Raw genomic sequence first — 56,398 nt, forward strand, 5'->3', positions numbered from 1 at the left:
CCGTCTCGACGAGGTCGACGTCGTGGGAGATCACGATGAAGCCGCCGCGGTACGTCTTCAGGTAGTCCCGCAGCCAGACGATCGAGTCGGCGTCGAGGTGGTTCGTGGGCTCGTCGAGCAGCAGGGTGTCCGCGTCCGAGAACAGGATGCGGGCCAGCTCGATACGGCGGCGCTGACCGCCGGAGAGGGTGTGCAGCGGCTGGCCCAGCACCCGGTCGGGGAGGTTGAGCGCGGCGGCGATCGTGGCGGCCTCGGCCTCGGCGGCGTAACCGCCCTTGGTGAGGAACTCCGTCTCCTGGCGCTCGTACTGCTTGAGGGCCTTCTCGCGGGTGGCGCCCTGGCCGCTGGCGATGCGCTGTTCGTTGTCGCGCATCTTGCGGATCAGCACGTCAAGGCCGCGCGCGGACAGGATGCGGTCGCGGGCGAGGACGTCGAGGTCGCCGGTGCGGGGGTCCTGCGGGAGGTAGCCGACCTCTCCGGAGCGGGTGATCTGGCCGCCGGCCGGGATGCCCTCCCCGGCCAGGCACTTGGTCAGGGTGGTCTTGCCCGCGCCGTTGCGGCCGACCAGGCCGATGCGGTCGCCCTTGGCGACACGGAAGGTGGCGGACTCGATGAGGACACGGGCGCCGGCGCGCAGCTCGATACCGGTGGCGGAGATCACGGACAGGCTCCAGGGCAGACAGGGTTGGCGGGTGTGGGCGGCTGAGGACGTTCCCGCCGTCTAATGCGCGAGGAGAATGGCCATGGGCCAAGTCTAACGGGGCGATGCAACCAGTTTTTCTGGGTTCGGGTGTTCGGGCGCCCGGGCGTGACGAACGGCACGCCCGAGCCCGCGCACGCCCCGGGCCCGCGAGCGCGATCTGAGAGCTAGCTCCCGCCGGTGTGCACCTGGAAGGCCGCGCGGCGCACCGCCTTCGCGAGGGCCGGGTCGGGGTGGGCCGCGGCGAGTGCGACCAGGACCTGGACGGTGCGGGGGTGGCCGACGGCGCGCACCTCGTCCAGGAGCAGCGGGACGGTCGGCTGCACGGCCGACTCCAGATGCCGTACGAGCATCGGGGCCTCGCCGTGGTCGGCGACGGCGGCGGCGGTGTCGACCCACAGCCAGGTGGCCTCCTCGCGGGTGAGCACCTCATGGGCGTCCTCGGGGTCCACGCCGTCGTGCTCGGCCAGCCACAGCAGGGCGTACGGCCGCAGAGTGGGCTCCTCGACGACGGCCCTGACGTCGGGCTCAGCGGGGGCGCCGACCACGCGCAGCGCCTCGAAGGCGAGGCCGCGCAGCAGTGCGTCGTCACCGCGCGCGGCGTCGACGAGTTCGGTGACGGCGCTCTTGACGGGCCGGGCGGCGAGCCAGGCGCGGTATTCGGCGCGCGCCGCGTTGGGGCGCAGCTGGGCGCAGCCGCGCAGCATGTCCTCGGCGGACTGCTCGATGTTCCCCGCGGGGCTCTGCGCGGCCACGCAGATCTGCTCCAGCTTGACCCAGACCGCCCAGCTGCCGAGCGGGGTGAGCGTGGCCTGTCCGTCGCCGTAGGTGAGGGCGCCGACGGAGGCGAGGGCGTGCAGGGCCCAGTCGAGGAGCGGGGCGAGCGGGGTGTCGGCGTCCTGCGGCGGCTCCACCGGTTCCGGCTGCGGGCCGTAGGGGATCTCGCAGCGCTCGGTGCGCAGTTCGGTGACGCGCTGCTCCAGCAGGTCGAGGAGCTGGGCGACGGGGACGGGACCGGCGGACAGCTGCAGGAAGGAGAGCACCTGGGGCATGGCCGAGACGACCTCGGCGACGGCGGCGGGCTCGTGGTCCGCGGGCTCGGGGTGGGCGAGCGACCAGGCGTCGAACAGGGCGACCCAGCCGCGCAGCACGGCGCTGTCGTCGCGGTTCCAGGCCCGCAGCCGCCAGCCGGGGCGGGCGCTGTCGCCGTGCACCTCGATGAGACCGGCGAGGCGGGCGGTGTCCCAGTCGGCGCGCGCCTGAACCACGGTCAGGCCCAGTTCCGCGGCGGCCCGTTCGGCGGTGGCGTCGGAGAGCGTGGCCTTGCCGTCGGCGGTCGCGCCGTCCCCGCCCGGGCCGAGCGCGGCGTCGGCCCAGCGGGCGACGCGGGCCGCCGCGGCCAGACCGGAGCGTGCCATTCTGGCCAGCTCCGCGGGTGCCGGTGTGCCCTCCGGGGGGTGGGGCGCGGGGCGGCGCGGGCGCCGCTGGTTCACAGCTGAAGGGGCGCCGGCCAGGGGTCGCGGGCGGACGAGTCGAAGCCTGGAGTCGCGCGGGATACGGGACGTCACGGGTGCAGTCTTCCGGTTGACGGTCCGAAAACCCAAACGGAATGTCACGGCGGGCGACGGGACTGGCCAACGCACGGGGTCCGGCGGGCGGCTCGGGGCCGGGAACAGGCCAGTGGTACGGCCTTAAACGGAATCGTATGAACTGTACGGCCGGACCTCGTTCGGCCGCCCCGCGGAGGGCGGCCGGGCGGATCACATGAGCGGGGTGAGGAAGCGGCGCAGGGCCTCTTCGTATGCCTCCGGGTCGGCGTTCCACATTGCCGCGTGCGGGGCCTCGGGGACGGTGTGCAGGGCGATCAGGTTGGGGCGGGCGTGCGCGAGCCGGCGGGAGTGCTCCCAGGGGGCCAGGGTGTCGTCCGGACCGTGGAAGATCATCGTCGGCACGGTGAGCCGGGCCGCCTCGGCGGTGCGGTCGCGCTCCAGGCCCGTGCGCCCCTGGGCGGCCCGCACGGCGAGCGGCAGCAGGGCGCCCGGGGTGCGGCGGGCCGACGCGAGGGCGCGCAGCGTCGTGGGCCAGCTGAGGACCGGGGAGTCGAGGACCAGCCCCGAGACGCGCTCGCGCAGGGCGGAGAGGACGGCGGCGCGCAGGGCCATGGTGGCGCCGGTGGACCAGCCGTGCAGGACCACCTGCCGGGCGCCGTTGTCCACGGTGTACCGGATCGCCGCGTCCACGTCGCGCCACTCGGTCTCGCCGAGGTGGTTGAGGCCGTCCGGGGAGCGGGGTGCGCCGCGGTCGCCGCGGTAGGCCAGGTCGAGCACCGGGAAGCGCTGGCGGTGCAGGAACTCCATGACGTTCAGGGGGTGTTCACGGGTGGCGCCCAGGCCGTGCACCGTGATCACCCAGGTGTCGCGGACACCGGGCACGAACCACGCGGGCAGGGAGCCGAGTTCGCCGGGGATGTCGACGTCGGTGTAGTCGAGGGAGAGGGCCGAACGCGGGTCGCCGATGTGCACGTTCGGGGTCAGCCGCACCTTGTCGCCCGGCTCCGGCGTGCCGCGGGTGACCCGTTCCAGGCGGCGCACGACGGTGTCGGCGGAGTGCGTGGCCGTCTCGAGCACCGGCCCGACGACCGCGTGGGTGCCGTCGCCCGCGAGGCCGTACGTGCCCGGGCGCAGCGCCGCCAGATGGCGGGTGAGCGCGATCTGCCCGGCGGCCGTGGCGTGCACGGTGAGCCTGGGCTCGGAGGGCAGGGGGCGGCCGGGGGGCGCCTTCAGCGCCGCGTCGCTCGCGAACCGGCCGGCGGCCACGCTCGCGGCGCCGGCCGCCAGGGCTACGGTGACGGCCGCGGCCGTCGCTTTGACAGTGCGCACCCCTCCAGTGTCCCGGCGGACCGGGTGACCGGCCAGCGGGAGGAAGGGACGGGGTGATGCGGGTTGCCGCCGAAGGTGTGGTGTGGTCACGGCACTTCGGGTACCCCGCGACGCCGGATGCGTCACTCCTGCGGCGACCCGGCGCCCGCCGCACGCTCACCCCGCTGCCCGTACCCCCGCAACTTCTCCCCCACCTCTGCCACCTGTTCGTTGGAGAGGAGGGTCGGGGACAGGCCCGGGACGGAGGATGCGGTCAGCCAGAGGCGGCACATCCACTCGAGTTGGGCCGTCCGGTCGTAGGCCTGGTCCAGGGTGGCGCCGTAGGTGACCGTGCCGTGGTTCTGGAGCAGGCAGCCGGTGCGGTCGGCGAGGGCGCGGAGCATGTTCTCGGCCAACTCGTCGGTGCCGTATGTCGCATACGGGGCGACTCGGACGGGTCCGCCGAGGGCGGCCGCCATGTAGTGGATCGTCGGGAGCTCGGGGACGAGCGTCGAGACGGCGGTCGCGTGCACGGCGTGCGTGTGCACGACGGCGGCGGCGTCGGTGGTGCGGTACACGGCGAGATGCATGGGCAGCTCGCTGGTCGGGACCAGGGTGCCGAGCACCTGCCGGCCGTCGAGGTCCACGCCGGTCACGTCGTCCGGCGCGAGCCGGTCGTAGGGCACGCCCGAGGGCGTGACCAGCACCGTGTCGCCCACCCGGACGGAGACATTGCCGGACGTGCCGACGACCAGTCCCTCGGACACCGTGCGGCGGGCCGTGGCGACGAGAGCCTCCCAGGCATGCGCCTCCTCGGGGAGCACACCCCTCCCCCACGCCTCCGGCACACGCCGTGCACTCTCCCGGGCGTCCCGCCCGTCCCCCTGATCCCGCCGCTGCTCACCCATGCCGCGATCCTGCCAGGGGCGTCCGCAACCCGCCGCCGGGCGGGGGCACTTTAGGACGGAAGCCGAGCTTCCGAAAGTGTGCGTATGCGGACAAATCACCTTGTCGCCCTGCTTGGCCTGGGATCGCCGAACATTCGGCGATCTTCCAGTAGCCTCCGGTTGATTTGTCGTGCACGTCGCCATTCCGGGGGGAAACATGGCTCGTGATCGCAAACCGTTCCGCCGCCGCACCTGCGTGATCGCGGCCTCCGTGGCGGCACTCACCACCGGCGGGGCCCTCCTCGCCGAGCTTCCGGCCTCGGCGGCCGGCCTTCCGAAGGGACACGACGTCTCCTCGCACCAGAAGAACGTCAACTGGTCGCGCGCGAAGGCCAAGGGCGCCAGGTTCGTCTACATCAAGGCGACCGAGTCCACGACGTACCGCAACCCGTACTTCGGCAAGCAGTACAGCGGCGCCCGCAACGCCGGCATCATCCGCGGCGCCTACCACTTCGCACTGCCGAACAAGTCGTCCGGCAAGTCCCAGGCGGCGTACTTCGTACGCAACGGCGGCCGGTGGAGTGCGGACGGCTGGACGCTGCCGCCGGCGCTCGACATCGAATACAACCCGTACGACAAGAAGCACAAGTGCTACGGCCTCAGCCACGCGAGCATGGTCGGCTGGATCAGATCGTTCAGCAACGAGGTCTACCGGCGCACCGGCCGCCACCCGGTGATCTACACGACCACCCACTGGTGGAACACCTGCACCGGCAAGAGCCGCGCGTTCGCCTCGAACCACGCGCTGTGGCTGGCCCGCCACAACTCGGCCAGTGCGGGAGCGCTGCCCGCCGGATGGTCGTTCTGGACCTTCTGGCAGTACGACAACAGCGGCAGCCTGCCGGGTGACCAGAATCTCTTCAACGGTTCCAGCACCCAGCTGAAGCGATTCGCCAGGGGCCGCTAGCCGAGGAACATCAAGGGGCACCAGGGGACCGGAGGCCGCCGGAACCGGGCGGAGCGGCGGCCTCCTCACCTGGTCACCCCCACGCCCCTCCCAGTTCACTTGCCGTTCACCCAGGTTGCCTACGGTCAACCGACCGATGACCTCGAACGATTGCCTGGGTAAATGGAAAACTTCTCGCTGATCCTCGCGATTGTGGTCGTCACCGCACTCGCGTTTGATTTCACGAACGGTTTCCACGACACCGCCAACGCGATGGCCACCACCATCTCGACCGGCGCACTCAAGCCCAAGGTCGCGGTGGCCATGTCCGCCGTGCTGAACCTTGTCGGCGCCTTCCTCTCGGTGGAGGTCGCCAACACGATCTCCAAGGGTCTCGTCGACGAGACCGGCATACGTCCCGAGGTCATATTCGCGGCGCTGGTCGGCGCGATCCTCTGGAACCTCGCGACCTGGCTGCTGGGACTCCCTTCCAGCTCCTCGCACGCCCTGATGGGCGGTCTGATCGGCGCCACCATCGCCTCGGCCGGCTTCGGTGCCGTGCACGGCGACGTACTCGTCACCAAGGTGCTCCTGCCGGCGCTCGCCGCCCCGATCGTGGCGGGACTCGCCGCGATGCTCGCCACCCGGCTGTCGTACGGGATCGGCCGCAGGGCCGACGGCAAGGCCGCCGAGAAGGGCTATCGCGCCGGGCAGATCGCCTCCGCAGGTTTGGTCTCCCTGGCCCACGGCACGAACGACGCGCAGAAGACGATGGGCATCATCACCCTCGCTCTGGTCGCCGGCGGTGTCGTCGCCCCCGACTCCGACCCGCCCACCTGGGTCATCCTCTCCGCCGGCCTCGCCATCGCGCTCGGCACCTACATCGGCGGCTGGCGCATCATCCGCACGATGGGCAAGGGCCTGACCGAGCTCCAGCCGCAGCAGGGCTTCGCCGCCCAGACCAGTGCGGCGACGGCGATCCTGGCCTCCTCGCACCTCGGCTTCTCCCTGTCCACCACGCATGTCGTCTCCGGTTCGGTGATGGGTGCGGGACTCGGCCGCAAGGGCGGGGTGGTCCGCTGGTCGACGGCGACCCGGATGCTGGTCGCCTGGGTGCTCACGCTTCCGGCCGCGGCCGTGGTCGGCGCCGGCGCGGAGTCCGTGACGGACCTCGGCGACTGGGGCACCGCCGTGGTGGCCGTCTTCCTCGTCGCCGCCAGTGCCGCCATCTGGAAGCTCTCCCGCCGCGAGGTCGTCGACGCCACGAACGTCAACGACACCGAGGAGCCGGCCGGCGTGGTGACCACGGCGATCGCCGCCGTGACCCCGCCGCCCGCGGCCACGGTGACCGAGGAGCTGACGGCCACCGTCCCCGCCCCGGTCACGACCGCCACCCCCGAGTCGGCGACCCCGCCGGCCGCGACCGTCTGAGCCCACCCGGCCCGACCCGGCCTGAAGGAAGAGAAGCAGCATGAAGATCGACTGGGCAGCTCTGGGCTCCGTCTTCGGCGTCAGCCTCGCGGTCACCGTGGGCCTCGTCGCCCTGTTCACCCTCGGCATCATGGGCCTGTCGCACCGCGAGCGCGCGGCAGCCCAGGGCAACTCGGCGACCCTCGCGGTCACGGGCGCGTACGTGGCCTTCGCGGGGTGTGTGGCGGCGGTGGCGTACGGGATCTCGCTGATCGTGGCCTGACACAACAGCCCCACGAGTCGGGCCGGGACACTCCTTTGAGTGACCCGGCCCCTTTTTGACGTGCCAAAAGGCCGAATGCCGGTGCTCGGCCAACCCTACCCATGGAAAAGTGACATGTGTCATAATGCCAACTGGCCGTCCGCACACATCACTTACCCATATGGCATCCAGCCCTGTGCAGCGTGATATGTGGCCCTGACGGTCACTGAGGAGCAAGGTCATGCCCAGGGAAGTCGATCCCAGCCTCAACCGCCGCAAACTCCGTCTCGAACTACGCAGCCTCCGTGAAGCCACGGGAGAGAGCCGAGATCAGGTCGCGCAGGCACTCGAGTGGTCGGTCTCCAAGCTCATCCGGATCGAGGGCGGCACGGTCAGCATGTCCGTCACGGATCTGCGAGCGCTGCTGCAGCACTACGGCGTGGCGGACGAGGAGTTGAAGGCCGACCTGGAGGCTGCCGCCCGCGGTTCGAAAGGGCCGAACTGGTGGGCCGGGTTCCGCTCCATCGTCGACCGCGGTTACGACCAGTACCTGGGGTTCGAGAGTGCCGCCGCCTCGATCCGCACCTATCACCCCGTCATCGTCCCCGGCCTGCTGCAGACCGAGGACTACGCGATGGCCATGCTGAGCACTCGTCTCGAACAGCCGCTGGCCCGCAGGCTCGTCGAACTGCGCATGGAACGCCAGGAGCGGGCCTTCGGCAGCGACACTCCTCCCTGGACCTTCTTCGTTCTCGACGAGGCCGCTCTGCGTCGGCAGGTCGGTGGAGGCATGGTGCAGCGCAACCAGCTCCGGCACCTGATCGAGATGGCGTCACGGCCACGGGTCGAGCTCAAGGTCCTCCCGTTCACCGCGCCCGCCCACTACTCGACCCTCGGCAGCTTCATCCTCCTCGGCTACGAGGGCGAGGAGGACGTTCTGTATCTGGAGACGTACGCGAGCAACCAGTCGATCCGGGACGACCACGAGGCCGTGGTGCCCTACCAGGAATGTTTCGAGTACCTGCGTGAGACCGCCATCGGCGGTGAACCGGCCATCTCGCTGATCGAGCAGATCAGGGAAGGCACCGACACCAGCTGATCCCCGTACCCGAGGAGTCCGGGGCAGAAGAAGGGGCCACACTATGCCGGCCGCTTGGCGAGAGTGGTTGCGACGAGTTCTGGCAGCCATCACGAACGTCCCGGGCGGCACCGTTGGTGCGGAAGGGACTGCAGGCGCCGACGGGTCCGGTGGTGGATCCCCCGAACCGGCACCGGGCTCCTGTTCGTCGACCGAACAGCCGGCGCCGGGCCCCACCTACAACGGCCTCGTCGAGCACGCCATCGACGACGAGGGCCGGACCACCAGGATGGACACGCTGGACCGCCACCGCACGGACGACCACATCCGGCTGATGCGGGCGACCGTCATCTACTGCACCGGCGGTGTGGTCGTGCTGGTGATCCTCCTGGCGGGACTGGCCACGGTGCTCGGCCTGTTCCACGTCACCTCGCCCGTGGTGCTCGGGCCGGTCCTGTCCGGGGCCATGACACTGGTCGTGGCGACGGGCTATCGGCTCGGGCGGCTGCTGTCGTCGCTGACCCGAGCGGGCCACGCGGTCATCCCCGAGGACAGAAGGGCCGTCGCGCCCGACGCACCGCCCGCATCCGGACCTACCGTCGGTGATCGTTCCTGAGGCCGGCGAACCCCCGCCACACTCCCGCGCTCAGCGCCACCGTGGCGGCGACCGCGACCCAGATGACGACCCGCGGCCCCGAAGCCGGAACGAGCAGCGACGCCACACCGCCGACGATGGTGGCGACCACACCGGCAAGAGCGAAGAACACCACGGGCACTGCGGCTGCTCTGTCCGAAACCGCTGCTGCGTCCTGGCTCGAAGCCCCCCTGCTCCGCAGCTCGATCGAGTGATGGCCGTTCAACACCTGACACTTCCCCCCGGGTCACGTCCCTCTGCCGGTCACTGCACCGCCGGCCCGCAGCATTCCCAAGAACGCCCGCCACGATGCGCGGGACAACGACACCACCGCTGTGTTCGGATTCCGTGAGTCGCGGACGGCCACCGTGCTTCCGAGGAAGGCCACTTCGACACATTCACCGTTCGTACCGCTGTAACTGCTCTTGCGCCACAACCACGGAGAACCCTTCGCATGGGTCACGCCGACCTCCTCCGTCAGAGAGCCGACGTCCCCCGACCCTGTCCATCGTCGTTCGCCCACGTCGTCGCACCATAGCTCCGCCACGCCATGCCGCCCAGAGGGACGGCAGGAGCGGCCGTGCGGGGGTCACGACCTGGAACCACATACTCGTGGACCGCTCTCACTTTGTTACTTCGAGTCTAAGAAGGCCTGAATTCGTCGCCTAGCGACATTCCGGCCCCTGTGTGGGTCCTGACACACTCCTCTCCGCAGGTCAACGGCAAGTTGACTGGAATTCGCGCACCATGGTGGACTGCCGGAGCCAATACGGCGGCAAGAGAGGAAGCCGGTGGAAGTCCGGCGCGGTCCCGCCACTGTCACCGGGGTAGGTAGCCCCGGGAGCCAGGAACTCTCACCGCCGGTCTCGTCGAACCAGGGCGTGGACACCCTGAGTGAGGACATATCGCCATGCGCGGCTGCCAGTTGAGGACCTCCGGGGTGCGCCCCCGGGCCGTCCGGGTCGACACCCGAAGTCTGTTCCTCTCCACGGCCGGCTGAGCCGATGCGTGCCGGTCGCGTCTTCGCGTACGGCGCCGCCGCCGGGCTTCTCGGTGACCATCTCCTCGGCGATCCGCGCCGCGGGCATCCGGTCGCCGCGTTCGGGCGGGCCGCCGGGGCGGTGGAGAAGGTGCTGTGGCGGGACCACCGCGGGTGGGGCGCGCTGCACACCGCCGTGTGCGTCGGCGGTGCCGTGGCGCTCGGTGCCGTGGCGCAGCGGGCCGTACGGGCCTCCGCTGCCGCCTCCGTCGCGCTGACCGCCGCCGCCACCTGGGCCGTGGTCGGCGGGACCTCGCTCGCGCGCGAGGCCCGGGGCATCGCGTACGCCCTGGAGCGCGGCGACGTCGAGGGCGCCCGCGCGCGGCTGCCGCATCTGTGCGGGCGCGATCCGCAGGCGCTGGACGCCGACGGGATCGCGCGGGCCGTGGTCGAGTCCGTCGCCGAGAACACCTCCGACGCGGTCGTGGGGGCGCTCGTGTGGGGCGGCGTCGGCGGGGTGCCGGGGCTGCTCGGCTTCCGCGCGGTCAACACGCTCGACGCCATGGTGGGGCACAGATCGCCCAAGTACCTGCGCTACGGCTGGGCTTCCGCCCGCCTCGACGACGTCGCCGGGTGGCCCGGCGCCCGCCTCACCGCCGTACTGGCGACCGTCGCGGGCGGCGATCCCCGCGCGGCCGTGCGCGCCTGGCGTACCGACGCGGGCAAACACCCGAGCCCCAACGCCGGCCCCGTGGAGGCCTCGTTCGCGGGCGCCCTCGGCGTTCGGCTCGGCGGGACCCTGTCCTACGGCGGGCGCGTCGAGCACCGGCCCGTCCTCAACGCCCACGGCCGCACCGTCACCGTCCCGGACATCGAACGGGCCGTACGACTCTCCCGACGAGTCGGCCTCCTCGCGCTCGGCGCCGCCGCCGCCGTACGCCTCGTGAAAGGGCATCGCTCATGAACGGCGGGGGGCTCCTCGTCGCCGGCACCACTTCCGACGCGGGCAAGAGTGTCGTCACCGCCGGGATCTGCCGCTGGCTCGTGCGGCAGGGGGTGAAGGTCGCGCCCTTCAAGGCGCAGAACATGTCCCTCAATTCGTTCGTGACGCGGGAGGGTGCCGAGATCGGGCGGGCCCAGGCGATGCAGGCGCAGGCGTGCCGGGTGGAGCCGACCGCGCTGATGAACCCGGTGCTGCTCAAGCCCGGTGGGGAGAAGAGCAGTCAGGTCGTGCTCATGGGCCGGCCCGTGGGCGAGATGAGTGCGCGCGGGTATCACGGGGGGCGGCAGCAGCAACTCCTCGGGACCGTGCTCGACTGTCTCGCCGAGTTGCGGGGCACGTATGACGCGGTGATCTGTGAGGGGGCGGGGAGTCCGGCGGAGATCAATCTGCGGCGGACCGACATCGTGAACATGGGGATCGCGCGGAATGCGCGGCTGCCCGTGCTCGTCGTCGGGGACATCGACCGCGGCGGCGTCTTCGCCTCCTTCTTCGGGACCGTCGCCCTGCTCTCCCCCGAGGACCAGGAGTTCGTCGCCGGGTTCCTCGTCAACAAGTTCCGGGGGGACGTGAGCCTGCTGGAGCCCGGGCTCGACATGCTGCACGGGCTCACCGGGCGGCACACGTACGGCGTGCTGCCCTTCCGGCACGGGCTCGGCATCGACGAGGAGGACGGGCTGAGGGTCTCCTTGCGGGGGACCGTACGGGAGTCGAACGTCGCCCCGCCCGTCGGCGAGGACGTCCTGCGCGTCGCCGTCTGTGCCGTCCCCCTCATGTCCAACTTCACCGACGTGGACGCCCTGGCCGCCGAACCCGGCGTCGTGGTGCGGTTCGTGGACCGGCCGGAGGAGGTGGCCGACGCGGACCTCGTCGTCGTACCGGGGACCCGGGGGACGGTGCGGGCCCTGGAGTGGCTGCGCGAGCGGGGTCTTGCCCAGGCCCTGGTCCGCAGAGCCGCCGAGCGAAGGCCCACGCTCGGCATCTGCGGCGGCTTCCAGATCCTCGGCGAACGCATCGAGGACGAGGTCGAGTCGCGGGCCGGCGAGGTCCCAGGGCTCGGAATCCTGCCCGTGCGGGTGCGGTTCGCCCGCGAGAAGACCCTGACCCGCCCGGTGGGCGAGGCCCTCGGTGAGCGGGTCGAGGGCTACGAGATCCATCACGGGGTCGCCTCGGTCGACGGCGGCGAGACCTTCCTGGACGGCTGCCGCGTCGGACAGACCTGGGGCACGCACTGGCACGGTTCGCTGGAGTCGGACGGCTTCCGGCGGGCCTTCCTGCGCGAGGTGGCGGCCGCCGCGGGCCGCCGTTTCGTCCCGGCCCCCGACACCTCGTTCGCCGCGCTGCGCGAGGAGCAGCTCGACCGGCTCGGCGACCTGATCGAACAGCACGCGGACACGGACGCGCTGTGGCGGCTCATCGAGTCCGGCGCGCCGCAAGGACTGCCTTTCATTCCACCGGGAGCGCCCGCATGAGCACAGTGTTGTTGTTGTCGACCGCCGACACGGACCTGCTGGCGGCGCGGGCCGCGTCCGGTGCCGGCTACCGCATCGGCAACCCGACCCGCATCGACGTCACGGACGAGCTGCCCGCGCTCCTGGACAGCGCCGACCTCGCGGTCGTACGGCTGCTCGGCGGGAAGCGGGCCTGGGAGGACGGGCTCGCAGCCCTGAAGGCGTCCGGCGTCCCGACCGTGCTGCTGGGCGGAGAGGCCGTCCCGGACGCGGAGTTGATGGCCGAGTCGACCGTGCCCGCGGGCGTCGTGGCCGAGGCGCTGAGGTATCTCGTCGAGGGCGGCCCCGCCAACCTCACCGAACTCGCCCGGTTCCTGTCGGACACCGTGCTGCTGACGGGCGAGGGGTTCGTCGAGCCGCGGAAGATGCCGGAGTACGGCATCCACGGCGGGCGTCCGCGCGTCGAGGGGCGGCCGACCGTCGGCGTGCTCTTCTACCGGGCCCACGAGCTCAGCGGCAACACCGCCTTCGTGGACACCCTGTGCGACGCGATCGAGGCCCGCGGCGCCAACGCCCTTCCCGTGTACTGCGGTTCGCTGCGCGGCGCGGACGCGGGCCTGTACGAGATCCTCGCCGGGGCGGACGCCCTGGTCGCCACCGTCCTCGCGGCCGGCGGCACGCACGCCTCGCAGGCGTCGGCGGGCGGCGACGAGGAGGCCTGGGACATCGGGGCGCTCGCCGATCTCGACGTACCCGTGCTGCAGGGGCTCTGCCTCACCTCGTCGCGGGCCGCCTGGGAGGCGTCCGACGCGGCCCTGTCCCCCATGGACGCGGCGATGCAGGTCGCCATCCCGGAGTTCGACGGGCGCCTGGTCACCGTCCCGTTCTCCTTCAAGGAGCAGGGACCCGACGACGTTCCGGTGTACGTCGCCGACCCCGAGCGGGCCGCGCGGGTCGCCGGAATCGCCGTACGGCACGCGCGGCTCAGGCACACGCCGAACGCCGAGAAGAAGCTCGCGCTCGTCTTCACCGCCTACCCGACCAAGCACTCGCGCGTCGGCAACGCGGTCGGCCTGGACACGCCCGCGTCGGCGGTACGCGTGCTCGACGCGCTCAAGGACGCCGGGTACGGCGTCAGCGAATACCCCTCCGGGGGCGACGAGTTGATCCACCGGCTCATCGAGGCGGGCGGGCACGACGTCGAGTGGCTGACCGAGGACCAGCTCGCAGCCGCCCCCGCGCGCGTGCCGCTCGCCGACTACCGGGCGTGGTTCGACAAGCTCGACCCGGGGCTTCGGGAGGCGATGACCGAGGCGTGGGGCGAGCCGCCGGGCTCGCTGTACGTCGACGGCGACGACATCGTGCTCGCCTGTCTCCAGTTCGGGAACGTCGTCGTGATGATCCAGCCGCCACGCGGCTTCGGCGAGAACCCCATCGCGATCTACCACGACCCCGACATGCCGCCCTCGCACCACTACCTGGCGGCCTACCGCTGGCTGGAGAACAGCTTCGGCGCCGACGCGATCGTCCACATGGGCAAGCACGGCACGATGGAGTGGCTGCCCGGCAAGGGACTCGGGCTCAGCGGCGGCTGCGCGCCGGACGCCGTGCTCGGCGAACTGCCCCTGATCTACCCGTTCATCGTCAACGACCCCGGCGAGGGCACCCAGGCCAAGCGGCGCGGACACGCCACGGTCGTCGACCACCTCGTACCGCCGATGGCGCGCGCCGACACCTACGGCGACCTCGCCAAGCTGGAGCAGCTGCTCGACGAGTACGCGCTCGTCTCCGACCTGGACCCGACGAAGGCGCCGGCGGTGCGCGCGCAGATCTGGACGCTGGTCAAGGCGGCCGAGCTGCACCATGACCTGCATGTGGACGAGCAGCCGGACGACGGCGACTTCGACGAGTTCGTCATGCACATCGACGGCTATCTGTGCGAGATCAAGGACGTGCAGATCCGCGACGGTCTGCACATCCTCGGCGGCGGGCCGGTCGGCGAGCCCCGGGTGAACCTGGTGCTCGCCGTGCTGCGCGCCGCGCAGGTGTGGGGCGGGCAGGCGAACGCGCTGCCGGGCCTGAGGGCCTCGCTGGCCGCCCATTTCGGGCTCGGCGAGAAGGAGTTGCTGGCCGAGCCGGGTGCGCCGGTGAAGGTGCCGGTGGAGCTGACGGACCTCGTCGAGGGTCCGTCGCGTACGGCCGCCGACGCGGTCGACCTGCTGGAGCAGTTGTGCCGGCGGTGCGCGCAGGGCATGGAGGAGCGCGGCTGGGACATCACGGCCGTCCCGGCGCTCGTCCGTGACGTCGTCGGCACCGAACTCCCGGACGCGGTCGCCGTGTTGGGGTTCGCCTGCCGGGAGGTCGTGCCACGGCTCGCCCGCACCACCGACGAGATCGGCCACATCCTCAAGGCGCTGGACGGCGGGTACATCCCCGCGGGTCCCTCGGGATCGCCGACCCGCGGGCTGGTCAACGTCCTGCCGACGGGCCGCAACTTCTACTCGGTCGACCCCAAGGCCATTCCCTCCAGGCTGAGTTGGGAGGTCGGGCAGTCGCTGGCCGACTCGCTCGTCCAGCGGTATCTGCAGGACACCGGCGCCTACCCGAAGTCCGTGGGCCTGACGGTGTGGGGCACGTCCGCGATGCGCACCCAGGGCGACGACATCGCCGAGATCCTGGCGCTGCTGGGCTGCCGGCCGGTGTGGGACGACGCCTCGCGCCGGGTGACCGGCTTCGAGGTCGTCCCCCTGGCGGAGCTGGGGCGTCCCCGCATCGACGTCACGGTGCGTATCTCCGGCTTCTTCCGGGACGCGTTCCCGCACGTGGTCGGGCTGATCGACGACGCGGTACGGACGGTCGCCGAGCTGGACGAGCCCGCCGACGGGAACTTCGTGAAGGCGCACGCCGACGAGGACACGGCCGGGCACGGCGACCGGCGGCGCGCGACCGCCCGCATCTTCGGCTCCAAGCCGGGCGCGTACGGCGCCGGGCTGCTGCCGCTGATCGACGCCCGCAACTGGCGCTCCGACGCCGACCTCGCCGAGGTGTACGCGGTCTGGGGCGGCTACGCCTACGGGCGCGGCCTCGACGGGCGGGCCGCGCGGGGCGACATGGAGACGGCGTTCCGGCGGATCAACGTCGCGGCCAAGAACGTCGACACCCGCGAGCACGACCTCGTCGACGCCGACGACTACTTCCAGTACCACGGCGGCATGGTCGCCATGGTGCGCCATCTGACGGGCGAGAGCCCCGAGGCGTACGTCGGCGACTCCGCCACCCCCGACCAGGTGAAGACCCGCACGCTCGGCGAGGAGACCCACCGCGTCTTCCGCGCCCGCGTGGTCAACCCCCGCTGGATGGCGGCGATGCGGCGCCACGGCTACAAGGGCGCCTTCGAGATGGCGGCCACCGTCGACTACCTCTTCGGGTACGACGCGACGGCCGGGGTCGTCGACGACTGGATGTACGAGAAGCTCAGCGCCGAGTACGTCTTCGCCCCGGAGAACCGGGAGTTCATGAAGAAGTCCAACCCGTGGGCGCTGCGCGGGATCACCGAGCGGCTGCTGGAGGCCGCGGACCGGGGGCTGTGGGCCGAGCCGGACGCGGACAAGCTGGAGCAGTTGCGCGCGACGTATCTGGAGCTGGAAGGCGACTTGGAGGGCGACCAGTGACCACCCCGTTCCCCTTTACGGCCGTGGTCGGCCAGGACGACCTGCGGCTCGCGCTGCTGCTGAACGCCGTCTCCCCGGCGGTCGGCGGTGTGCTGGTGCGCGGTGAGAAGGGCACCGCCAAGTCGACGGCCGTGCGCGCCCTTTCGGCGCTGATGCCGCACCTCGACGTCGTCTCCGGGTGCCGCTTCTCCTGTGACCCGGACGCCCCCGACCCGGCCTGCCCGGACGGTCCGCACGAGCCGGGGGCGTTCGAGACCCGCCCGGCACGGATGGTCGAACTGCCCGTCGGCGCCTCGGAGGACCGCCTCGTCGGTGCCCTGGACATCGAGCGGGCGCTGGCCGAGGGCGTCAAGGCCTTCGAGCCCGGCCTGCTCGCCGACGCGCACCGCGGCATCCTCTACGTCGACGAGGTCAACCTCCTCCACGACCACCTGGTCGACCTGCTCCTTGACGCGGCGGCGATGGGCGCCTCGTACGTCGAGCGCGAGGGCGTCTCCGTGCGGCACGCCGCCCGCTTCCTGCTCGTGGGCACCATGAACCCCGAAGAGGGCGAGCTGCGGCCGCAGTTGCTCGACCGGTTCGGGCTGACCGTCGAGGTCGCGGCCTCCCGGGAGCCGGACCAGCGGGTGGAGGTCGTACGGCGCAGGCTCGCCTACGACGACGATCCGGCCAGGTTCGCGGCCCGTTGGGCGGGCGAGGAGGCGGCCGTACGCCAACGGATCGTCGCCGCACGGGAGTTGCTGCCCTCGGTGCGGCTAGGTGACGGGGCGCTGCGGCAGATCGCGGCGACCTGCGCCGCCTTCGAGGTGGACGGCATGCGCGCCGACATCGTGATGGCCCGGACGGCGACCGCGCTCGCGGCCTGGGCCGGGCGCACCGAGGTGCTCGCCGAGGACGTACGGCAGGCGGCGCTGCTCGCGCTGCCGCATCGGCGCCGCCGCAATCCCTTCGACGCGCCGGGCCTCGACGAGGACAAGCTGGACGAGACGCTGGCGGAGTTCGCGGAGCCGGAGGAGGACGACGATCCGGACCCGGACGGTGGTCCGGATGGTCCCGGTGGTGGCGGGCAGCCGGAGCCGGACGCCGGGCCGCAGGGCGGGGACTCCGGGGCCCGTCCCGAGGCCGGCGAGGACGGCGAACCGCAGGCCTCCGGCGCCGGCGAGCAGTCCCCCGTACGCGCCTCCGAGCCCTTCCGCACCAAGGTGCTCAGCGTGCCCGGGATCGGTGAGGGGGCCGCCGGGCGGCGTTCGCGGGCGCGGACGGAGCACGGGCGGACCACGGGGGCCCGGCGGCCGCAGGGCGCGCTGACCAAGCTGCACCTGGCGGCCACCGTGCAGGCGGCCGCGCCGCATCAGCGGGCGCGCGGGCGCTCCGGACGCGGCCTTGTGGTGCGCCGGGACGATCTGCGGCAGGCGACCCGGGAGGGGCGCGAGGGCAACCTCGTGCTGTTCGTCGTGGACGCCTCCGGGTCGATGGCCGCGCGGCAGCGGATGAGCGCCGTGAAGGGCGCGGTGCTGTCGCTGCTGCTGGACGCCTACCAGCGGCGGGACAAGGTGGGGCTGGTGACGTTCCGGGGGGCCGCGGCCGAGGTGGCGCTGCCGCCCACGTCGTCCGTGGACGCGGCGGCGGCCCGCCTGGAGTCGCTGCCGACCGGCGGGCGCACCCCGCTGGCGGCCGGGCTGCTCAAGGCCCATGACGTGCTGCGGGTGGAACGGCTCAGGGATCCGGCGCGGCGCGCGCTGGTGGTCCTGGTGACGGACGGGCGGGCCACGGGCGGTCCGGAGCCGGTGGCGCTCGCGGGGCGCGCGGCACGGCTGTTCGCGGCCGAGGGCACCGCTTCGGTGGTGGTCGACTGCGAGTCGGGGCCGGTACGGCTGGGGTTCGCGGGGCAGCTCGCGGGTGAACTCGGCGGCACGGCCGTGACGCTGGACGAACTGCGGGCGGACGCGATCGCCGGACTGGTGAAGGACGTGCAGGGGACTTCGAGGAGGGCCGCGTAATGCCGCAGGGGCAGCCGAGTGTCGTACCGGACGACGGGCTGACGACGCGTCAGCGCCGCAACCGGCCACTCGTCGTCGTGCACACCGGGATCGGCAAGGGCAAGTCGACCGCCGCCTTCGGGCTCGCGCTGCGGGCCTGGAACCAGGGATGGCCGATCGGGGTGTTCCAGTTCGTCAAGTCGGCCAAGTGGAAGGTCGGCGAGGAGCGGGCGCTGCGGGTGCTCGGGGACTCCGGCGAGGGCGGGCCGGTCGCCTGGCACAAGATGGGCGAGGGCTGGTCCTGGGTGCAGCGGGACGCGCAGATGGACAACGCGGAGAAGGCACGCGAGGGCTGGGAGCAGGTCAAGCGTGACCTCGCGGCCGAGACGTACCGGCTGTACGTGCTCGACGAGTTCGCGTACCCGATGCACTGGGGGTGGGTGGACACGGACGAGGTGGTCGACGTGCTGCGCAACCGGCCCGGGACCCAGCATGTGGTGATCACCGGGCGGAACGCGCCCGAGAAGCTCGTCGGCTTCGCCGATCTCGTGACCGACATGTCCAAGGTCAAGCACCCGATGGACGTGGGCCAGAAGGGGCAGAGGGGCATCGAGTGGTGACCTCCGTGTCCTCCGTCCCCCGGCTGGTCATCGCCGCGCCCTCCTCGGGCAGCGGCAAGACCACCGTCGCCACGGGGCTGATGGCCGCGTTCGCCGCGCGGGGGCTCGCCGTGTCCCCGCACAAGGTCGGGCCGGACTACATCGACCCCGGGTACCACGCGCTCGCCACCGGGCGGGTGGGGCGGAACCTCGACGCGTATCTGTGCGGGCCCGAGTTGATCGGGCCGCTGTTCGCGCACGGTGCGCGCGGGTGCGACGTCGCGGTCGTCGAGGGTGTGATGGGGATGTTCGACGGGGCGGCGGGGGAAGGCGAGTTGGCGTCCACCGCGCATGTCGCCAAGCTGCTGCGGGCGCCCGTCGTGCTCGTCGTGGACGCCTCGTCGCAGTCGCGGACGGTGGCGGCGCTCGTCCACGGGTTCGCCTCCTTCGACCCGGAGGTGCGGGTTGCGGGCGTCCTCCTGAACAAGGTGGCCTCGGACCGGCACGAGGAGTTGCTGCGCGACGCCCTGGACCAGGCGGGGGTCCCGGTCCTCGGCGTACTGCGACGCGCCCCTCAAGTGGACACGCCTTCACGGCACTTGGGGCTGGTGCCGGTCGCCGAGCGGCAGTCGGCCGCGGTGGAGGCCGTGGCGGCGATGGCGGCCCAGGTCGAGCGGGGGTGCGACCTCGACGCGCTGATGGGGCTGGCTCGGGGTGCGGGTGCGCTGCCGTTCGGCGAGTGGGAACCTCCCACGGTCACCGTCGAGCGGCGTGCGGTGGTGGCCGTGGCCGGCGGGAGCGCGTTCACGTTCTCCTACGCCGAGCACGCCGAGCTGCTGACGGCGGCCGGTGCCGAGGTGGTCCCCTTCGATCCCCTGCGCGACGAGCAACTGCCCGACGGAACAAGCGGGTTGGTCATCGGCGGCGGTTTCCCCGAGGTGTACGCCGCCGAGCTGTCCGCCAACGAACCCCTGCGCAAGGCCGTCACCGCCCTCGCGGAGAGCGGCGCTCCCGTCGCCGCCGAGTGTGCCGGACTGCTGTATCTGTGCCGGGAGCTGGACGGGAAGCCGATGTGCGGGGTGATCGACGCGGCGGCGCGGATGAGCGAGCGGCTCACGCTCGGGTACCGGGACGCCGTCGCCGTCGGTGACAGCGTGCTGGCGCCCCCCGGGACCCGGATGCGGGGCCACGAGTTCCACCGCACGGTCGTCGAGCCGGCGGCCGGGGCGGCTCCCGCCTGGGGTGTGCGCGCCCCTGAGCGGCGCGTCGAAGGTTTCGTACAGCGAGGTGTGCACGCGAGTTATCTGCACACGCACTGGGCGTCCGAGCCCGGTGTGGCCCGTCGGTTCGTGGAGAGGTGCCGGACGTCATGAGCGCTCAGAGCAAGCTGATCGGCGTCGGGGTGGGGCCCGGGGACCCGGAGCTGGTGACCGTCAAAGGGGTCAACGCCCTGCGGGCCGCCGAGGTCGTCGTCGTGCCGGTGATGGACAGCGGGGAGCGGGGGCGGGCCGAGGCCACCGTGCTGCACTACGTGCCCGAAGAGAAGGTCGTTCGGGTCGTGTTCGCGCTGAACGAGCGGAGCGACCGGGCGCGGCGCGAGGCCGCGTGGGACGCGGCCGGGGCGCGGGTGGCGCGGCTGCTGCGGGAGCGCGGCACGGTCGCGTTCGCCACCATCGGCGACCCCAACGTGTACTCGACGTTCACCTATCTCGCGCAGACGATCGCCGAGCTGGTGCCCGGCACCGTCGTCGAGACCGTGCCCGGGATCACGGCCATGCAGGATCTCGCGGCGCGGTCGGGTGCCGTGCTCACCGAGGGGACCGAACCGCTCACCCTGGTGCCGGTGACCGCCGGGTCCGCCGTGCTCAAGGACGCCCTGGCCGGGCCCGGCACCGTCGTCGCCTACAAGTTCGGCCGGCAGGCGGGCGAGGTCGCCGAGGCGCTGCGCGAGACCGGGCGGATCGACGGCGCCGTGTGGGGCTCGGCGCTCGGCCTGGAGACGGAGTCGATCCGGCCGGCCGCGGAGCTGGACGGGGCCCCGCTGCCGTACCTGTCCACGCTCATCGCGCCCGCGCGGCGCGAGGGCGGGCGGGGCGGCAAGTTGTGACGCCCCGTACAGGGCACGCACGGCGAGGGGCCGCGGGCGCCTCAGCCGGCGAGGCCCACCACCAGCCAGATGAACAGCACGCCCGCGATCGTGCACAGCAGGGTCGAGCGGGCGGGGTGCTCGTGGTGCGCCTCGGGCAGGATCTCGGCCGCGGCGAGGTAGAGCAGTACGCCGCCGAAGAGGCCGAGATAGCCGCCGAGCAGGCCCTCGGGGATGGAGACGAAGGCGGTCGAGGCGGCGCCCACGACCGGTGCCGCCGCGTCCGCGAACAGCATGGTCAGCGCCCTGCGCCGGGCGTTCCCGTACAGGCTCGTGATCGTGTACGTGTTGAAGCCGTCCGCGAAGTCGTGGGCGACGACCGCCAGTGCGACCGCCGCGCCCATGCCGCCGCCGACCTGGAAGGCCGCGCCGATCGCCACACCGTCCATCGCGCTGTGGCCGACCATCGCCGCGGCGGCCGTGAGGCCCACCTCGGGCGCCCGGCCGTTGCTCTCCTCGCCGCCGTGCGAGGCCTGCCGGGCGGCCAGCAGACGTTCCACCAGGTGGGCCAGGAGGAAGCCGGCCACGAACAGCAGCAGGGCCGCCGGCACGCCGAAGACCTCGCCGCCGGCCGCCTGGAGCGCCTCCGGGAGCAGGTCCAGGCCGACGACGCCCAGCATCAGCCCGCCGGCCAGGCCCAGGACCAGATGGCGGCGGTCGGTCACACGCTGTGCCGTCCAGCCGCCGGCCAGCGTCATCAGGAACGCGCCGAGCGCGACGAAGACCGCCATGGGGCCTTGTTATCCGATCAACAGCCGTTCGCGCACATCGGGCGGGCGTACCGGCACCACCCGTAACACCTTTTGTCCAGAGAGGACCGATTTTCATGGCCGATGCCCCCACCGGCAAGGTGACCTTCGTCGGTGCCGGCCCCGGCGCCGCCGACCTGCTGACGTTCCGTGCCGCGCGTGCCATCGCCGAGGCCGACGTGGTGATCTGGGCGGCGAGCCTGGTGCAGGCGGAGGTCCTCGATCATGCGCGCGAGGGTGCGGAGATCCTCGACTCGGCGACGATGTCGCTGGAGGAGGTGGTCGCCGTCTACGAGCGGGCCCGCGCCGAGGGTCTGCGGGTGGCCCGGGTGCACTCCGGCGATCCCGCCCTGTGGGGCGGCACGCAGGAGCAGCTCGACCGGTGTGCGCGGCTCGGGGTGGAGACGGAGGTCGTGCCCGGTGTCTCCGCCTTCTCGGCCGTCGCCGCCCTCGTGCAGCGCGAGCTGACCATCCCGGAGCTGGCGCAGTCGGTCGTGCTCACCCGGCTCGGCGGCGGCAAGACGCCGATGCCGCCCGGGGAGGAGGTGCGGGAGTTCGCCCGGCACGGCACCACCATGGCGATCTTCCTGTCGGCCGCCCGCAGCGGGCAGCTGGTGCGGGAGCTGCTGGAGGGCGGCTATCCGACGTCCACGCCGGTCGTCGTCGCGTACCAGGCGACCTGGCCGGAGGAGCTGGTGGTGCGGTGCACGGTCGGGACGCTGGAGGAGACGGTCAAGGCGCACAAGCTCTGGAAGCACACCCTCTTCCTGGTCGGCCCGGCGCTCGACGCCGAGGGGACCCGCTCGCACCTGTACCACCCGGGCCACTTCCACGGCCACCGCAAGGCGGACCCCGAGGCCCGGCGGGCCCTGCGCGAGCGGGGGGCGAGTACGTGATCACGGTCCTCGGCACGGGGACGGGCGCGCCGGTCCCGCTCGACGCCCTGGCGCAGGCCGAGCTCGTCGTGGGCGGGCGCCGGCATCTGGACGCCGTACGGCTGCCCGCGGCCGCCGAGCGGATCGTGCTCGGGCCGCTGGCGCCCGCCCTGGACGCCATCGGGGAGTACGTCGCCAAGGAGCGGCGGGTGGTCGTGCTGGCCTCCGGTGACCCGGGGTTTTTCGGGATCGTGCGGGCGCTGGCCGAACGCTTCGGTGCGCGGCGCCTCGACGTACGGCCCGGTGTCCCCTCCGTCGCCGCCGCGTTCGCCCAGCTGGGGCTGAGCTGGGACGACGCGGTCGTGGTCAGCGCCCACGGCCGGGATCCGCGCACGGCCGTCAATGTGTGCCGAGCGCATCCGAAGGCCGCGGTGCTCACGGGGCCGGGCGCCGGTCCGGCGGAGCTGGGCGCCGCGCTCGCCCGCACCGCGCCCGGGCGGGTCCTCGTCGTCGCCTCCGCGCTGGGCTCCGGGCAGGAGCGCCTGGAGCGGGTCTCCCCGGCCGAGGCGGCGGGCCGCGACTGGGGTACGGCGGTGAATGTCGTCCTGTGCCTGGACGAGGCGCGGATGCCGGACGGTGCGCGCACGCTCGCGGGTCCCGTCCGGCCCGCCGGATGGGCGCTGGACGAGGCCGACTTCGCACACCGCGACTCGATGATCACCAAGTTCGAGGTACGGGCCCTGGCGCTGGCCCGGCTCGGACCGCGCCCCGGCGACCTGGTCTGGGACGTCGGCTCCGGCTCGGGCTCCGTGGCCGTGGAGTGTGCACGGCTGGGCGCCGCCGTCAGCGCGGTCGAGAAGGCCGCCGACGGGGTGCAGCGGATCCACGCCAACGCCGGGGCGCACGGCGTCGACGTGCATGTGGTGCACGGCGAGGCACCCGCCGCGCTGTACGGGCTCGACGAGCCCGACGCGGTGTTCGTCGGGGGCGGCGGGCGCGAACTGCCCGGGATCGTCGGCGCGTGCGCCCGGCGGGCCCGGCGCACGGTCGTGGTCGCCCTGGCGGCCCTGGACCGGGTGCCCGCGGTGCGTACGGCGCTCACCGGCGCCGGGTTCGACTGCGACGGGGTGCTGCTGCAGTCGTCCCGGCTCGCGCCGCTGCCCGGGGACGTGACCCGGCTGGCGGCGGCCAATCCGGTTTTCCTGCTGTGGGGCGCACGGCTCCACGCCTTCGCTGACAAGGGAGTTGCTCTGTGATCGGCCTCATTTCCGCCACCGCGGCGGGGGCGGCGGCGCGCGACCGGCTGGCCGCGGCGTGGCCGGACCGCACGCGCGTGTACGAGGGTCCCGTGGGGGGCGCCGTGCGGGCGGCGTTCGCGGAGTGCGAGCAGCTGGTGTGCTTCCTGGCGACCGGTGCGGTCGTACGGCTCGTGGCGCCGCTGCTGGCCGACAAGGCGTCCGACCCGGGTGTGGTGTGCGTCGACGAGGGCGGGCGGTTCGCCGTGTCGCTGGTCGGCGGGCACGGCGGCGGCGCCAACGAACTCGCCGTGGAGGTGGGCGAGTTGCTGGGCGCCGAGCCCGTGGTGACCACCGCGACGGACGCCGTGGGCCTCGCCGGTCTGGACACGCTGGGCCTGCCCGTGGAGGGCGACGTCGCCGGTGTGACCCGGGCCCTACTGGACGGGGAGCCGATCGCGCTGGACGCCGAGGTGCCGTGGCCGCTGCCGCCACTGCCGTTCGCCGCGCACGGCACGCACACCGTCCGGCTGACCGACCGGGCCGATCTGGCGGCGGGCGGCGAGGTGCTGCTGCGCCCGCCGTCCCTCGTCGTCGGTGTCGGCGCCTCCCGGGGCGTTCCGGCCGACGAGGTGCTGGAGCTCGTCGAGGCCGCCCTGCGGGACGCGGGTCTGTCCCCCCGCAGCGTCGCCGCCCTCGCCACCATGGACGCCAAGCGCGACGAGCCCGGCATCGTGGAGGCGGCGGCGCGGCTCGGGGTGCCCGTACTGACGTACCCGGCCGAGGAGTTGGCGGAAATCGAGGTGCCCAACCCCTCCGGCGCCCCGCTCGCCGCCGTGGGCACTCCGTCGGTCGCCGAGGCCGCCGCGCTCGCCCGCGGCGGTGAACTCCTCGTCCCCAAGCGGAAGTCGGCGCGCGCGGACGGACATGCCTCGATGGCGACCTGTGCCGTCGTACGGCGTCCGGCGCGCGGGCGGCTCGCGGTGGTCGGGCTCGGGCCCGGCGCCCGAGATCTGCTCACTCCGCGTGCCAGGGCCGAACTGCGGCGCGCCTCCGTGCTCGTGGGGCTCGACCAGTACGTCGACCAGATCCGCGATCTGCTGCGGCCCGGCACCCGGATCCTCGCGTCGGGGCTCGGCGCCGAGGAGGAGCGGGCGCGGACCGCGGTGGCCGAGGCCCGCCGCGGACAGGCCGTCGCGCTGATCGGCAGCGGGGACGCCGGCGTGTACGCCATGGCCTCCCCCGCGCTCGCCGAGGCCTCCGACGACATCGACGTGATCGGGGTGCCCGGCGTCACCGCCGCGCTCGCGGCCGGGGCGATCCTGGGCGCGCCGCTCGGCCACGACCATGTCTCCATCAGCCTCTCCGACCTGCACACGCCGTGGGAGGTCATCGAGCGGCGGGTGCGGGCGGCGGCCGAGGCGGACCTCGTGGTCACCTTCTACAACCCGCGCTCCCGGGGCCGGGACTGGCAGCTGCCGAAGGCGCTCGCAATCCTTGCCGAGCACCGGGAGCCGACGACGCCCGTGGGTGTCGTGCGCAATGCCTCGCGGCCCGACGAGTCGAGCCGGGTGACGACGCTGGCCGCGCTGGACCCGGCGACCGTCGACATGATGACGGTCGTGACCGTCGGCAACACGGCGACGCGTGAGATCGCGGGGCGCATGGTGACTCCGCGCGGCTACCGCTGGCAGGAGGGCACCCGGTGAACCGTGTGGTCCATCCGATCGAGGAGGAGTCGTACCGGCGGCTGCGCGCCCGCCTGGACACCTCGCACTTCCCGCCGCTGACGCGCGCGGTGGTGGAGCGGGTGATCCACTCCGCCGCCGACCTCGCGTACGCGGACGATCTCGTCATGGACGAGGGCGAGTTGGCGGCGGCGCACGCCGCGCTGCACGGCGGGGCGCCCGTGGTCGTCGACGTCGAGATGGTCGGCGCGGGCATCACCCGGCGCGAGACCGTCTGCCGCCTCAGGGACGCCGTGGCCGGGCCGGGCCTGACCCGCTCCGCGCACGCGATACGGCTGGCCTTCGAGGAGGTCGGTCCGGGCGCCCTGTGGGTGATCGGCAACGCGCCGACCGCCCTGGAGGAGCTGCTCACCCTGGACGCCGACCCGGCGCTCGTCATCGGGCTGCCGGTCGGCTTCGTCGGCGCGGTCGAGTCCAAGGCGGCACTCCGCGCGAGCGGACTGCCCGCCGTCAGCAACGTGTCCGAGAAGGGCGGCTCTGCGGTCGCCGCCGCCGCGCTCAACGCCCTGCTGTACCACCCTGTTTCACACCCCGAGGAGTCATCGTGACCACCCCGCCGCCCGCCCTGCTCATCGCCGGTCACGGCACCCGCGACGACGCCGGGGCCGAGGCGTTCCGCGCCTTCGTACGGCAGTTGGGAGAGCGCCACCCCCACCTGCCCGTCGCCGGCGGCTTCATCGAGCTGTCCCCGCCGCCGCTGGGCGACGCGGTCGCCGAACTGGTGGAGCGGGGGGTGCGGCGGTTCGCCGCCGTGCCGCTGATGCTGGTGTCCGCCGGGCACGCCAAGGGCGACATCCCGGCGGCGCTGTCCCGCGAGAAGGAACGGCACCAGGGGATCTCGTACACCTACGGGCGTCCGCTGGGCCCGCACCCCTCGCTGCTGTCGGTCCTGGAGCGGCGCCTGGACGAGGCGCTCGGTGGCACCGCCCGCACCCCCGAGGAGCGTGCCGAGGTGACCGTGCTGCTGGTCGGCCGGGGCTCCACGGACCCCGACGCCAACGCCGAGGTGCACAAGGCGGCGCGGCTGCTGTGGGAGGGGCGCGGATACGCGGGTGTGGAGACGGCGTTCGTGTCGCTGGCGGCGCCTGACGTGCCGAGCGGCCTGGACCGGTGCGCGAAGCTGGGCGCGCGGCGGGTCGTCGTGCTGCCGTACTTCCTGTTCACCGGCGTCCTGCCGGACCGGGTGCGCCGGCAGACCGAGGAGTGGGCGGCCGCGCACCCGCAGGTCGAGGTGCGTTCCGCCGAAGTCATCGGTCCCGAGCCGGAGTTGCTGGATCTGGTGATGGAGCGCTACGAGGAGGCCGTGCGGGGCGATCTGCGGATGAACTGCGACTCGTGCGTGTACCGCATCGCGTTGCCGGGCTTCGAGGACAAGGTCGGTCTGCCGCAGCAGCCGCACTTCCATCCCGACGACGACGGCCACCATCACCACGGGGGCCATCACGGCGGGCATCATCACGACGGGCACGCCCATGCACACTGACCGCGGGCACGATCTGCGTCACCACGGGGACGCGGAGGTGCGCGACGACGGTGCGGCGCTCGTCGACCTCGCCGTGAACGTGCGCACGGGCACCCCCCCGGTGTGGCTGCGCGAGCGCGTGGCCGGTGCGCTGGGCTCGCTCGCCGCCTACCCGGACGGGCGGGCCGCACGGGCTGCCGTCGCGGCGCGGCACGGGCTGCCCGTGGAGCGGGTGCTGCTGACGGCGGGCGCGGCCGAGGCGTTCGTGCTGCTCGCGCGGGCCCTGAAGGTGCGCAGACCGGTCGTGGTGCACCCGCAGTTCACGGAGCCGGAGGCGGCGCTGCGGGACGCCGGGCACTCGGTGGACCGGGTGCTGCTGCGCGAGGAGGACGGCTTCCGGCTCGATGTGGCGCGGATCCCCGAGGACGCGGACCTGGTGGTGATCGGCAATCCCACCAACCCCACCTCCGTCCTCCACCCCGCCGCGACGATCGCCGGACTCGCCCGTCCCGGGCGGACGTTGGTCGTCGACGAGGCGTTCATGGACGCGGTGCCCGGCGAGCCCGAGGCGCTGGCCGGGCGCACGGACGTGCCGGGCCTGGTGGTCCTGCGCAGCCTGACCAAGACCTGGGGGCTCGCGGGACTGCGGATCGGCTACGTGCTCGCCGAACCCGGGACGGTGGCCCGCCTGGAGCGCGCCCAGCCCCTGTGGCCGGTCTCCACGCCCGCGCTGGCCGCGGCCGAGGCCTGCATGGAGCCGCAGGCCCTGGCCGAGGCGGCGCACGCGGCCCACCGCATCGCCACGGACCGCGCCCATCTGGTCGCCGGGCTCAGCGAGTTCACCACGGACGGCCTGCGGCTGGTGCAGCCCGCCGAGGGCCCCTTCGTCCTCGCACGCCTGCCCCACGCCGCCGCCGTACGCCACCACCTGCGCGACCTGGGATTCGCGGTACGCCGGGGCGACACCTTCCCGGGACTCGGCAACGACTGGCTGCGACTGGCGGTACGGGACCGGACGACGGTCAACTCATTCCTACAGGCACTGGACCGGGCTCTGACCCTGGCGTCGCACCGCTGAGCGGGGGTGTGACGCCAGGGTGTTGGCCGGGGGGAACGCCCGCCGGGGCCGTAACCCGTCTCCGCAAGCCCCGACTCGACGCGCTGCGCCACGACGCCACCGAAGCCCGTGGTCGGCGACGACGGCCGCTGCGGCGGCCGTGCCGGACCGGACAACCCTCGACTCACTCCTGCAGGCACTGGACCGGGCATTGGCCCTGGCGTCGCACTGATCAACAGCCGTGTGGCGCCAGGGGTTTGTCCGGGAGCGCCTGACCGAACCGCTGGTTCAGTTGCGGGCGCGGCGCGTCAGGGCCACTGCTCCGCCGCCGGCCAGGAGCAGCACGATCGCGCCGCCCGCGATGTACGGCGTCATGGAGTTGCCGCCCGTCTCCGCGAGCCCCGACTCCTCGCCCTGCGCCTTGGTGCCACCACCGGGGTCCGTGCTCGGCGCCGACGACTGCTGCGCGGCGGCCGGTGCCTCGCAGGTCGCCTTCGCGAGGGTCAGCTCGCCCTCGACGTCGGCGACGTTGAGCTTCAACGGGTTGACGGAGACCTTCAGTTCGAGCGCGGTGGCGGCCGCCGTACGGGAGGTGGTCTCCTTCTTCGACAGGTCGAGACGGACCTCGCCGACGCCGGGCACCTTGACGTCCGTCGTGCCGCCGGCCGTGAGGGTGACCTTCTTGCCGAGGACGGTCACCGAGCCGGGCAGGTTCGACTCGGCGACGGGCGTCTTGCCGGCCGCGCACGTCGCCCTGGAGGTGACCTTCTCGATCTCGATGAGCGAGAGCAGCGGCAGACCGGGGACGTGCAGGCGGGCGTGGACGAGGTCGGTGCGGCCCTCTGCGCGTCCTGCGGTGACGGTCGCCTTCGCCGAAGCCGCCTGCGCGGTCAGCACGTTGAAGGGCTTGCCACCGTCGACGCCGTCCAGCGTGGCGGACAGCGCCGTCTTCTCGGCGCTCTGCGGCGCCTCGACCTGGTTGAGCGAGACCGCGAGCGGCACGTTCACGGTCTTGTTGAGCAGGGACACGTCGAGCCCGGTGCGCAGGACCACGGCGCTCGCGTGGCCCTGGTCGCCGGTCGCGTGCGCGGTGCCCGCGCCCGCCAGGGCCACGGGGCCTGCGGCGAGGGCCGTGGCCGTCGCGACGGTGGCGAGACGGCGTGCGGGCAGGCGGAATTTCTTGCCGTTCAAGGTGGGGACCCCTCGGAGGAGACATGCTCGGGACCCGCCAAGAATTACGCACCAGGAGTGAACCGGCGGCATTCCGGCGCCACTTCACCCCATCGTGCGTTCCCCGTGAACATTTTCGAATCGCGCGGCACAAGCGTTCCACCCTTTCCCCGCCGCACCGCCCCTTGCGGGTGTACGACGGCCGCCGCACCGGCGCACGGGACGGCGCGCGCCGCGTCAACAGGCGCTACGCGAAGGGGTGCCCGTCGACCACTACCCGCCGGGGTGCGGCGAGTACACGTACATCGGCCCGCGGATCCTCCTCGTAGACGACGAGATCGGCGGGCGCCCCCTCGTCGAGACCCGGCCGGCCGAGCCACTCGCGCGCGCCCCACGTCGTCGCCGACAGCGCCTCGACGGGCGGGATGCCCGCGGTGACCAGCTCCGCGACCTCGCCCGCCACGAGCCCGTGGCCGAGGTGGCCGCCCGCGTCGGTGCCGACGTACACCGGGATCCCGGCGTCGTAGGCGCTGCGCACGGTGTCGTAGCGGCGCTCGTGGAGGCGGCGCATATGGTCCGCCCACCGCGGGAACTTGTCCGCGCCGCCGTCCGCGAGCCGGGGGAAGGTCGCGATGTTGACCAGGGTCGGGACCATCGCCACGCCGCGCTCGGCGAACAGCGGGATCAGTTCGTCGGTCAGTCCGGTGGCGTGCTCGATGCAGTCGATGCCCGCCTCGACCAGGTCCCGCAGCGAGTTCTCGGCGAAGCAGTGCGCGGTGACCCGGGCGCCCATCCGGTGGGCCTCGGCGATGGCCGCGCCGACGGCGTCCCGCGGCCAGCTGGGGGCCAGGTCCCCGAGGTCGCGGTCGATCCAGTCGCCGACCAGCTTGACCCAGCCGTCCCCGCGGCGGGCCTCCTGGGCGACGTACGCGACCAGGTCCTCCGGCTCGATCTCCCAGGCGTAGCCGCGGATGTAGCGGCGGGTGCGGGCGATGTGCCGGCCGGCCCTGATGATCTTCGGGAGGTCCTCGCGGTCGTCGACCCAGCGGGTGTCCGAGGGCGAACCGGCGTCTCGCAGGAGCAGCGCGCCCGCGTCCCGGTCGGTCAGCGCCTGCTTCTCGGCCACGTCCTGCTCGACCGGGCCGTTCGGACCGAGCCCGACGTGGCAGTGGGCGTCGACGAGGCCGGGCAGCACCCAGCCCTCGACCGTACGGACGTCCCGGGCGCCGGCGGGACGGTCGTAGGAGATCCGGCCGCCGACCACCCACAACTCGTCCCGGACGTCGTCCGGCCCGACCAGGACCCGGCCCTTCACGTGCAGCACCGCGCGATCACTCATGCCAGCACCCTAATGACCGGCCCCGCGCCATGACCGGCCCCGGGCCATGACCGGCCCCGGGGCGCCCTAGTCGCCCTTGCCCAGCTGCTCCGGTGTGCCCTCCTCCACCTCGGCCATCGCCGGGTCGAGCAGGCGGGAGAGGAAGTGGCGGGTGCGTTCGTGGGCGGGGTCGCCGATGACCTGGGCGGGGGCGCCCTGTTCGACGATCACTCCGCCGTCCATGAAGACGACCCGGTCGGCGACCTCGCGGGCGAAGGTCATCTCGTGGGTGACGACCATCATGGTCATGCCCTCGTCGGCGAGCATGCGCATCACCGCGAGCACGTCCCCGACCAGCTCCGGGTCGAGCGCCGACGTCGGCTCGTCGAACAGCATCACCTCGGGACCCATCGACAGCGACCGTGCGATCGCCACGCGCTGCTGCTGGCCGCCGGAGAGGGAGGCGGGATAGGCGTCCGCCTTCTCCGACAGGCCCACCCGCGCCAGGTTCTCGGCCGCCACCCGCGCGGCCTCGGCCTTGTCCCGCCCGAGCACCCGGCGCTGCGGCAGCGTGAGGTTCCGGGTGACGGTGAGGTGCGGAAAGAGGTTGAACTGCTGGAAGACCATGCCGATACGGCGGCGTACGGCGTCGATGTCCACGTCGGGGTCGGTGAGTTCGGTGCCGCCGACGAGGACCTGCCCCTTGGTCGGCTCCTCCAGGAGGTTCACGCAGCGCAGCAGCGTCGACTTGCCGGAGCCGGACGGTCCGATGACGCACACCACCTCGCCCCGGCCGATCTCCAGGTCGATGCCGCGCAGCACCTCGTTGTCGCCGAACGACTTGTGCAGGCCGCGTACTTCGATCTCCGCACCCGCCGCGGGTGACGTCTGGCTCATTTCACGGCCTCCTGGGCCTTCGCCTCCATGCGGCGCACGACGAAGCCGAGCGGGATGGTCACCAGCAGGTAGCACAGCCCTGCGACCAGGATCGGCGTGGAGTTGGCGGTCGTACTGGCCAGGTCGCGGCCGTACTTGGACAGTTCGCGCTCCTCCAGGGTGACGCCGAGGAACAGCACCAGCGAGGAGTCCTTGAAGAGCAGGACGAGTTCGTTGGTCAGCGGCGGGAGGATGATGCGGAACGCCTGCGGGATGATGATCGAGATCATGGCGCGGGCGGGCGAGAACCCGAGTGAACGGGCCGCCTCCATCTGCCCCTTGGGCACGGCCTGGATGCCCGCGCGGATCGTCTCGGCCATGTAGGCGGCGGCGACCAGACCGAGCGCGAGGGCGACCTTGCCGTAGGTGCCGCCGACGATCTCCGTGCCGGGGAAGGCCAGGGGCACGGCGACGCCGATGAAGATGAAGATCAGCAGGGCGGGCAGTCCGCGGAAGATCTCGATGTAGATGCCGGCGACCCAGCGGTAGGGGCCCACCGAGGACAGCCGCATCAGCGCGATCACCATGCCGAGCACGAGGCCGACGACGAAGCCGGACAGCGTGTACAGCACGGTGTTCTTCAGCGCCAGCGTGATCACGTCGGGGAACATCTGCTTGGCGATGCTCCACTGCGCGAACTGGTTCTTCAGCCGGCCCCAGTCCGCCGCGACCGCGAAGGCGATCACGGCGGCGACGAAGACGACGTACTGCGCGCCGCGGGACAGGGTGCGCTTCTGCGTGCGGGTCAGGCCCTTCTTGCGGGGCTGGAGTCGTACGTCGGGTGCGGTCATGAGGCGGAGGGGGAGGCCGCGGACGCGTCGTAGGGGCCGATCCACTTCTCGTACAGCTTCTTGTACGTCCCGTCGGCCTTGGCGTCCTTGATCGCCTTGTTGACCGCGGCGAGGAGCTTGGTGTTGCCCTTCTTCACCGTGAAGCCGTACTGCTCACCGGTGTTGATCTGGCCGGCGACCTTGTAGGCGGCGTTGGCCTTGTCCTTCAGCCAGCCCTGGACGACGGGGTAGTCGATGACGACGGCCTTGACCTGGCCGGTGCGCAGGCCGTTGAGGACGGCGTCGGAGGACTCGAAGGAGACCGGGTCGAAGCCCTGCGACTTCGCGTAGTCCTCGCCGGTGGTCTGTGCCTGGGCGCCGAGCTTGACCTTCTTGGCCTTGGCGTCGGCGAGCGAGGTGATGCCGCTGTCCTTGCCGACCATCAGGGCCTGGGTGGCGTCGAAGTACGGGTCGGAGAAGTCGACGTTCTTCTTGCGCTCGGCGGTGATGGTCATGCCGGCCGCGGCCAGGTCGCACTCGCCGGAGTTGAGGAACGCGCCGGTCTTGAAGTTCTCGAAGGGCGTGTCGAGGATCTGCTGCTTGACGCCGAGGTCCTTGGCGACGAGGTCGATCATCGACACGTCGAAGCCCTGCACCTTGCCGTTGATCTCCGACTGGAAGGGCGGGTACGGCAGGTGGGTGCAGGTGGTCAGCTGTCCCGCCTTGACGAGTTGGACCCCGCCGGCGGCCGTCTTGCTGCCGCTGCCGCCGTTGTCGCTGGATGTGCAGGCGGCTACGAGCACCAGCCCGGCCGTCACGGTGATGGCGGCCAGAGTGCGGGTCCGGCGCCCGGAGGGGGTCTTCACGGGGGGCCTCCTGTGGGGGAACTGTGGGTTCCGATTATAAGGAGAGGTTTGGGTCTCTCAAACCAAACCGATGGTTGCGGGGGTGTCCGGCCTAAGAAGTCTCAAGTGGTGGGCACGTGGTAGGTGGGCCATATGGGGCGGGTCAACTGGCGGATACCCTCGACAGAAGTCGAACACTCGTGAGTGAAGAGAGCACGCCGTGACCCACCCCCTCCTCGATCTGCCCCCGATGAGCGCCGCGCACTTCGCCTCGATCGAGGACCGCGTGGCGAAGCTGCTCGACACCGAGCAGGACGTGGTGATCATGCAGGGTGAGGCGCTGCTGCCGCTGGAGGGGGCGATCCGGGGGACCGCCGGGCCGGGGACCGTCGCACTGAACGTCATCACCGGGCCGTACGGACAGACCTTCGGGAACTGGCTGCGGGACTGCGGGGCGACGGTGATCGACCTCTCGGTGCCCTTCCACACGGCGGTGAGTGCCGCACAGATCCGGGAGGCGTTCACCGAGCACCCGGAGATCGACTTCGTGTCGCTGGTGCACGCGGAGGCGGCCACCGGCAACACCAATCCGGTCGCGGAGATCGGGGAGGTCGTACGGGAGCAGGGCGCGCTGTTCTATCTGGACGCGGTCGCCTCGATCGGGGCCGAGCCGGTGCTGCCGGACGCGTGGGGTGTGGACCTGTGCGTCGTCGGGGCGCAGAAGGCGATGGGCGGGCCCGCGGGTGTGTCGGCGGTGTCGGTGAGCGAGCGGGCGTGGGCGCGGATGGCCTCGAACCCCGGGGCGCCGCGCAGGTCGTATCTGTCGCTGCTCGACTGGAAGGAGCGGTGGGTCGACGGCGGGCGCAAGGCTCTGCTGCATGCGCCGGCGCAGCTGGAGATGCTGGCGCTGGAGGCGTGCGTGGAGCGGATCGAGACGGAGGGGCTGGAGGCCGTGATGGCCCGGCACGCCTCCGCCGCCGCTGCCACGCGCGCGGGGGCGGTGGCTCTCGGCGGCGGCCTCGAACCGTATGTCCACGAGGCACACGAGGCGGCCCCGGTCGCCACGACGCTACGAACCCCTCCGGGCGTCCTCGCATCAGACCTGGTGACGCACGCCCTCTCCACCGACCCCACACTCCCGCTGGCCGCCGGCGGGGGCGCGCTGGCCGCTTCCATGATCCGCGTGAACCACTACGGCCCGAACGCGACCCCGGAGACGATCAACTCCAGCCTGACAGCACTGGGCGTCGCACTGCGGGAGAACGGGGCGACGGTGGACCTGGAGGGGGCGCGGGGGGCTGTGGAGGGCGGCTGGGCGTAGGGCACTGGGCGGGGCGCGGGCTCGGGCTCGGGCTCGGGCTCGGGCTCGGGCTCGGGCTCGGGGCTCGGGGCGCGGGCTCGGGGCGCGGGGCGGGTGCGGGACCCGGGCTGGCGTCACGAGATCTTCCTCGCCCCCGCCGCCCCTACCCGTCCCATCCCCCAGGGCCTCCGCCCCTTCAACCCCGGCGGGGACTACGTCCCCTGCACCCCTTACGCGCACTGCTCCCTGCTCCCTGCAAAGCCCACGCCAGCGCACCGCTCCCCACTCCCGGCAGAGACCACGCCCCGGGCACCCCACCGGGCACTGCCCCCAATCCCAGGAGACCACGCACTCCCGGACCCCCTCCGGGCGCCCTCCCACCCCCCAGCAGAACCACGCGCCCCGCATCCCCTCCGGGCACTGCCCCCCCCAAGACGTACCGCCCGTGTGGGGGGGGGACGGGAACGTCAGCGGGTACGGGCTCGACCCGGAGCGGGGTATCGGCGAGGCGCTCACCGTCTGGCAGCGGGAGATCGCGCGGGGGCGTGAGGTGTGTGCCGGCAGGCCGCTCGACGGCGTGGGGCGGATCGCCGACGGGCCGATGGCCGGTATGGAGGTCGCGCTGCGCTGGGTGTTTCTGCACATGATCGAGGAGTACGCCCGGCACAACGGTCACGCGGATATCCTGCGCGAGCGTATCGACGGAGTAACCGGAGCCTGAATTCGGCGCTATTCGGAGTACGATTCTCAGGGGATTATCAGGGGCAGCTTCCCGTATTCTTCTGCCCGCTTTTCTCCGTCCTAAACACAAAGATTTCGCGAACACCATCGGGTGTATTTCGGGCAGATCTCGTGCGGGTTCCACGGCTGTGACGCGTTCCACACTCCGCCCGGTTCGGGCGGTATATCCCCCACAAACCAGGCGTTTTCGCCGACCCGCTTCGCCCGCCCTCGCGCCCGCGCGATAACACACACGCCCCGCATCCGTAACCCCATCAGGCCATGCATTTTTGATTTTCCATCGGTAAGTTCAATTTGCATGACTGCCGCACAAGCAGACCGAGCAGAACTCCAAATCGACCGTCCATCGGTGGCGGACGGAGCCGCGCTGTGGCGGATAGCCCGTGACTCGAAGACGCTCGACCTGAACTCGTCGTACAGCTATCTGCTGTGGTGCCGTGACTTCGCCGGCACCACCGCCGTGGCACGCGACGCCCACGGGTCGCCGGTCGGCTTCGTCACCGGATACATCCGGCCCGACCGCCCGCGCACCCTGCTCGTCTGGCAGGTCGCGGTGGACGAGGCGTACCGCGGGCGCGGTCTTGCGGCCGCCCTCCTCGACGGACTCGTGGCACGCAGCACCGGCGAGCACCGGATCACCGCCCTGGAGACCACCATCTCGCCCGGCAACTCCGCCTCTCAGCGCCTGTTCACCTCGTTCGCCGAACGGCACGGCGCCGACGTGGAGCGCGAGGTGCTCTTCGACACCGGCCTGTTCCCCGACGGGCCCCACGACCCCGAGGTCCTGTACCGCATCGGCCCCCTCTCCCTCTGATCTCTCTCGTCTTTCTCTGGTCTTTCTCTGGAGAAGTCACCGAGGACTTCCCAGCCCCCCCCTGACGACCCCCACGCACTCCCCCACGCAACGAGGAGCGAATCGTCGTGACCATCACCCAGCCCGACCTCAGTGTCTTCGAGACCCTCGAGTCCGAGGTGCGCAGCTACTGCCGCGGCTGGCCCACCGTCTTCGACCGTGCGCAGGGCAGCCGCATGTACGACGAGGACGGCCATGAGTACCTGGACTTCTTCGCCGGGGCCGGCTCGCTGAACTACGGACACAACAACCCCGTCCTGAAACGGGCGTTGATCGACTACCTGGAGCGCGACGGCGTCACGCACGGGCTCGACATGTCGACCACCGCCAAGCGTTCCTTCCTGCAGACCTTCCAGGACCTGGTGCTGCGGCCGCGCGACCTGCCGTACAAGGTCATGTTCCCGGGCCCGACGGGCACCAACGCCGTGGAGTCCGCGCTGAAACTGGCGCGGAAGATGAAGGGCCGCGAGGCCATCGTGTCGTTCACCAACGCCTTCCACGGCATGTCGCTCGGCTCGCTGGCCGTCACCGGCAACGCCTTCAAGCGGGCCGGCGCCGGTGTCCCGCTGGTGCACGGCACCCCGATGCCGTTCGACAACTACTTCGACGGCCAGGTCCCGGACTTCCTGTGGTTCGAGCGGATCCTGGAGGACCAGGGCTCCGGTCTGAACAAGCCGGCGGCCGTGATCGTCGAGACCGTGCAGGGCGAGGGCGGCATCAACGTCGCGCGTCCCGAGTGGCTGCGCGCGCTGTCCGAGCTGTGCGAGCGCCAGGACATGCTGCTGATCGTCGACGACATCCAGATGGGCTGCGGCCGCACCGGCGCCTTCTTCTCCTTCGAGGAGGCGGGCATCACCCCGGACATCGTCACCGTGTCCAAGTCCATCAGCGGCTACGGACTGCCGATGTCGCTGTGCCTGTTCAAGCCCGAGTTGGACATCTGGGAGCCGGGCGAGCATAACGGAACCTTCCGCGGCAACAACCCCGCCTTCGTCACGGCCACGGCCGCGCTGGAGGCGTACTGGGCGGACGGGTCCGCGATGGAGAAGCAGACCCGCGCCCGTGGCGAGCAGGTCGAGCAGGCCTTCGTCGCCATTTCGGAGGAGAACCCCGACGCCGTCAAGGAGTACCGGGGCCGCGGTCTCGTCTGGGGCATGGAGTTCCACGACAAGGAGCGCGCGAACCGGATCGCCCGCCGCGCCTTCGAGCTGGGGCTGCTCATCGAGACCTCGGGCCCGGAGAGCGAGGTCGTCAAACTCCTCCCGGCGCTCACCGTCACGGCCGAGGAACTGGACGAGGGGCTCAGCATCCTCGCCCGCGCCGTGCGCGAGACCGCCTGAACAAGCCCGAACAACCGGGAAAGGCCCAACCCTGGGCATCAACTAGGAGGCTAGGCACCACCGTGATCGTCCGTTCGTTCAAGGAGATCGAAGGCACCGACCGGCATGTGAAGTCCGCGTCCGGCACCTGGGAGAGCAAAAGGATCGTCCTCGCCAAGGAGAGGGTCGGCTTCTCGGTGCACGAGACGATCCTGTACGCGGGTACCGAGACGAACATGTGGTACGCGAACCACATCGAGGCCGTCGTCTGCACCAAGGGCGACGCCGAGCTGACCGACCGCGAGACCGGGAAGACGTACCACATCACGCCCGGCACGATGTACCTCCTCAACGGCCATGAGCGGCACACGCTCAAGGTCAAGGAGGACTTCCACTGCATCTGTGTCTTCAACCCGCCCGTGACCGGACGGGAGGACCACGACGAGAACGGCGTCTACCCGCTGCTCACCGAGCCCGAGGAGGTGTGACATCACATGACCGCCATCACTGATCTCTACCCCAGCCGCGGCCCCGTCGAGGTGTCCGTGCCGCGCAAGGACCCGGTCGTCTGGGGCTCGCCCGACACCCCGGGCCCGATCTCGGCGACCGATCTGCAGGGGTTCGAGCGCGACGGCTTCCTCGCCATCGACCAGCTGATCGCCCCGGACGAGGTCCCGCTCTACGCACAGGAGCTGGACCGGCTCGTCACGGACCCGCAGATCCGCGCGGACGAGCGCTCGATCGTCGAGCCGAAGTCCAAGGAGATCCGCTCGGTCTTCGAAGTGCACAAGATCAGCGAGGTGTTCGCGCAGCTGGTGCGCGACGAGCGGGTGGTCGGCCGGGCACGGCAGATCCTCGGCTCGGACGTGTACGTCCACCAGTCGCGGATCAACGTCAAGCCCGGTTTCGGCGCCAGCGGCTTCTACTGGCACTCGGACTTCGAGACCTGGCACGCCGAGGACGGCCTGCCCAACATGCGTACGGTGTCCGTCTCGATCGCCCTGACCGAGAACTACGACACCAACGGCGGCCTCATGATCATGCCGGGCTCGCACAAGACGTTCCTGGGCTGCGCCGGCGAGACGCCGAAGGACAACTACAAGAAGTCGCTGCAGATGCAGGACGCGGGCACGCCCTCGGACGAGGCGCTGACCGCGATGGCGAGCGACTACGGCATCAAGCTGTTCACCGGCAAGGCCGGTTCGGCGACCTGGTTCGACTGCAACTGCATGCACGGCTCGGGTGACAACATCACGCCGTTCCCGCGCAGCAACGTCTTCATCGTGTTCAACAGCGTGGAGAACGAGGCGGTCGAGCCGTTCGCGGCCCCCGTGCGGCGTCCGGAGTTCATCGGGGCGCGGGACTTCACCCCGGTGAAGTAGCGGCGTTGATCGTTTCTGGAGCGGGCGGCGTCACGCCTGTGGCCTCACAGCCACGACAGTGACGCCGCCCGCTCCAGTACGTTCCTGACCGCGCCCTCGTCCCCCGTGGCGCGGTGCGGCACCTGGTCGGGAGTGTGCCGGCCACCGACCAGCAGGCAGAAGTCCACCGGGTCCAGGGCGAGTTCGCCGTGCACCGGCTCGTCCTCCGAGCCCAGCACCCACTGCTGGTCCCCGTCGACGGCGAACAGCACCGGCGGAGCGGCGGGCCCCAGGGCGAGACCGAGCACGCGCACGGCGAGGCGCACCAGCTGCCCCAAGTACCCGGCGGGCGGCGGCGGGACGGTGAGGCCGAGGGCGCGGCCGATGTCGTCGGTGTGGATCCACGTCTCGAAGGCGCGCACCACGTAGTGGTCGGCGACCGGCAGCCGTACCCCCATCAACTCCGTTGCGCGCGCGGCCAGTTCGGGCACGCGGGCCTCGGGCGCGGCGAGCAGGGCGGCCGCCTGCGCCGCCCAGTCGCCGACCGTCTGCGCGGGCGTACGGCCGTGTTCGTGCGCGATGACCTCGGCGGTACGGCGGTCCCAGGCCTCCCCCCAGCTCATGCCCTCGGGCACCGGGGTCGCCGGCACGCGCGGCGCGATGCCGAGCCGGCCGGCGAGCGGTTCGTCGGCGGCGAGCAGATGGGCCAGGGTCGCGTGCACGTCCCAGTCGTGCACGACCGGTGTGCTCCAGCGGCCCTCGGCCTCCGGCAGCAGCGCCTTCACCCCGGCGACGGCGGCCGCGTACGGGGCCGCGTGCGCGGCGACCCGGGGCGCCGCCGGCCGGGCGCCCAGGGCGGCGGACAGCACGTCGGAGGTGGCGGGCGGTGGTGTGCCGTTCATGGCCGGTCCGTCCAGCAGCCGTACCGTCTCGCGCAGCCGTGCCGCCTCCGCCGCGCAGGTCTCGCACTCGGCGAGGTGCGCGGGCACCGACTGCCGCTCGGCCGGGGGCAGGGCGCCGAAGGCCCAGGCGGCCAGCAGATCGCGTACGGCGTCGTGATCGGTCATCGCGGGCCTCCTTCCCCGGCTTCCCGTGTCGCCATCATGCGCCCCGTTCGAGCGCGGGATCGGGCGGGTCGGCCAAAGACTCGGCCAAGGATCGCAAAGCCGTGCGCAGCCGGGTCTTGGCCGTGCCCTCCGGGATGCCGAGTTCCACGGCGGCCTGCCGGTAGGTGCGGCCCGCGAAGTAGGCCAGATGGACCACCTCCCGCTGCGGCTGCGGGAGTTCGGCGAGGGCCGAGTGCAGCAGCAGCGAGCGCTCGCGGTCGACGACCGTCTCGTCCGGGCCGGGCGAGGCGTCCGGGATGGCGTGCAGGGCCGAGTCGTCGGCGCGGGCGTCCTTGCGGTGCCTGGCCTCGCTGCGCACCCAGTCCACGGCCCGCCGGTGCGCGAGCATGGACAGCCAGGTGCGCAGCGAGCCGCGGGCCGCGTCGAAGGCGTAGGGCCTGCTCCACAGCTGGGCGAAGACCTCCTGCGCCACGTCCTCGGCGGCGCCCGGACTGCGGGTGACCCGCACGGCGACGCGCCGCACCAGAGCCCCGTACGCCTGGTACGCCTCGGCCAGCGCGGACTCGTCCCCGTACACCAGCCGCCGGTGCAGCTCCGCGTCGGCGGGCTGCCGCACGGAGGTCTCGCCCGTGGACTCCACGTGCCCTTCCTAGCGTCCCCGCAGGCACCGCGCCAGTGGTTCAGGCGGACAGGACGTCGAGCAGCCGGTCGACATCGGCCAGCGTGTTGTACAGGTGGAAGGCCGCCCGCAGGTTGCCCGCGCGGTCGGAGACCTCCACCCCCGCGCTGCTCAGCTCGCCCTGGCGGCGGCCGAGCCCGGGCACGGAGACGATGGGCGAGCCGGGTGACGGGACGGGCTCGTGGCCGAGCGAGGCCAGGCCCGCGCGGAAGCGGTCGGCGAGCGCGAGGTCGTGGGCGCGCACCGCGTCGACGCCGAGTTCCTCCAGCAGCTCCAGGGAGCGGCGGGCGCCGGCGTAGGAGAAGAGGGCGGGGCTCTCGTCGAACCGCCGTGCAGAGTGGGCGAGTTCGTCGATGGGGCCGTAGCAGGCGTCCCAGGGGTGCTCCCCCGCGACCCAGCCGGCGAACAGCGGGGTGAGTCCGCCGAGGTCCTCCGGGACGACCAGGAAGGCCACGCCCCGCGGGCAGACGAGCCACTTGAAGGCGACGCAGGCGGTGTAGTCGTGGGCGTCCGCGTCGAGGTCCAGCCATCCGGCGGCCTGGGACGCGTCGACGTAGGTGCGCGCCCCGTGCTCGCGCGCCGCCTCCCGGATCGCGGGCAGGTCGGCCACGCGTCCGTCGGCGGACTGCGCGGCACTGACCGCGACCAGGGCGGTGCCGGGCCGCACGGACTCGGCGAGGCGCTCCAGCGGCACGGCGCGCACCTTGAGGTCGGAGCGGACGTGGAAGGGGTTCACGACGGAGCTGAAGTCGTGCTCGGCGGTGAGGACTTCGGCGCCCTCGGGCAGGGAGGCGGCGATCAGTCCGCTGTAGACGGCGACCGAGGCACCGGCCGCGACCCGGCGGCCGGGCACTTTGGCGAGCCGCGCGAAGGAGGCGCGGCTCGCCTCGACGTCGGCGAACATGTCGGTGGGCCGCCCGGCGGCGGCCGCCTCGACGGCGATACGCAGGGCGGTCACGGTGCGGTCGGGCAGCAGGCCGGTGCTCGCGGTGTTCAGGTAGGTGTTCTTCGGGGCGAACTCGGCTCGGACGAGGCTCTCGAAGGTCTCCATGGACCCACTGTGGGCCCCCCGGAACCCATAGTCCATTGCCGATTTCTGCGTGGTTTCGCCAAGCAGTCCTTATAGATCGGTCGCCACCTGCGGCTTTGCCGGGCGCCGGGTCACGGGGTCACTGCTGCGGTACGGCGCATCCGTCGGGGCCGCACGCCTCGGCGTCACCCTCGTCGATCAGCTGCAGCGGCGGCCGTTCGCCCCACGCCCGGGTCAGTGCCTGGGTGAAGACCTCGGCGGGCTGGGCGCCGGAGACGCCGTACTTGCGGTCGAGGACGAAGAACGGCACGCCGTTCGCACCGAGCTCGGCGGCCTCGCGCTCGTCGGCGCGGACCTCGTCGGCGTAGGCGGTGGGGTCGGCGAGCACCTTGCGGGCCTCGTCGGCGTCCAGTCCGGCCGCGACGGCGAGCTCGACGAGCCGCTCGTCGCCCTCGGAGAAGACGGAGCGCTCCTCGGCGAAGTTCGCCCGGTAGAAGGTCTGGATCAGCTCGTCCTGGCGGCCCCGCTCCTTGGCGAGGTGCAGCAGCCGGTGCATGTCGAAGGTGTTGCCGCTGTCGCGGCCGCTGGTGCGGTACTCCAGGCCCTCGGCGGCGGCCTGCGCGCCGAGGTTCTCCTCGCCCGCCCTGGCCTGCGCCTCGCTCATGCCGTACTTCCTGGTGAGCATGGTGATCACCGGCTGCACATCGCCCTTGGCGCGGCCCGGGTCCAGCTCGAAGGAACGGTGCACGACCTCGACCCCGTCGCGGTGCGGGAAGGCGGCGAGCGCCTTCTCGAAGCGGGCCTTGCCCACGTAGCACCAGGGGCAGGCGATGTCCGACCAGATCTCGACCTTCATGCGCTGCGCTCTCTCCCGCTCGTACGGACGTACCGACACATCGGATACGGAGACACCCTCCGCCTCAGTGCGTGAACGTTCAAGCAGCGCCGGTCATTCCCCCGGCACCGAGAAGCGCAGGAAGAGGTGGTGGTCGTCCTCGGCGGGCGGGTTCTGCGGGTCGGGGACCCAGCCCTGGCGGGCGTAGAAGGCCTGGGCGCGGTGGTTGTCGACGTGCACGTCGAGGACGGCCGCCGTTCTGCCGTCGGCCCGCCACTGCTCGACGCAGGCGGCATGCAGGGCCGTGCCGACGCCGGAGCGCCAGTGGCCGGGGTCGACGTGGAACTGGAACAGCTTGACCGCGTCTGCGGGGGTGCCCTCCGGGGTGCGGAAGGAGGCGATGCCGACCAGGTGGCCGTCGCGGACCGCGCACAGGACATGGCCGTCGGGGCGCTCGATGGCCCGGGCCCACAGCGCCGGCCAGTCCCGGCCGTCGTCGGGGAGGCCGTCCGGGTAGTAGGTGGAGCGGGCGCGCACATGCAGTTCGGCGACGGCCGCGGCCTCGGCGGGCAGGGCGGTTCTGATCATCGGGGGGTCGAGGGCCCGGTTCGCTGCGATCATGCAGCGGAGGACGTGTCCCCGGCGGCCCCGGTTCCCAGGCGGGTGAACTGCGCCCGGTAGGCGCTCGGGGTCAGACCGGTCCTGCGGACCACATGGGTGCGCAGCGAGTCGGCGGTGCCCAGGCCGCAGGCGCGGGCGACCTGGTCCATGGGCAGGCGGGTGGTCTCCAGCAGCTCCTTGGCGCGCTCGATGCGCTGGTGGAGGAGCCACTGCAGGGGGCTGACGCCGCTCTCGGCGTGGAAGCGGCGGGTGAGGGTGCGCACCGAGACGCCCGCGTGCCGGGCCAGGTCGGTGAGGGTGAGCGGCTTGTCGAGGTTGCGCATGGCCCAGCCGCGGGTGTCGGCGCAGAAGGTGCCGCGCTCGGGTGGCAGCGGGGTGTGGGTGAACTGGGTCTGGCCGCCGGGGCGTACGGGGGCGACGAGGGAGAGGCGGGCGACCTCGTTGGCGACGGCGGCGCCGTAGTCGGTGCGGATGACGTGCAGGCACAGGTCGATGCCGGCGGCGTAGCCGGAGGCGGTGACGTACGGGCCGTCCTGGACGTAGAGGACGTCTCCCTGGAGGTCGACCTGCGGGTAGCGGCGGCGCAGCTCCTCGGCGTGCGCCCAGTACGTGGTGGCCCTGCGGCCGTGCAGCAGGCCCGCCTCGGCGAGCTGGAAGGCGCCGGTGCACAGGGACGCGATGCGCTTGCCGGCGCCGGCCGCCTCGCGCAGGGCGGTCACGATGCGGGGGTCCGGCTCGTAGGGGGCGCCCGTGCCCGCGACGACGACCGTGTCCGCCTCGTGCACCGCATCGAGCCCGCGGGGTACGTGCAGGTCGAGTCCGCCGGAGGTGGGCACGGGGCCCGGCTCCGCGGCGCAGATGACCACCTCGTAGCCGGGCCGCCCGTCCACCTCGACCTTGCCGAACATCATCTCCGGGATGGCGAGGTTGAACATGGAGACGGGCGAGGGCGCGATGACGGCGATGCGGTGCGCGGGCATGGCCAGAACCTCCGGGTGCATGGCATTCAGGCCACTACTGTACGGCCCCGGAGATCCGCAGCATGGAGCCATGTCGACCGAACAGACCCTCGGGAGTGAACAACTCCCCTATTCCGAGCGCGAGTTGGCGCCCAAGAGACCTGCTCCCGCACTCACCCTCGTCGCCGCCCTGCTCGGGTTCGCGCTGATCTGCCTGGACGCGTCCGTGGTCAACGTGGCGCTGCCGTCGATCGGTGCCTCGCTCGACGGCGGGATGTCCGGGCTGCAGTGGGTGGTGGACGCCTACACGCTGCCCTTCGCGGCGCTGATGCTGTCCACCGGCGCGTTCTCGGACCGGGCGGGGGCGAGCCGTGCGTACGCCCTCGGCACGGGCGTGTTCACGCTGGCCTCCGTGGTGTGCGGGCTGGCGCCCGGGCTGCCGGCGCTGATCGGTGCGCGGGTGGTGCAGGGGGTCGCGGCGGCGGTGGTGCTGCCGGCGTCGCTCGCGCTGGTGCGGCAGGCGTACGGGGATCCGGTGCGGCGGGCACGAGCGGTGGCCGTGTGGGCGGCGGGCGGCTCGCTCGCGGTGGCGCTCGGGCCCGTGGCGGGCGGGCTGCTGACCACGGCGTGGGACTGGCGGGCGATCTTCTTCGTGAACGTGCCGGTGGGCGCGACGATCCTGCTGCTGGCAGCCCGCACTCCGCGCTCCGAGCGCCGTCCGGCACCGCTGGACCTTCTGGGGCAGACGACCGCGGTGGTGAGCCTGACCGCGCTGACCTTCGCGGCGATCGAGCGCGGGGCGGCCGGGTGGGCTGCGCTGGTGGTGGCCGTCGTCGCGGCGGCGGCGTTCCTGCGCGTCGAGTCGCGCCGGGCGCATCCGGTCGTCCCGCTGTCCCTGTTCCGGGACCGGACCGTGACGGTGACCGTCGCGGCGGGGGCGGCGGTCAGCGTCGCCTTCTACAGCATGGTGTTCGTGTTCTCGCTCTTCTTCCAGCAGGTGCAGGGGCGTTCACCGCTCTTCGCGGGGCTGCTGTTCCTGCCGATGACGGGCCTGATCGCGGTGACGAACGTGGCCGCGGGCAAGCTCGCCGGGCGCTACGGCCCCCGGCTGCCGATGACGGTCGGACAGGCCCTGGCCGTCGTCGCGCTGCTCGTCCTCCTCTACGTCGACGCCGGCACGCCCCCGGCCCTGGTGGCCGCGCTGCTGATCCCCCTCGCCGTGGGCTGCGCCCTGACGGTGCCCCCGCTGACCGCCGCCATGATGGACGCCGTCCCCGCCGATCGCGCAGGCGTCGCCGCAGGCCTCCTCAACGCGGCCCGCCAGATCTCGGGCGGCCTGGGCATCGCGGTCTTCGGAGGCCTGGTCGCGGACGACTTCGAGTCCGGGATGCGCCTGAGCCTGCTGTGCAGTGCGGCCCTGCTGGCCACGACGGCAGCGCTCAGCTCCCGTCTCCCGGGCCGATCGGCCACGTAGCAGGGCCGACAGTCCCGCCCGTGACCACGCGGGCCTGCACTGAAGTGGGCGCTCGTTGAGCTTCCGCCAGGCAGGGCGCTCGCCCAGCTGGGGCGCCCCGCCGCCTCGCCCATCACGACCGCGGCCCGCGCCGCAGGCCCAGCGGCAAAGTCAGCCACCTGCCGCAGCCGCCCTGGGACCCACGCCAGGCCGTCGCCCGCACCCGCCGCAGGCGACGGCCCATCTGCCGCCCCACGGGCGACCCGTCCACATGGGCAGACCCGCAATCCCGACCGTCACCGGCGGCACGCCAGACCTGCCCGCCCTGCTCGCCGCAGGCAGCTCAACTCCCGTTACCCAAGCCGCCACGTCAGACACACCCGCCCAAACCCGCTCCCGCCCGCCGCAGGCGCCCCCCTCAGCTTCCATCCCGCAAGTCGCTCGGCCACGTAGGGCGGTATTCCAGGTGGTCGTACGTGACCACGCAGCCCTCGCCCAGGGGGGACTGGGTCATGAAGCCGATGAGGGCGTCGCCGGTTTCCTTTTCGGTGCCGAGGGTGAAGAGGCGGACGAAGGTCCAGTGGTGGCCGTCGCGGGAGGCGTGGAAGGCGAAGGCGCGGCCGGTGCGGCTCACCCGGAACCACACCGAACTGCCGTCCACCGTGAAGGAGTTGGCATCGTCGGAGTGGCCCCGGGTGACCACCGTGCACACGGTGGGCACGTCCGGGGAGTACTCCAGGCAGAGCTTGGCCCAGGCCCGCTCGCCGACGTGGACGTAGAGCACCCCCGCGTCGAAGGCGCCGGCGAAGCCGACCGTGACGCGTGCGATCAGCTGGAAGTCGCCCTCGGGCGCCCCGAGCAGCCGGGGCGCGTCCGAGGCGGGCTCCAGGGCCTCGCCGGTGGGCGGCACGAACCGGTCCTGCCGGGGACCGGCCCAGCCGGTGAGGATGCCGTCCTCGTAGGACCAGTTGCCCTCGGGGCCGTACGTGCGCAGTGCGAAGGGCAGTTCGGGGAGTTCCACGTCCATCCCGTGAGTGTGGCACCTGCGGGCGGTCGGTGCGGGCCTGGGGTCGTCAGCGCTCCAGCCGGCCGTTGAAGCGGCGCGGCAGCCCGAGCGGGTTGTCGTCGCGCAGCTCCGGCGGAAGGATCGCCTCGGGCGCCCCCTGGTACGCCACGGGCCGCATCCACCGCTCGATCGCCGTCCCGCCCACCGAGGTCGACGTCGACGTGGTCGCCGGGTACGGGCCGCCGTGGTGCTGGGCCGGGGCGACCGCGACACCGGTCGGCCAGCCGTTGACGAGGACCCGGCCCGCGAGCGGGGTCAGCTCGGCCAGCAGCTCGGCGCCCCGGCCCTCGCCCGCCGCCTCCTCCGCCGACAGATGCACCGTCGCCGTGAGGTTGCCGGGCAGCCGGGACAGCACGGACTGCACCTGGTCGTCGTTCTCGTAGCGCGCGACGACGGTCACCGGCCCGAAGCACTCCTCCAGGAGCAGGTCGTAGGCCCCCTCGGCCGCCAGTTTGTCCGCCGCCACCGTCAGGAAGCCCGCGCTGACCGTGTGCTCGCCGCCCGCGCCGGGGGTCACCGGCGAGTCCACGCCCGGAAGTTCGACGCGCTCGGCGATCCCGGCGAGGAAGTTGTCGCGCATGCGGTGGTCCAGCAGGACCCCCGCGTCGGTGTCGCTGACCGCGTCCGTCAGGGACTTCAGCAGCCGGTCGCCGGCGTCGCCGGACGGGGCGAGGACCAGGCCGGGCTTCACACAGAACTGCCCGACGCCGAGCGTCATCGACCCCGCGAGGCCCGCACCGATCGCCTCGGCCCGCTCGGCCGCCGCGGCCTCGGTGACGACGACGGGGTTGAGGGAGCCCAGCTCGCCGTGGAACGGGATCGGCACCGGACGGGCCGCGGCCGCGTCGAACAGCGCCCGCCCGCCCTTGACGGAACCGGTGAAGCCGGCGGCGGACACCAGCGGGTGCCGGACCAGCTCGATGCCGGCCTCGAAGCCGTGCACCAGCCCGACCACGCCCTCCGGGATGCCGTGCGCGGCGGCGGCCCGGCGCAGCACCTTGGCGACGTACTCGGACAGGGCCGGGTGGTCGGGGTGCGCCTTGACCACGACGGGGCAGCCCGCGGCGAGCGCGCTCGCGGTGTCGCCGCCGGCGACCGAGAAGGCGAAGGGGAAGTTGGAGGCCGAGTAGACGGCGACGACGCCGAGGGGCACCTTGTAGCGGCGCAGGTCCGGGATCGGCGGGGTCGCGGTGTCGTCGGGGTGGTTGATGATCACGTCGAGGAAGGCGCCCTCGTCGACGATGTCCGCGAACGCGCGCAGCTGGTAGCAGGTGCGGGCGAGTTCACCGGTGAGCCGGACCGGGCCGAGCGCGGTCTCGGCGTCGGCGGTCTCGACGAGCCCGTCCTGCGCGGCCTGCAGCTGCTCGGCCGCGGTGCGCAGGAAGGCGGCGCGGACAGCGCGGTCGGCGAGGGAGGCGCGCGCCGCGTGCGCGGCCCGGACGGCGGTGTCGACCTCCTGGGCTGTGGCCTCCACCGCAACCTGTTCACGCTGCTTCCCGGTTCGGGGGTCGACACTCCAGACTGGTGCTGCTGCCACCGCGGTCCCTCCAGGTATATCCGGGTCATTCACCAGGGTCGTTCGATATACTGAACGCTGTCTCTGATGATGAATATGCCGTTGGAGACTATTTCCCGGCGAACGAAGGGGTCAAGGGCGATGTCGGCAGTCGAGACAGGCGGCGGGGCGCAGGTCAAGTCCGCGGTACGGACCGTTGAATTGCTCGAGTACTTCGCCGGTCGCCCCGGCATGCACTCGCTCGCCTCGGTGCAGGAGGCGGTCGGCTATCCCAAGTCCAGTCTGTACATGCTGCTGCGCACGCTGGTGGAGCTGGGCTGGGTGGAGACCGACGCGACGGGCACGCGGTACGGCATCGGGGTGCGGGCCCTGCTGGTCGGCACGTCGTACATCGACGGCGACGAGGTGGTCGCGGCGGCGCGGCCGACGCTGGACCGGCTGTCGGACGACACCACCGAGACGATCCACCTGGCGCGCCTGGACGGCACGAACGTGGTGTACCTGGCCACCCGCCAGTCGCAGCACTATCTGCGCCCCTTCACCCGCGTGGGACGCCGACTGCCCGCGCACTCCACCTCGCTGGGCAAGGCGCTGCTGAGCACGTACACCGACGAGCAGGTGCGCAAGATGCTCCCGGAGACGCTGCCGGGCCTGACGGAGAACACCATCACGGACCGCGAGAAGCTCATAGAGGAGCTGCACCAGGTCCGTGAGCAGGGCTTCGCGGTGGACCGCGAGGAGAACACGCTGGGACTGCGCTGCTTCGGTGTGGCGATCCCGTACCGCACCCCGGCGCGCGACGCGATCAGCTGCTCGGTGCCGGTGGCGCGGCTGACGCCCGCGCACGAGCAGATGGTGAAGGACGCGCTGTTCGACGCACGGGACCGGCTGACCCTGGCGACCCGCAGGCTCTGACTCCCGGCCCCGGCGTTCTAGGCTCGTACGCCATGGACGTCGTACTCCGCGAAGTGCACGAGAGCGATCTGCCGGTCTTCTTCCGGCAGATGAACGATCCGGAGGCCGTGCGCATGGCGGCCTTCACCCCCGAGGACCCGGCCGACCGGGACGCCTTCGACGCCCGGTGGAAACGGATCCTCGCGTCGGACGACGTGACGCGGACGGTCCTGGCCGACGGTGACGTGGTGGGCAGCACGGCGGTGTACGGGGAGCCGGGCGAGCGGGAGGTCACGTATTGGGTGGACCGTGCGTACTGGGGGCGGGGCGTGGCGACGGCGGCCCTGCGTGCGCTGCTGGCCGAGGTGCGTGAACGCCCGCTGTACGCGCGCGCGGCGGCGGACAACGCCGGATCGCTGCGGGTGCTGGAGAAGTGCGGCTTCCGGCGCACGGCGCGGGTGTCGGGGTATGCGAACGCGCGCGGTGCGGAGATCGACGAAGTGGTGCTGACGCTGGAGGGGTGAGCCCTGCGGGCGCCTCCTGTTCTCGTACGCCTTCCGGCTGTGGCGTCTCCCCCTTGAGGCGGAGCGGGATCGTCGCCGGGCAGGACGCGGGCCCCGGCGCGGGTGCGGGAACGTGGGCCCATGGTGCAGGGGGAGCGGTCCGGGTGAGGGAGTTCGTCCGGTTGCTGCTCGGACGGCGGGCACGGCTGCGGTGGGTCCATCTGATCCTCGGCGGCGCGCTCGCCATGCCGTACGTCTTCGTCGGCGCCACCGCCGTCGGCCCGCTCACCGGCTCGCAGAACGTCTTCGGGGACTTCGGGCTGCAACTGGCCTCCTTCGCCGTGGCGTTGCCCCTGGCCGCCGTCACCTCGCTGTTCCCGCTGACCCGGCCGCTGGAGTCGAGCGCCGTGCGCTGGCTGTGCGGGGTGGACGCCGAGCGACTCGTCTACGGCCCCGCCCGCGCGCGGGGCGCGAAGGCGCGCACGGCGGCCTGGTTCACGCTGCACCTGGGGTTCGGCGGGGTGATCGCCGGGATGTCGCTGGCGGTGCCGCCCTTCGCGGGCGTACTGATCGCGCTGCCGCTGTTCGCGTGGCTGCGCGACAGCCGGCTCGGACTGCCCGAAATCCTCGACCGGTCCTGGGCGTTGGCGCTCTCCCCGGTGGCGGGTCTGGCCTGTCTCGTGGCGCTGGCGGGCTGCGCGGCCGGGGCCGGCGCGCTCCTCGCCCACCTCGCGCCCCGGCTGCTCGGGCCCGCCCCGGAGGACCGGCTCGCCGCGGCCGAGGCACGGGCCGCCGACCTCGCCGTCCGCAACCGGCTCGCCCGCGAGCTGCACGACTCCGTCGGCCACGCGCTCAGCGCCGTCACCCTGCAGGCGAGCGCGGCCCGCAGGGTCCTCGACAGCGATCCCGAGTTCGTGCGCGAGGCGCTCGCCGCGATCGAGGACACCACCCGGCGCACCGTCGCCGAACTCGACACCGTGCTGGGCGTGTTGCGCGACGGCGACGCTCCCGGCACCGGCCCGGCGCCCACCCTCGCCGGCGACCTCGACGGCCTGTTGCGCCGGGTCCGGGCCTCCGGACTGCGGGTGACGGCCACCGTCACCGCCGACCCGGCGGCACTGCCGCCCGCCCTGTCCCGCGAGGCCTACCGCATCGTGCAGGAGGGCCTGAGCAACTGCCTCAAGCACGCCGCCGCCCCCTCACGGGTGACCCTGCACATCACCGCGACCGACGACCACCTGACCATCACCGTCGAGAACCCCCTGGGCACCCCCACCCCCTGCCGCCCCGGCGGCGGCCACGGCCTGCGCGGCATAGCGGACCGCACCCGCCTCCTGGGCGGCACCACCGAGGCAGGCCCCACGAAGCACCACACCTGGCGCCTACAGACCCACCTCCCCCTGAAGGACCCCACATGACCCCCACCCACGCTGCCCTCCCCCTGAAGGACCCCACATGACCCCCACCCCCACCGCCCACAAACCCCCCATCCGCATCACCCTCGCCGACGACGAACGCATGGTCCGCACCGCCCTGCGGGCGATCCTCTCCGCCAGTGCGGTCCGCCCCGCCCCGCGCGCCACCCTCACCACCGAACCGGACCCGCCCGGAACGACACCTGACGGCCCCAGCCCCTGCCTCCCTTTGAAGGACCCCACATGACCCCCACCCCCACCGCCCACAAACCCCCCATCCGCATCACCCTCGCCGACGACGAACGCATGGTCCGCACCGCCCTGCGGGCGATCCTCTCCGCCGAATCGGATCTGGAGGTGGTCGGGGAGGCGGCCGATGGGGTGCGGGCGGTGGGGGTTGTGCGGGAGGTGCGGCCCGATGTCGTGCTGATGGATGTCCGGATGCCGGGGCTGGACGGGATCCGGGCCACCGAGGAGATCCTCGCCACGGTCGACGGGCCGCCCCGGATCATCGTCGTGACCACCTTCGAGAACGACTCCTACGTGTACGACGCGCTGCGCGCGGGAGCCGCCGGCTTCCTGCTCAAGCGGGCCGACGCCGACTCGCTCGTCCAGGCGGTACGGCTCGTCGCCCGCAGCGACAGCCTGCTGTTCCCGGCGGCGGTGCGGGCGCTGGCCGAGGAGCACGCGCGCGCGTACCCCACGCCCCCGCCGTGGGTGGCGCAGCTCACCGGCCGCGAGAGCGAGGTGCTGCGGCACATGGCGGACGGGCTGACCAACGCGGAGATCGCGCGCCGTATGGGCGTCGGCCCCGCCACCGTGAAGTCGCACGTGGCGGCGGTCCTGGCGAAGACCGGCACCCGGGACCGCACCCAGGCGGTGATCGCGGCCTACGAGGCGGGCTTCATGAGCGCCCGATGAGAAATCGGCGCGGAAGGGAACGATCCGCTCGCCTTCGCTCGTCCTCAAGGCGGGATGAACAAGACGATCAGGCGGGCCTCCGTCTTCACACTGCTCCTGGTGTTCGCTCTGCTGGTCAGGGCGACCTGGCTGCAGTTCTACGACGCCAAGGCCCTCGCGGACGACACCAAGAACCGGCGCAACGCGATCAAGACGTACGCGGAGCCGCTCGGGAACATCATCGTGGGCGGCCGGTCCATCACCGGCTCGGCGCCGACGAAGGACAGCGACCTGAAGTACAAGCGCACGTACAAGGACGGCAAGCTGTACGCCGCGGTGACGGGCTACGCCTCGCAGGCCTACGCCCCCACCCAGCTGGAGGGCATCTACCAGCACCTCCTCGACGGCACGGACACCAGCCTGGGCACCGTGATGGACACCGTCACCGGAAAGCGCGCCGATCCCGGTGACGTGATCACCACGATCGACCCGGACGTGCAGAAGGCCGCGTACGACGCGCTCGGCGACAAGAAGGGCGCCGCCGTCGCGATCGACCCGGCGACCGGCAGGATCCTCGCGGTCGTCTCCACACCGTCCTACGACCCGACGACGCTGACCGACGCCAACACCGCGGGCACCGCCTGGAAGAAGCTCAACGCCGACCCCGACAAGCCGCTGACCAACCGCGCCCTGCGCCAGCCGCTCCCGCCGGGCTCGACGTTCAAGCTGGTCGTCGCGGCCGCCGCGCTGGAGGACGGGCTGTACTCCTCGGTGGACGAGAAGACCGACAGCCCCGACCCGTACACCCTGCCGGGCACCACCACCGACCTGTCCAACGAGAACCCGAGCGCGCCCTGCGAGAACGCCTCGATCCGCACCGGGCTGCAGTATTCGTGCAACAACGTCTTCGCGAAGATGGCCGTCGACCTCGGCCAGGACAAGGTGAGGGCGATGGCCGAGAAGTTCGGCTTCAACGACACCACGCAGGATGTGCCGGTGCGGGCGTACACCAGCGTCTACCCCTCGGACATGGACCGCTCCTCCACGGCCCTGACGGGCATCGGGCAGTACGACGTCACGGCGACCCCGCTGCAGATGGCCATGGTCTCCGCGGCCATCGCCGACGGCGGCAAGCTGCGCTCGCCGCACATGGTCGCGCAGACCACCGACAGCGGCGGCGACGTGCTGAAGAACTACGACGACGACACGTCCACCGAGCAGATCGTCAGCTCCTCCACCGCCGAGCAGCTGCAGTCGGCGATGCAGACGGTCGTGGAGAAGGGCACGGGCACCAACGCGCGGATCGACGGCGTGACCGTGGGCGGCAAGACCGGCACCGCCCAGCACGGCGAGAACAACAGCAAGACGCCGTATGCCTGGTTCACCTCCTACGGCAAGGCGGACGGCAAGCAGGTCGCGGTCGCGGTCGTCGTCGAGCAGTCGGACGCGGCCCGCTCCGAGGTCAGCGGAAACGGGCTGGCCGCCCCCGTGGCCAGGGCAATGATGGAAGCGGCCCTGCACTGAGCGCACCGAAGGGGCGCGGGGAACTGCGCGCTCGGCCACGACGAACCCGCGGCCGAGCGCGCAGCGTCCTCACTTCACACCGAGGATCTGCTCCACCGGATCGATCGCGAAGTACACGAGGAACAGCGCCGAAACCCCCCACAGCAGCCAGTGCACCTCCCGCGCCTTGCCGAGCACCGTCTTGATGACGACGTAGGCGAGGAAGCCGGCGCCGATGCCGTCCGTGATGGAGTAGGTGAAGGGCATCGCGGCGATGGTCAGGAAGGCCGGGATGGCGATCTCGTAGCGGTCCCAGTCGATGTGCTTGACGTGGGTCATCATCAGGAAGCCGACGGCGATCAGGGCGGGCGCAGCCGCCTGCAGCGGGACGATCGTCAGCACCGGGGTGAGGAAGAGCGCGAGCCCGAAGAGTGCGCCGGTGATCAGGTTGGCGAAGCCGGTGCGCGCGCCCTCGCCGACACCGGCGGCGGACTCGATGTAGGCGGTGTTGGAGGAGGCGGAGCCGAGCCCGCCGGCCACGGCCGCCGCGCCGTCGATGAACAGGACGCGGCCGATGCCCGGCACCTGGCCCTGCTCGTCGAGCAGCCCGGCCTCCGCGCTGATGCCGACGATGGTGCCCATGGCGTCGAAGAAGTCCGAGAGGATCAGGGTGAACACCAGCAGCACCGCGGTGAGGATCCCGGCCTCCGCGAAGCCGCCGAAGAGGCTGAAGTCGCCGACGAGTCCGAAGTCGGGCGTCGAGACGACCTTGTCGGGCACGTGCGGGGTGGTCAGGCCCCAGCTCTTGATGTCCGCGACCGCGTCGATGACGATCGCGACGACGGTCATCGTCACGATGCTGATCAGGATCGCGCCCTTCACCTTGCGTGCGATCAGCGCGATGGTGAGCAGCACCCCGAGGCAGAAGACCAGCACGGGCCAGCCGGTGAGCCGCCCGGCGGAGCCGAGTTGCACGGGCACGGTGGTGTCCGCGGCGTCCGGGATACGGCTGACGAAGCCCGCGTCGACGAAGCCGATGAAGGCGATGAACAGTCCGATGCCGACGCCGATGGCCTGCTTCAGCTGATGCGGGATGGCGTCCATGATCGCCTTGCGCAGCCCGGTGACCACCAGCACGCAGATCACGATGCCCTCGAGGACGACCAGGCCCATCGCATCCGCCCAGCTCATGATCGGGGCGAGCTGGAAGGCGACCACGGCGTTGAGGCCGAGGCCCGCCGCGATGGCGAGCGGCAGATTGCCGCCGACGCCCATGATCACCGTCATCACACAGGCCACCAGGGCGGTGGCGGTGACGAGTTGGCCGGTGTCGAGGGTGTGCCCGAACTTGTCCTTCGCGCTGCCGAGGATGATGGGATTCAGGACAAGGATGTAGGCCATCGTGAAGAACGTGGCGAAGCCGCCGCGTATCTCCCGGCCGAAGGTGGATCCCCGCTCGGAGATCCTGAAGTACCGGTCGACTCCGTTCGCCGCTGGTGGTACGGCACGTGGCCGGTCGACCGTCTTCTCGGTGTCGCTCATGGCGGGTGCTCCTCGTGGCCGGATGGATCAGTGTGCGGGTGCTGGCTGGATTGTTCCCTCGTTTCGCCGGTTTCAGGTTTTCCCCGTGTTACGTGAAGGACGCCCCCGGCGGTGACGACCGGCGGGGGCGTTCGGGTTCAGCGGTTCCGGCAGGCCCCGGGTGCGGGGTCAGCTGACGAAGTACGTCGGGTTCGGCAGCTTGTACTTCTGGTCGGCGTAACCGCCGTCGAGGTCGGAGTACTGGTCGCCGAAGTTGGCGATGATGTCGTACCCGAGGTCCTTCTCGATGTGCTTGCGCGTGCCGGCCTTGTACTGCACGGTCGTGCAGGTCCAGGTGCCCGGCGTGGCGCAGGCGCTCAGATACGCCGGCGGGTTGGCCGCGTCCTTGAGGAACATGTGGTCGGCGTCGAGGTTGACGTCGGCGCCGACCTTCTTCAGGTTCTCCACGGCCGCCGAGCGCTGCGCCTCGTTCAGGCCCGAGTTGTAGAAGACCTCGACACCCTTCTTCTCGGCGTAGCGCACGAGTTCGGGGCTGCCGAAGACCTCGGGCCGGTCGGCCCTGTTCACGTACGCCGCCCAAGTGGCGGAGTTGTACGTGTAGTTGTAGCGCTTCTCGTAGTCGAGGCTGAGCAGCAGCGTGTCGTCGATGTCGAAGACGACCGCGGGCTTCTCGCCGTGGTGACGCGCCTTGTGCGCCGCCTTGTCGATGTAGTGCCTGGCCGCGGAGTCGATACGCGCCAGGTCCTTGGCGTACGGGCTGGTCGGCGACGCCTGGTACACGCCGTCGGCGTCCGCCGTCGTGCCGTAGTAGGTGTCGATGTCCTTCACCAGGAGCCCGATGTTGTAGGGCTCGTGGGTGGAGTTGGCCGTGGACTGGCCGGCCGTGGCCGCACCGGCGCCGTAGAGAGCGCCGCCGGCGAGAGCACATGCTGCGGCGATCGCCGCGATACGCAGAGGCTTATGCATGACAGGTTTCTACGCGCGTCACGCGGCTGGGCGCGAGACCCGTTGCCCGATCGATACCTCCGTGTCGGGTAAAAAACGGGTCAAGCACCCCGGACCACCGGCGCCGCCGCGTACAAGTCCCTGTCCCGGTGGGGGTGTTCACAGGACGGAGTCGAGCCAGGCGAAGACCTCCTCCTGCATGGGCTCCGTGAAGACATGGCCGAGTCCCGGCCAGATCTCGGTGCGCAGCCGCTGCGAGGCGTGGCGGGAGTGCCAGACGGCGCGCAGCTTGGCGTAGGCGGCGCGGACGCCCTCGGCGGTGAACAGCGGGTCCTGCTCGCCGTCGAGCAGCAGCATCGGCCGGGGCGCGGCGATGCTCGCGACGTCGGGGATGTCGAGGTAGCGGGCGAGCCCGGGGTGGAGCATGTAGTACGCGGACTGTCCGCGCAGGGTGTTGTTGCCGGGCACCATCATGTCCTTCAGGCCGGTCATCCAGCACACGGCGGCGGTGGCCGCGACGTGGTCGCTGAGCGCGGCGGTCTGCCAGGCGCGGTAGGCGCCCATCGAGAAGCCGGCGGCGGCGACCCGGTGCGCGTCCACACGGTCGAGCCCGGCGAGGAAGGCGACCGCCCTGGCGTCCTCCCGGGCCATGAGCCCGGCGAGCGAGGAGCCGAGGTTGTAGAAGTTGGCGGCGAGGGCCTGCTGCTGGTCGTAGGTCACGCTCCCGCGGTCGCCCCAGCCGAGCGCGTCGAGGCAGAGCACCACGTACCCGCGCCGGGCCAGTTCGTCGCCGACGAAACGGCCGCTGAAGTACGTGTCCGCCCAGGCCTCGGCGGAGGTGAGCCGGGTGTCGTCGTACCAGGGCCGGACGAGCTTCTCCTTGCCGATGTCGAACTTGGCGCCGTGGTCGTGCAGCAGCAGTACGGCCGGGAAGGGCCCGGCGCCGTCCGGGGTGAGCAGCGCACCGCGGACGCGTTCGTAGCGGGTCAGGGAGACGGTCACCAACTGGCGTGTGTACCCGTCACCTTGGGAGCGGGCGGTGAACTCGGGCGCGTACGGCGTCCCGTCCTGGCGGTCGCCCAGAAGGTGCTCCTCGACCACGGCACGGGCGGCACGGCGCCAGGTGGCGAA

52 protein-coding genes, 2 pseudogenes and 1 riboswitch (2 of these 55 only partly in view) are annotated in these 56,398 nt (G+C 72.2%); of the genes and pseudogenes, 31 read left to right on the plus strand and 23 right to left on the minus strand.

The features are described 5' to 3' along the window. From MQN93_RS29380 to MQN93_RS29395, 4 genes are all read right to left on the minus strand, one after another. Positions 1 to 661, minus strand: the start of a protein-coding gene (locus MQN93_RS29380) for an ABC-F family ATP-binding cassette domain-containing protein (protein WP_242711924.1). The gene continues 938 nt to the left of window position 1, outside the view; 661 of the gene's 1,599 nt are visible here — the first part of the coding sequence; the start codon lies at positions 659 to 661; the stop codon falls past the left edge of the window. Between the two features lie 206 nt (positions 662 to 867). Beyond that, entirely contained in the window at positions 868 to 2,118 is a 1,251-nt protein-coding gene (locus tag MQN93_RS29385; protein WP_016436245.1) for a hypothetical protein, read from the minus strand. Between the two features lie 342 nt (positions 2,119 to 2,460). Next, complete coding sequence (locus MQN93_RS29390) at positions 2,461 to 3,579, minus strand: alpha/beta hydrolase (protein ID WP_242711925.1); 1,119 nt, start codon at positions 3,577 to 3,579, stop codon at positions 2,461 to 2,463. 122 nt (positions 3,580 to 3,701) lie between these two features. After that, positions 3,702 to 4,466: a class II aldolase/adducin family protein gene (locus MQN93_RS29395; protein WP_242711926.1), complete on the minus strand. Its 765-nt coding sequence runs from the start codon at positions 4,464 to 4,466 to the stop codon at positions 3,702 to 3,704. A gap of 196 nt (positions 4,467 to 4,662) precedes the next feature. Between MQN93_RS29395 and MQN93_RS29400 the strand changes: the two genes are divergently transcribed. From MQN93_RS29400 to MQN93_RS29420, 5 genes are all read left to right on the plus strand, one after another. Continuing rightward, positions 4,663 to 5,412 carry a lysozyme gene (locus tag MQN93_RS29400; protein WP_242711927.1) on the plus strand — a complete coding sequence of 250 codons (750 nt, stop codon included), beginning with the start codon at positions 4,663 to 4,665 and terminating at the stop codon, positions 5,410 to 5,412. A 162-nt stretch (positions 5,413 to 5,574) separates the two neighbouring features. Beyond that, positions 5,575 to 6,822, plus strand: coding sequence for an inorganic phosphate transporter (locus MQN93_RS29405; RefSeq protein ID WP_242711928.1), 1,248 nt, complete (start codon positions 5,575 to 5,577; stop codon positions 6,820 to 6,822). Between the two features lie 40 nt (positions 6,823 to 6,862). Next, positions 6,863 to 7,084: a hypothetical protein gene (locus MQN93_RS29410; protein ID WP_242711929.1), complete on the plus strand. Its 222-nt coding sequence runs from the start codon at positions 6,863 to 6,865 to the stop codon at positions 7,082 to 7,084. Between the two features lie 220 nt (positions 7,085 to 7,304). Further along, positions 7,305 to 8,162, plus strand: coding sequence for a helix-turn-helix domain-containing protein (locus MQN93_RS29415; protein ID WP_242711930.1), 858 nt, complete (start codon positions 7,305 to 7,307; stop codon positions 8,160 to 8,162). Positions 8,163 to 8,229: 67 nt separating this feature from the next. Then, positions 8,230 to 8,757 carry a hypothetical protein gene (locus MQN93_RS29420; protein ID WP_242711931.1) on the plus strand — a complete coding sequence of 176 codons (528 nt, stop codon included), beginning with the start codon at positions 8,230 to 8,232 and terminating at the stop codon, positions 8,755 to 8,757. Here the strand turns inward: MQN93_RS29420 and MQN93_RS29425 are convergent. Then, positions 8,735 to 8,908, minus strand: a complete 174-nt coding sequence (locus MQN93_RS29425) for a hypothetical protein (protein WP_242711932.1) — start codon at positions 8,906 to 8,908, stop codon at positions 8,735 to 8,737. The genes MQN93_RS29420 and MQN93_RS29425 overlap by 23 nt on opposite strands. A gap of 114 nt (positions 8,909 to 9,022) precedes the next feature. After that, complete coding sequence (locus MQN93_RS29430; protein WP_308404435.1) at positions 9,023 to 9,322, minus strand: DUF397 domain-containing protein; 300 nt, start codon at positions 9,320 to 9,322, stop codon at positions 9,023 to 9,025. A gap of 187 nt (positions 9,323 to 9,509) precedes the next feature. Continuing rightward, a riboswitch (cobalamin riboswitch) is annotated at positions 9,510 to 9,648 on the plus strand. A gap of 131 nt (positions 9,649 to 9,779) precedes the next feature. On the opposite strand from MQN93_RS29430, the gene MQN93_RS29435 reads away from it, so the two are divergent. The 7 genes from MQN93_RS29435 to cobI are packed head-to-tail and all read left to right on the plus strand — an operon-like array spanning position 9,780 to position 20,561. Further along, a complete protein-coding gene (locus tag MQN93_RS29435) occupies positions 9,780 to 10,718 on the plus strand; it encodes a cobalamin biosynthesis protein (protein WP_242711934.1) in 939 nt (312 codons plus the stop codon). Next, positions 10,715 to 12,226, plus strand: a complete 1,512-nt coding sequence (locus MQN93_RS29440; RefSeq protein ID WP_242711935.1) for a cobyric acid synthase — start codon at positions 10,715 to 10,717, stop codon at positions 12,224 to 12,226. Before MQN93_RS29435 ends, MQN93_RS29440 begins: the two co-directional genes overlap by 4 nt. Next, complete coding sequence (cobN, locus tag MQN93_RS29445) at positions 12,223 to 15,876, plus strand: cobaltochelatase subunit CobN (RefSeq protein ID WP_242711936.1); 3,654 nt, start codon at positions 12,223 to 12,225, stop codon at positions 15,874 to 15,876. The genes MQN93_RS29440 and cobN overlap by 4 nt, the downstream gene beginning before the upstream one ends. After that, entirely contained in the window at positions 15,873 to 17,876 is a 2,004-nt protein-coding gene (locus tag MQN93_RS29450; protein ID WP_242711937.1) for a putative cobaltochelatase, read from the plus strand. The genes cobN and MQN93_RS29450 overlap by 4 nt, the downstream gene beginning before the upstream one ends. Next, complete coding sequence (gene cobO / locus MQN93_RS29455) at positions 17,876 to 18,475, plus strand: cob(I)yrinic acid a,c-diamide adenosyltransferase (RefSeq protein WP_242711938.1); 600 nt, start codon at positions 17,876 to 17,878, stop codon at positions 18,473 to 18,475. The genes MQN93_RS29450 and cobO overlap by 1 nt, the downstream gene beginning before the upstream one ends. Then, a complete protein-coding gene (locus tag MQN93_RS29460) occupies positions 18,472 to 19,827 on the plus strand; it encodes a cobyrinic acid a,c-diamide synthase CobB (protein WP_242712063.1) in 1,356 nt (451 codons plus the stop codon). Before cobO ends, MQN93_RS29460 begins: the two co-directional genes overlap by 4 nt. Continuing rightward, complete coding sequence (gene cobI, locus MQN93_RS29465; protein ID WP_037782676.1) at positions 19,812 to 20,561, plus strand: precorrin-2 C(20)-methyltransferase; 750 nt, start codon at positions 19,812 to 19,814, stop codon at positions 20,559 to 20,561. The genes MQN93_RS29460 and cobI overlap by 16 nt, the downstream gene beginning before the upstream one ends. Positions 20,562 to 20,602: 41 nt before the next feature. On the opposite strand, the gene MQN93_RS29470 is transcribed toward cobI, so the two are convergent. Next, on the minus strand, positions 20,603 to 21,331 hold the full coding sequence (locus tag MQN93_RS29470; RefSeq protein WP_016436227.1) for a ZIP family metal transporter: 729 nt from the start codon (positions 21,329 to 21,331) through the stop codon (positions 20,603 to 20,605). Between the two features lie 95 nt (positions 21,332 to 21,426). Between MQN93_RS29470 and cobM the strand changes: the two genes are divergently transcribed. Genes cobM through cobC form a run of 6 tightly spaced genes read left to right on the plus strand, consistent with a single transcriptional unit; the run spans position 21,427 to position 27,747 of the window. Next, entirely contained in the window at positions 21,427 to 22,245 is an 819-nt protein-coding gene (gene cobM, locus MQN93_RS29475; protein ID WP_242711939.1) for a precorrin-4 C(11)-methyltransferase, read from the plus strand. After that, complete coding sequence (gene cbiE, locus MQN93_RS29480; protein ID WP_242711940.1) at positions 22,242 to 23,480, plus strand: precorrin-6y C5,15-methyltransferase (decarboxylating) subunit CbiE; 1,239 nt, start codon at positions 22,242 to 22,244, stop codon at positions 23,478 to 23,480. Before cobM ends, cbiE begins: the two co-directional genes overlap by 4 nt. Beyond that, complete coding sequence (gene cobJ, locus MQN93_RS29485) at positions 23,477 to 25,168, plus strand: precorrin-3B C(17)-methyltransferase (protein ID WP_242711941.1); 1,692 nt, start codon at positions 23,477 to 23,479, stop codon at positions 25,166 to 25,168. Before cbiE ends, cobJ begins: the two co-directional genes overlap by 4 nt. Further along, on the plus strand, positions 25,165 to 25,755 hold the full coding sequence (locus MQN93_RS29490) for a precorrin-8X methylmutase (protein WP_242711942.1): 591 nt from the start codon (positions 25,165 to 25,167) through the stop codon (positions 25,753 to 25,755). The genes cobJ and MQN93_RS29490 overlap by 4 nt, the downstream gene beginning before the upstream one ends. Beyond that, complete coding sequence (locus tag MQN93_RS29495; RefSeq protein WP_242711943.1) at positions 25,752 to 26,690, plus strand: sirohydrochlorin chelatase; 939 nt, start codon at positions 25,752 to 25,754, stop codon at positions 26,688 to 26,690. The genes MQN93_RS29490 and MQN93_RS29495 overlap by 4 nt, the downstream gene beginning before the upstream one ends. Continuing rightward, positions 26,680 to 27,747, plus strand: a complete 1,068-nt coding sequence (gene cobC / locus MQN93_RS29500) for an Rv2231c family histidinol phosphate aminotransferase CobC (RefSeq protein ID WP_242711944.1) — start codon at positions 26,680 to 26,682, stop codon at positions 27,745 to 27,747. Before MQN93_RS29495 ends, cobC begins: the two co-directional genes overlap by 11 nt. 267 nt (positions 27,748 to 28,014) lie before the next feature. Here cobC and MQN93_RS29505 read toward each other — a convergent pair whose 3' ends face one another. From MQN93_RS29505 to MQN93_RS29525, 5 genes are all read right to left on the minus strand, one after another. Continuing rightward, positions 28,015 to 28,917, minus strand: coding sequence for an SCO1860 family LAETG-anchored protein (locus MQN93_RS29505; RefSeq protein WP_242711945.1), 903 nt, complete (start codon positions 28,915 to 28,917; stop codon positions 28,015 to 28,017). A 226-nt stretch (positions 28,918 to 29,143) separates the two neighbouring features. Beyond that, positions 29,144 to 30,235 carry an amidohydrolase family protein gene (locus MQN93_RS29510; protein ID WP_242711946.1) on the minus strand — a complete coding sequence of 364 codons (1,092 nt, stop codon included), beginning with the start codon at positions 30,233 to 30,235 and terminating at the stop codon, positions 29,144 to 29,146. Positions 30,236 to 30,301: 66 nt separating this feature from the next. Continuing rightward, the gene (locus MQN93_RS29515) at positions 30,302 to 31,111 is read right to left on the minus strand and encodes an amino acid ABC transporter ATP-binding protein (RefSeq protein WP_016436218.1); all 810 of its coding nucleotides are present in this window, start codon (positions 31,109 to 31,111) and stop codon (positions 30,302 to 30,304) included. Continuing rightward, on the minus strand, positions 31,108 to 31,941 hold the full coding sequence (locus tag MQN93_RS29520; RefSeq protein ID WP_016436217.1) for an amino acid ABC transporter permease: 834 nt from the start codon (positions 31,939 to 31,941) through the stop codon (positions 31,108 to 31,110). The genes MQN93_RS29515 and MQN93_RS29520 overlap by 4 nt, the downstream gene beginning before the upstream one ends. After that, entirely contained in the window at positions 31,938 to 32,786 is an 849-nt protein-coding gene (locus MQN93_RS29525) for a transporter substrate-binding domain-containing protein (RefSeq protein ID WP_242711947.1), read from the minus strand. The genes MQN93_RS29520 and MQN93_RS29525 overlap by 4 nt, the downstream gene beginning before the upstream one ends. Positions 32,787 to 32,985: 199 nt before the next feature. On the opposite strand from MQN93_RS29525, the gene MQN93_RS29530 reads away from it, so the two are divergent. The 6 genes and pseudogenes from MQN93_RS29530 to thpD all read left to right on the plus strand — a co-directional run bounded on the left by MQN93_RS29530 (position 32,986) and on the right by thpD (position 38,360). Next, a complete protein-coding gene (locus MQN93_RS29530) occupies positions 32,986 to 34,086 on the plus strand; it encodes a pyridoxal-phosphate-dependent aminotransferase family protein (RefSeq protein WP_242711948.1) in 1,101 nt (366 codons plus the stop codon). Positions 34,087 to 34,498: 412 nt separating this feature from the next. Beyond that, positions 34,499 to 34,786 (plus strand): annotated as a pseudogene (locus tag MQN93_RS29535) (mycothiol transferase); the annotation flags it as partial. 318 nt (positions 34,787 to 35,104) lie between these two features. Next, entirely contained in the window at positions 35,105 to 35,620 is a 516-nt protein-coding gene (ectA, locus tag MQN93_RS29540; protein ID WP_037782670.1) for a diaminobutyrate acetyltransferase, read from the plus strand. A gap of 107 nt (positions 35,621 to 35,727) precedes the next feature. Further along, complete coding sequence (gene ectB, locus MQN93_RS29545) at positions 35,728 to 36,999, plus strand: diaminobutyrate--2-oxoglutarate transaminase (protein ID WP_016436212.1); 1,272 nt, start codon at positions 35,728 to 35,730, stop codon at positions 36,997 to 36,999. Between the two features lie 62 nt (positions 37,000 to 37,061). Beyond that, positions 37,062 to 37,466 carry an ectoine synthase gene (locus MQN93_RS29550; protein ID WP_016436211.1) on the plus strand — a complete coding sequence of 135 codons (405 nt, stop codon included), beginning with the start codon at positions 37,062 to 37,064 and terminating at the stop codon, positions 37,464 to 37,466. 6 nt (positions 37,467 to 37,472) lie between these two features. Then, positions 37,473 to 38,360 (plus strand): ectoine hydroxylase, encoded by an 888-nt coding sequence (thpD, locus tag MQN93_RS29555; RefSeq protein ID WP_016436210.1) that lies wholly within the window; start codon positions 37,473 to 37,475, stop codon positions 38,358 to 38,360. Positions 38,361 to 38,404: 44 nt separating this feature from the next. Here thpD and MQN93_RS29560 read toward each other — a convergent pair whose 3' ends face one another. From MQN93_RS29560 to MQN93_RS29585, 6 genes are all read right to left on the minus strand, one after another. Continuing rightward, complete coding sequence (locus tag MQN93_RS29560) at positions 38,405 to 39,406, minus strand: maleylpyruvate isomerase family mycothiol-dependent enzyme (RefSeq protein ID WP_242711949.1); 1,002 nt, start codon at positions 39,404 to 39,406, stop codon at positions 38,405 to 38,407. Between the two features lie 34 nt (positions 39,407 to 39,440). Then, complete coding sequence (locus tag MQN93_RS29565; protein ID WP_242711950.1) at positions 39,441 to 40,046, minus strand: RNA polymerase sigma factor; 606 nt, start codon at positions 40,044 to 40,046, stop codon at positions 39,441 to 39,443. A gap of 40 nt (positions 40,047 to 40,086) precedes the next feature. Then, on the minus strand, positions 40,087 to 41,136 hold the full coding sequence (locus tag MQN93_RS29570) for an aminotransferase class V-fold PLP-dependent enzyme (protein ID WP_372504481.1): 1,050 nt from the start codon (positions 41,134 to 41,136) through the stop codon (positions 40,087 to 40,089). A 118-nt stretch (positions 41,137 to 41,254) separates the two neighbouring features. Continuing rightward, on the minus strand, positions 41,255 to 41,971 hold the full coding sequence (locus tag MQN93_RS29575; protein ID WP_016436206.1) for a DsbA family oxidoreductase: 717 nt from the start codon (positions 41,969 to 41,971) through the stop codon (positions 41,255 to 41,257). Positions 41,972 to 42,064: 93 nt separating this feature from the next. Beyond that, a complete protein-coding gene (locus tag MQN93_RS29580) occupies positions 42,065 to 42,571 on the minus strand; it encodes a GNAT family N-acetyltransferase (protein WP_242711952.1) in 507 nt (168 codons plus the stop codon). Continuing rightward, the gene (locus MQN93_RS29585; protein WP_242712064.1) at positions 42,568 to 43,551 is read right to left on the minus strand and encodes a GlxA family transcriptional regulator; all 984 of its coding nucleotides are present in this window, start codon (positions 43,549 to 43,551) and stop codon (positions 42,568 to 42,570) included. Before MQN93_RS29585 ends, MQN93_RS29580 begins: the two co-directional genes overlap by 4 nt. 70 nt (positions 43,552 to 43,621) lie before the next feature. On the opposite strand from MQN93_RS29585, the gene MQN93_RS29590 reads away from it, so the two are divergent. Then, positions 43,622 to 45,004: an MFS transporter gene (locus MQN93_RS29590; RefSeq protein ID WP_242711953.1), complete on the plus strand. Its 1,383-nt coding sequence runs from the start codon at positions 43,622 to 43,624 to the stop codon at positions 45,002 to 45,004. Positions 45,005 to 45,401: 397 nt separating this feature from the next. Here MQN93_RS29590 and MQN93_RS29595 read toward each other — a convergent pair whose 3' ends face one another. Both MQN93_RS29595 and MQN93_RS29600 read right to left on the minus strand, forming a co-directional pair. Then, positions 45,402 to 46,010, minus strand: coding sequence for a DUF1349 domain-containing protein (locus tag MQN93_RS29595; RefSeq protein WP_016436202.1), 609 nt, complete (start codon positions 46,008 to 46,010; stop codon positions 45,402 to 45,404). Positions 46,011 to 46,056: 46 nt separating this feature from the next. Continuing rightward, complete coding sequence (locus MQN93_RS29600) at positions 46,057 to 47,523, minus strand: aldehyde dehydrogenase (NADP(+)) (protein ID WP_242712065.1); 1,467 nt, start codon at positions 47,521 to 47,523, stop codon at positions 46,057 to 46,059. Between the two features lie 183 nt (positions 47,524 to 47,706). Between MQN93_RS29600 and MQN93_RS29605 the strand changes: the two genes are divergently transcribed. The 6 genes and pseudogenes from MQN93_RS29605 (at position 47,707) to MQN93_RS29630 (ending at position 52,801) form a co-directional block, all read left to right on the plus strand. Then, positions 47,707 to 48,480: an IclR family transcriptional regulator gene (locus MQN93_RS29605; RefSeq protein WP_242711954.1), complete on the plus strand. Its 774-nt coding sequence runs from the start codon at positions 47,707 to 47,709 to the stop codon at positions 48,478 to 48,480. 32 nt (positions 48,481 to 48,512) lie between these two features. Continuing rightward, positions 48,513 to 48,983 (plus strand): GNAT family N-acetyltransferase, encoded by a 471-nt coding sequence (locus tag MQN93_RS29610; protein ID WP_016436199.1) that lies wholly within the window; start codon positions 48,513 to 48,515, stop codon positions 48,981 to 48,983. A 143-nt stretch (positions 48,984 to 49,126) separates the two neighbouring features. Further along, positions 49,127 to 50,380, plus strand: a complete 1,254-nt coding sequence (locus tag MQN93_RS29615; protein ID WP_242711955.1) for a sensor histidine kinase — start codon at positions 49,127 to 49,129, stop codon at positions 50,378 to 50,380. Between the two features lie 37 nt (positions 50,381 to 50,417). Further along, a pseudogene (locus MQN93_RS44545) lies at positions 50,418 to 50,516 on the plus strand (DNA-binding response regulator); the annotation flags it as partial. A 104-nt stretch (positions 50,517 to 50,620) separates the two neighbouring features. Beyond that, positions 50,621 to 51,298, plus strand: coding sequence for a response regulator transcription factor (locus MQN93_RS29625; RefSeq protein ID WP_242711956.1), 678 nt, complete (start codon positions 50,621 to 50,623; stop codon positions 51,296 to 51,298). Positions 51,299 to 51,352: 54 nt separating this feature from the next. Then, positions 51,353 to 52,801, plus strand: a complete 1,449-nt coding sequence (locus MQN93_RS29630; protein ID WP_242711957.1) for a peptidoglycan D,D-transpeptidase FtsI family protein — start codon at positions 51,353 to 51,355, stop codon at positions 52,799 to 52,801. A 69-nt stretch (positions 52,802 to 52,870) separates the two neighbouring features. Here the strand turns inward: MQN93_RS29630 and MQN93_RS29635 are convergent, their stop codons facing one another. The 3 genes from MQN93_RS29635 to MQN93_RS29645 all read right to left on the minus strand — a co-directional run. Next, a complete protein-coding gene (locus MQN93_RS29635) occupies positions 52,871 to 54,322 on the minus strand; it encodes an NCS2 family permease (protein ID WP_242711958.1) in 1,452 nt (483 codons plus the stop codon). 168 nt (positions 54,323 to 54,490) lie between these two features. Further along, positions 54,491 to 55,288, minus strand: coding sequence for an HAD family acid phosphatase (locus MQN93_RS29640; RefSeq protein WP_242711959.1), 798 nt, complete (start codon positions 55,286 to 55,288; stop codon positions 54,491 to 54,493). Positions 55,289 to 55,426: 138 nt separating this feature from the next. Beyond that, on the minus strand, positions 55,427 to 56,398 hold the 3' portion of the coding sequence (locus MQN93_RS29645; RefSeq protein ID WP_242711960.1) for a dienelactone hydrolase family protein. Its footprint extends 186 nt past the window's final position; only the last 972 of its 1,158 coding nucleotides appear in the window; its start codon lies off the right edge, out of view — the gene reads right to left on this strand; the stop codon is at positions 55,427 to 55,429.

The sequence above is a fragment of the Streptomyces spinosisporus genome (assembly GCF_022698145.1).
GTDB lineage: Bacteria > Actinomycetota > Actinomycetes > Streptomycetales > Streptomycetaceae > Streptomyces > Streptomyces spinosisporus.

Excerpts from the sequence above, each read along its gene's own strand:
- MQN93_RS29385 (WP_016436245.1), bottom strand. The coding sequence starts at position 2,118 with ATGGCACGCTCCGGTCTGGCCGCGGCGGCCCGCGTCGCCCGCTGGGCC.
- MQN93_RS29395 (WP_242711926.1), bottom strand. The coding sequence starts at position 4,466 with ATGGGTGAGCAGCGGCGGGATCAGGGGGACGGGCGGGACGCCCGGGAG.
- MQN93_RS29400 (WP_242711927.1), top strand. The coding sequence starts at position 4,663 with ATGGCTCGTGATCGCAAACCGTTCCGCCGCCGCACCTGCGTGATCGCG.
- MQN93_RS29405 (WP_242711928.1), top strand. The coding sequence starts at position 5,575 with ATGGAAAACTTCTCGCTGATCCTCGCGATTGTGGTCGTCACCGCACTC.
- MQN93_RS29410 (WP_242711929.1), top strand. The coding sequence starts at position 6,863 with ATGAAGATCGACTGGGCAGCTCTGGGCTCCGTCTTCGGCGTCAGCCTC.
- MQN93_RS29415 (WP_242711930.1), top strand. The coding sequence starts at position 7,305 with ATGCCCAGGGAAGTCGATCCCAGCCTCAACCGCCGCAAACTCCGTCTC.
- MQN93_RS29435 (WP_242711934.1), top strand. The coding sequence starts at position 9,780 with ATGCGTGCCGGTCGCGTCTTCGCGTACGGCGCCGCCGCCGGGCTTCTC.
- MQN93_RS29440 (WP_242711935.1), top strand. The coding sequence starts at position 10,715 with ATGAACGGCGGGGGGCTCCTCGTCGCCGGCACCACTTCCGACGCGGGC.
- cobN (WP_242711936.1), top strand. The coding sequence starts at position 12,223 with ATGAGCACAGTGTTGTTGTTGTCGACCGCCGACACGGACCTGCTGGCG.
- cobO (WP_242711938.1), top strand. The coding sequence starts at position 17,876 with ATGCCGCAGGGGCAGCCGAGTGTCGTACCGGACGACGGGCTGACGACG.
- MQN93_RS29470 (WP_016436227.1), bottom strand. The coding sequence starts at position 21,331 with ATGGCGGTCTTCGTCGCGCTCGGCGCGTTCCTGATGACGCTGGCCGGC.
- cobM (WP_242711939.1), top strand. The coding sequence starts at position 21,427 with ATGGCCGATGCCCCCACCGGCAAGGTGACCTTCGTCGGTGCCGGCCCC.
- cobC (WP_242711944.1), top strand. The coding sequence starts at position 26,680 with ATGCACACTGACCGCGGGCACGATCTGCGTCACCACGGGGACGCGGAG.
- MQN93_RS29510 (WP_242711946.1), bottom strand. The coding sequence starts at position 30,235 with ATGAGTGATCGCGCGGTGCTGCACGTGAAGGGCCGGGTCCTGGTCGGG.
- MQN93_RS29515 (WP_016436218.1), bottom strand. The coding sequence starts at position 31,111 with ATGAGCCAGACGTCACCCGCGGCGGGTGCGGAGATCGAAGTACGCGGC.
- MQN93_RS29520 (WP_016436217.1), bottom strand. The coding sequence starts at position 31,941 with ATGACCGCACCCGACGTACGACTCCAGCCCCGCAAGAAGGGCCTGACC.
- ectA (WP_037782670.1), top strand. The coding sequence starts at position 35,105 with ATGACTGCCGCACAAGCAGACCGAGCAGAACTCCAAATCGACCGTCCA.
- thpD (WP_016436210.1), top strand. The coding sequence starts at position 37,473 with ATGACCGCCATCACTGATCTCTACCCCAGCCGCGGCCCCGTCGAGGTG.
- MQN93_RS29560 (WP_242711949.1), bottom strand. The coding sequence starts at position 39,406 with ATGACCGATCACGACGCCGTACGCGATCTGCTGGCCGCCTGGGCCTTC.
- MQN93_RS29570 (WP_372504481.1), bottom strand. The coding sequence starts at position 41,136 with ATGGAGACCTTCGAGAGCCTCGTCCGAGCCGAGTTCGCCCCGAAGAAC.
- MQN93_RS29575 (WP_016436206.1), bottom strand. The coding sequence starts at position 41,971 with ATGAAGGTCGAGATCTGGTCGGACATCGCCTGCCCCTGGTGCTACGTG.
- MQN93_RS29580 (WP_242711952.1), bottom strand. The coding sequence starts at position 42,571 with ATGATCGCAGCGAACCGGGCCCTCGACCCCCCGATGATCAGAACCGCC.
- MQN93_RS29585 (WP_242712064.1), bottom strand. The coding sequence starts at position 43,551 with ATGCCCGCGCACCGCATCGCCGTCATCGCGCCCTCGCCCGTCTCCATG.
- MQN93_RS29590 (WP_242711953.1), top strand. The coding sequence starts at position 43,622 with ATGTCGACCGAACAGACCCTCGGGAGTGAACAACTCCCCTATTCCGAG.
- MQN93_RS29595 (WP_016436202.1), bottom strand. The coding sequence starts at position 46,010 with ATGGACGTGGAACTCCCCGAACTGCCCTTCGCACTGCGCACGTACGGC.
- MQN93_RS29605 (WP_242711954.1), top strand. The coding sequence starts at position 47,707 with ATGTCGGCAGTCGAGACAGGCGGCGGGGCGCAGGTCAAGTCCGCGGTA.
- MQN93_RS29610 (WP_016436199.1), top strand. The coding sequence starts at position 48,513 with ATGGACGTCGTACTCCGCGAAGTGCACGAGAGCGATCTGCCGGTCTTC.
- MQN93_RS29625 (WP_242711956.1), top strand. The coding sequence starts at position 50,621 with ATGACCCCCACCCCCACCGCCCACAAACCCCCCATCCGCATCACCCTC.
- MQN93_RS29630 (WP_242711957.1), top strand. The coding sequence starts at position 51,353 with ATGAACAAGACGATCAGGCGGGCCTCCGTCTTCACACTGCTCCTGGTG.
- MQN93_RS29635 (WP_242711958.1), bottom strand. The coding sequence starts at position 54,322 with ATGAGCGACACCGAGAAGACGGTCGACCGGCCACGTGCCGTACCACCA.
- MQN93_RS29640 (WP_242711959.1), bottom strand. The coding sequence starts at position 55,288 with ATGCATAAGCCTCTGCGTATCGCGGCGATCGCCGCAGCATGTGCTCTC.